The organism is Streptomyces sp. NPDC004721, assembly GCF_053601495.1.
The window spans coordinates 1-43,539 of the sequence record NZ_JBSGBZ010000062.1; the positions used below are offsets into that span (position 1 = coordinate 1).

Below are 43,539 nucleotides of genomic sequence, written 5' to 3' on the forward strand. Positions count from 1 at the left end.
GGAAAGGTTTGCCGAGCCGGTGAACCTTTCCGGTCGCAGCACTAGCGGAGCACGCCTTCGAGGAAGTCGCTGCCCAGCCGGGCGACCGTCGCGACGTCCAGTTGGTGCAGCACGTACCGCCCCCGGCGCCGGGTGGTGACCAGGCCCGCCTTCTTCAGCAGGCTCAGGTGCCGGGATATCTCCGGCGCGGTCATGCCGTGCACCTGGGCCAGCTCGCTGGTGGTGAACGCGCTGCGGGCCAGGCTGCGGCACAGCCGCATCCGCACCGGGTGGGACAGGGCGGTCATCCGCAGGGTCAGCTGCTCCACCGAGGGCGGGGCGGCGAGCTCCGGGGAGCCGACCGGGTAGTGCAGCACCGGCTGCCAGCCGTACCGGTGCAGCACCATCAGGTGGGGCCAGCCCAGGCTCGTCGGCACGAGGAGCAGGCCGCCCTCCGCCGTGGCCGTGCGGCCCTCGCCCAGCTTGTCGACGGTGATCCGGCCGGCCGCCTCGTCGAGCGCCACCGCCGGGGACACCGCCGCAAGGGCCTCGGCCAGGCCCTTGCGGCGCAGCAGCTCCGTCTTGTGCCGGGTGTCGGCCGCGAGCTGGTGGCGCAGCCGGGACCAGGTCTGCGCGAAGAACGCCTCGTCGCAGTCCTCGAGGAACTGCCGCAGCCAGGCCCTGATGCGCGGCGGGTCGGCCAGCAGCCGCTCGGTGAAGCGCACCTGCTGCGGCCCGCGCGCGGCGGCCAGCTCCACGGCGCGGCGTCGAAGACCGGCGTCGGCGAGCGGTCCCGGGCCCGGCAGGCCGTACGGCAGGGCGCAGGTGAACTCCAGGGCGGCGTCCACGAACTGCTCGTCGGACAGCTTGTCGAGGATGTCCAGCTCGTCGGCGAGCGTCGCGCCCGGGAGCGTGGAGCCGCCGGGCACGCCCGCGCACGGCAGGAAGAGGTCGGAGAACGTCGTCCGCCACAGGAAGTCCGCCTCGCACATCCGGTCGGCCAGGTGCGAGTCGAGCCGGGCGGTGACGCCGGTGACCCAGCCCTGCAGACCGGGGTGGTGCCCCGGCTCCGACAGCGCGTGCAGCGCCATGCAGAGCTCGGCCAGGGGCGCGGGCACGACGGCGACCCTCTCCGGCCGCAGCCCCGCGATATCGATCCGCACGCTCATGCCCCCATGGTGCCTGCCCCCACTGACAACACCGCCGCCCACCACCCAGAACCGGCCCGGGCCCGACCGGCGAGCACAACGGCCTACCCAGGCCCGCCGCCCGTGCCGCGCCCAACCCACCCCCCGGGCCCAACCCGGCCCCGCGCCGCGGTCGCCGTCCGTGCCGCGCCCGATGCCCGCGGCCCGCGCCGGCGAGCGGCAAGTGGTGCGCGAGCCGAGGCACTGGCGGCGTCCCCGTGGTGGCCCGGCTGGTCGTCCGGCCCCTGGGGGGACGTGGCTCGGTGGGGTCGGTGGGTTACTCGTCGGGCTGCTTGGGGAGGCGGGCGGTGAAGTCGGCGACCGCTGCTCGTACGTCGGCCGCGGTCCAGGCCAGGCCCTCGGCCCGGACGGAGACCTCGGTGCGGGCCAGGCGGGGGGCCGGGGCGTCCCAGCCGCTGGTGAAGAGCATCGTGCCCGTTTCCTCCGCGGTCCGGATCGCGGCCCGGGCGACCGCCTCGGCCTCGTACGGCAGCCAGACCTGGAATTCGTGCGTGTGCGGCTCGGCCGGGTGGACGTGGCTCCAGGGCAGCCCCGCCGCGGCGAACCCCTCGCGCAGCGCGGCGGCCACCACGCGCGCGTGCCGCACGTACTCCGGCAGCCGGGGCAGCTCTCGCTCCAGTCCGGCCAGTGCCGACAGCGCCGTCGGGAACTGCTGGAAGACGTTGCCGCCGTACCGGTGCCGCCAGGCCCTGGCCTCCTCCACCAGCTCCCGCGGCCCGGCGAGCGCGGCGCCGCCGTAACCGGCGAGGGACTTGTAGAACGACACGTACACGCTGTCGGCCAGGTCCGCGATCTCCTCCAGCGGCCGGCCGAAATGCACGGTGGACTCCCACAGGCGCGCGCCGTCGAAGTGCACCACCGCGTCCCGCTCGCGTGCCGCGTCCACGAGCTCGAGGAGCTCCTCCCACGTGGGCAGCAGGAATCCGGCGTCCCTGAGGGGCAGTTCGAGCATCAGCGTCCCGAAGGGCTCGTCGAGGCTGCGCACCTCCTCGGCGGTCGGCTGGCGGGGCTCGCTCGTCACCCGCACCGGCCGCAGCCCGGCGACCTGGCTGAAGGCGTGCCGCTCGTGCACCTCGGGATGGGCCAGCGCGTGCAGCGCGACCGCTGGGTTGCCGGTGCGGTCCGCCCAGCAGCGCAGCGCCACCTGCTGGGCCATCGTGCCGGTCGGGAAGAAGGCGGCGGCCTCCTTGCCGAGCAGGCCGGCGACCTTCTCCTCCAGGGCCTCGACGACCCCGTTGCCGTACATGTCCGACGCCTCGTCGAGGTCGTACACCTCCCACGCACCGTCCAGCAGCGCCAGCCGCTGCCGGAGCGTCCCCAGGAACCCGGGGCGCGCCAGCACGCGCTCCGCGCTCCGGCACGCGGCCGCGCGCCGCTCCCGGAGCCGCTTGTGCCGCTCCCCGTCCGGGACCCGCTCTTCGAGCCGTACGTCCCGTGCGTCCTGCTCCGCCGTATCACTCATGTCCCGGATCATCGCGCGTCCGGGAGGCGGCGGGTACCCGCATTCCCGCTCCGCGGCCCGTTGTTTCCCGCCCCGCGGCACTGTGGGCCGACCCACAGCCTGTGGACGACCGGCCGCCCCCGGAACCGATCGCGTTAACATGACGAGAAATCGTCCGGTACCCCGAGCGGACTGGAACGGGAAGGTCACCGTCGCGTGAGTAGTAGCCAACATCCAGACCCCAGGGACCGCCCCGCGCGGCTCACCGTCGGCGTCGTCGGCGCCGGCCGGGTGGGCCCCGCCCTCGCCGCGTCCCTCCAGCTGGCCGGGCACCGTCCGGTGGCCGTCTCCGCGGTCTCCGACACCTCCAGGCGGCGTGCCGGGCTGATGCTCCCCGACGTGCCCGTGGTGCCACCCGCCGACGTGCTCGAGCGGTCCGACCTGGTGCTGCTGACCGTCCCCGACGACACCCTGCCCGGACTGGTCGCGGGCCTCGCCGAGACCGGCGCCGTACGGCCCGGACAGCTGCTCGTGCACACCTCCGGGCGGTACGGCGCGAAGGTGCTGGACCCCGCCCTGCGCGCGGGCGCGCTGCCGCTGGCCCTGCACCCCGCGATGACCTTCACCGGCACGCCCGTGGACGTGCAGCGGCTGGCCGGCTGCTCCTTCGGCGTCACCGCCCCCGAGGAGCTGCGGCTGGCCGCCGAGGCCCTGGTCATCGAGATGGGCGGCGAGCCGGAGTGGATCGCCGAGGAGATGCGCCCGCTGTACCACGCGGCGCTCGCGCTCGGCGCCAACCACCTGGTCACGTTGGTCGCCCAGTCCATGGAGCTGCTGCGCGAGGCCGGCGTCGAGGCCCCGGACCGGATGCTCGGCCCGCTGCTCGGCGCCGCCCTGGACAACGCCCTGCGCTCCGGCGACGCGGCCCTGACCGGACCGGTCGCGCGAGGGGACGCCGGCACGGTCGCCGCCCACGTCGCCGAACTGCGCCGGCACGCCCCGCAGACCGTCGCCGGCTATCTGGCGATGGCCCGTGCCACCGCCGACCGCGCGCTCGCCCACGGCCTGCTCAAGCCCGAGCTGGCCGAGGACCTGCTGGGGGTACTCGCCGGTGGCACGAACCTGCCCGAGAACGGGGAAGACCGATGAGCCGTGGCATGTTCGAACTCGCCCACACGGTGGACGATCTGGAGTACGTGCGCGACCACTACGCGGTCCAGGGACGCACCGCCGTCGTCATGACCATGGGCGCCCTGCACGAGGGCCACGCCGCCCTGATCCGTGCGGCCCGCGAGCGCGTCGGCCGCAAGGGCTTCGTGATCGTCACCGTCTTCGTCAACCCGCTCCAGTTCGGCGCGGGCGAGGACCTCGACCGCTACCCGCGCACCCTGGAGGCCGATCTCAAGGTGGCCGAGCAGGCGGGCGCCGACGCCGTGTTCGCGCCGTCCGCCGAAGAGATCTACCCGGACGGCGAGCCGCAGGTCAGGATCACCGCAGGCCCCATGGGCGAACGCCTGGAGGGCGCCAGCCGGCCCGGGCACTTCGACGGCATGCTCACCGTCGTCGCCAAGCTGCTGCACCTCACCCGCCCCGACGTGGCCCTGTACGGGCAGAAGGACGCCCAGCAGCTCGCCCTGATCCGCCGCATGGTGCGCGACCTCGACATGGGGGTGGAGATCGTCGCCGTACCGACCGTGCGTGAGGACGACGGACTGGCCCTGTCCAGCCGCAACCGCTACCTCTCTCCGCAGGAGCGGTACACCGCCCTGGCCCTCTCCCAGGCCCTGTTCGCGGGCCGCGACCGGCACGCCGCCCAGGAGGCGCTGCGCGCGCGGGCCCGTGAAGTGCCCTCCACGCGTGCCCGTGCCGAGGCCCTGAGCGCCCTCGGGGAGTCCCGCGCGGCGGCCGACGCCGCCGCCGTCGCCAAGGCCTCCCCGGGCGCCGCCGCGGCCGTCCGCGCTGCCGCCCAGCTGGTCCTGGACGAGGCCGCGCGCTTCGACCCGCCGCTGCAACTCGACTACCTGGCCCTGGTCGACCCGTCCGACTTCACCGAGATCGGCGACGACTTCACCGGCGAGGCCGTCCTCGCCGTCGCCGCGCGGGTCGGGGCGACCCGGCTGATCGACAACCTCCCGCTCACCTTCGGAACCCTGGGAGCCGCCTCGTGACCAGCACCGGCATACGACTGCACGCGCCCGCGCCCGGCTGGTCCATCGCGGCGGACGTCGTGGTCGTCGGCTCCGGCGTCGCCGGCCTCACCGCCGCCCTGCGCTGCGAGGCGGCCGGCCTGAGGGCCGTCGTCGTCACCAAGGCCCGCCTCGACGACGGCTCCACCCGCTGGGCCCAGGGCGGCATCGCCGCGGCCCTCGGCGAGGGCGACACCCCCGAGCAGCACCTGGACGACACCCTGGTGGCGGGCGCCGGCCTGTGCGACGAGGAGGCCGTACGGATCCTCGTCACCGAGGGCCCCGACGCCGTACGCCGGCTGATCTCCACCGGCGCGCACTTCGACACCGACGGCGAGGGCGGCATCCAGCTCACCCGCGAGGGCGGCCACCACCGCCGCCGCATCGCGCACGCGGGCGGCGACGCGACCGGCGCGGAGATCTCCCGCGCCCTCGTCGACGCGGTACGCGCGCGTGGCGTGCACACCGTCGAGAACGCGCTCGTCCTGGACCTGCTCACGGACGCCGAGGGCCGCACCGCGGGCGTGACCCTGCACGTCATGGGCGAGGGCCAGCACGACGGCGTGGGCGCCGTGCACGCGCCCGCGGTGGTCCTCGCGACCGGCGGCATGGGCCAGGTCTTCTCCGCGACCACGAACCCGTCCGTCTCCACCGGCGACGGCGTGGCGCTCGCCCTGCGCGCGGGCGCCGAGGTCTCCGACCTGGAGTTCGTGCAGTTCCACCCGACAGTGCTCTTCCTCGGCGCGGACGCCGAGGGCCAGCAGCCCCTCGTCTCCGAGGCGGTGCGCGGCGAGGGCGCCCACCTGGTCGACGGCGACGGCGTGCGCTTCATGACCGGGCAGCACGAACTGGCCGAACTCGCGCCCCGGGACATCGTCGCCAAGGGCATCATGCGGCGGATGCGGGAGCAGGGCACCGAGCACATGTTCCTCGACGCCCGGCACTTCGGCGCCGACATGTGGGAGCACCGCTTCCCGACGATCCTGGCCGCCTGCCGCGCCCACGGCATCGACCCGGTCACCGAGCCCGTCCCGGTCGCGCCGGCCGCCCACTACGCCTCCGGAGGCGTGCGCACCGACTCCCGCGGCCGGACGACCGTGCCGGGCCTGTACGCGTGCGGTGAGGTGGCCTGCACCGGCGTGCACGGCGCCAACCGCCTCGCCTCCAACTCCCTCCTGGAGGGCCTGGTCTACGCCGAGGGCATCGCAGCCGACATCGCTCGGGAGCGGTCGGAGAACGGCCTGCACGCGCGCGTGCCGGAACCCGTCCCGTACGCCGAGCGGCCCTCCCACCCTCTGCTCGCCCCCGAGACCCGGTTCGCGATCCAGCGGATCATGACCGAGGGAGCGGGCGTGCTGCGGTCCGCCGCGTCGCTGGCCCGGGCCGCCGGCCGGCTGGAGCGGCTGCACGCGGAGGCCCGCTCGGCCCTGGAGGAGAACGGCAAGACCGCCGAACCGGGCGTCGACACCTGGGAGGCCACGAACCTCATGTGCGTGTCCGGCGTCCTGGTCGCCGCCGCCCGGCTGCGCGAGGAGACCCGCGGCTGCCACTGGCGCGAGGACCGCGCCGAGCGGGACGACACCCACTGGCGCCGCCACATCGTCGTACGGCTGAACCCCGACGGCACACCCGCCGTGCACACCACGGACACCGCAGAGTTCCCCCCGACCCGCCCCGGGGCCCCGGCCCCGCGTCCTCTGGAGCAGTGACACAAGTGAGCAGCGAAGACCTTCCCCTCGCCATGAGCGACGGCTGCGGCGACGGCTGTGCCTGCGGCGCGGACGCCGACGAGGAGTACCTGGAGTGCGGGCTCGACCCCGCGCTCGCCCAGCTCCTGGCGGACGCCGGACTCGACCCCCTGGAGGTCGAGGACATCGCCAACGTCGCCATCCAGGAGGACCTGGACCACGGCGTGGACGTGACGACGGTCGCGACCATCCCCGAGGACGCCGTGGCCACGGGCGACTTCACCGCGCGCGAGGCGGGCGTGGTGGCCGGCCTCAGGGTCGCCGAGGCGGTGCTCTCGGTGGTCTGCACGGACGAGTTCGAGGTCGAGCGGCACGTCGAGGACGGCGACCGCGTCGAGGCCGGGCAGAAGCTGCTGTCGGTCACCACGCGCACGCGCGACCTGCTGACCGGCGAGCGCAGCGCGCTCAACCTGCTGTGCCGCCTGTCCGGCATCGCGACCGCCACGCGCGCCTGGGCGGACGCCCTGGAGGGCACCAAGGCGCGCGTGCGCGACACCCGCAAGACCACGCCGGGCCTCAGGTCGCTGGAGAAGTTCGCCGTCCGGTGCGGCGGCGGCGTGAACCACCGCATGTCGCTGTCGGACGCGGCCCTGGTCAAGGACAACCACGTGGTGGCGGCCGGCGGCGTGGGGCAGGCCTTCAAGGCCGTACGGGAGGCCTTCCCGGACGTGCCGATCGAGGTCGAGGTCGACACCCTGCACCAGCTGCGCGAGGTCGTGGACGCCGGCGCCGATCTGATCCTGCTGGACAACTTCACGCCCGGCGAGTGCGAGGAGGCCGTGGCCATCGTCGACGGCCGGGCCCTGCTGGAGGCGTCCGGCCGGCTGACCCTGGGGAACGCCGGGGCGTACGCCGGGACCGGCGTCGACTTCCTGGCCGTCGGGGCCCTGACTCACTCCTCGCCGATCCTGGACATCGGCCTGGACCTGCGCGAGGCGGAGTGACGGCCATGCTCCTGACGATCGACGTCGGCAACACGCACACCGTGCTGGGCCTGTTCGACGGGGAGGACATCGTCGAGCACTGGCGCATCTCCACCGACGCGCGCCGCACGGCCGACGAGCTGGCGGTGCTGCTTCAGGGCCTGATGGGCATGCACCCGCTGCTCGGCGACGAACTGGGCGAGGGCATCGACGGCATCGCGATCTGCGCGACCGTGCCGTCGGTGCTCCAGGAACTGCGCGAGGTGACGCGGCGCCACTACGGCGACGTGCCCGCCGTGCTCGTCGAGCCCGGCGTCAAGACGGGTGTGCCGATCCTCTTCGACAATCCCAAGGAGGTCGGCGCCGACCGCATCATCAACGCGGTGGCGGCGAACGAGCTGTACGGCGGTCCGGCGATCGTCGTCGACTTCGGTACGGCGACCACCTTCGACGCCATCAGCGCGCGCGGGGAGTACGTCGGCGGGGTCATCGCGCCCGGTATCGAGATCTCCGTCGAGGCGCTGGGGGTCAGGGCGGCGCAGCTGCGGAAGATCGAGGTGGCCCGGCCGCGCAGCGTGATCGGCAAGAACACGGTCGAGGCGATGCAGGCCGGCATCATCTACGGGTTCGCCGGGCAGGTCGACGGCGTGGTCAGCCGGATGGCCCGGGAGCTGGCCGACGATCCGGACGACGTGACGGTGATCGCGACGGGCGGGCTGGCGCCGATGGTGCTCGGCGAGTCCTCGCTGATCGACGAGCACGAGCCGTGGCTGACCCTCATCGGGCTGCGGCTGGTCTACGAGCGGAACGTCTCGCGCCTCTGAGCGGGACGGCGACACCCCACACGCCGCACTCGCGCCTTATGTCGAATTTGTCTGATTAGCGCGTATCGTCGGCCTATGCCTACGCCATACGGAACCCGCGGCGGCATGGCGTTCGGCGCGGAGGAGCTGCCTGTGCTCCGCCGCGCCCTCGCCCTCGCCCTTCAGCCCCGTCCCGCCAGCGCCGAAGACGTGCAGGAGTGCCGCCGGCTCGCCGAGTCACTCGACGAGGCGATGCACGAGGGTGTCCGGCTGCGCGCGTTCCTGGTGGCCGACCTCGCCCGGTACCGCGCCGCCCTACCCGGCGCGGCCGCCGGCTACCTCGCGCTCCTCGCCGACTGCCTGGACGCGGGCCACCGGCCCACGGCCGACGACCTGGCCGCCCTGGGCGCCCTGCGCGGCGCCCCGGCCGCCGCGGCCCTCCTGGACCGCTGCCGGACGCTCACCCCGCCCGTGGCGCCCCCTCGCGGGTCGGCCTCCGCGCACCCGGTCCCGGCCGCCCGCCCGGCCCCCGTCGAACCGCCGGCCCCGGCTGCCCGGACCGCCCCCGTGCACCCGATCGGCCCCCTCTGCCCCGGCGGAGGCGCCCCGACGGCCGTCACGGCATCCCGCGGCGCGCTTCAGGCGCTCATGGGCGGTCTGCCGGACGGCCGGGGGGTGCAGCAAGAGGACGGCGGGGACGAGAAGCCCGCCCAGAAGCCCGCCGCGAAGCCGGGGGAGCGGCCAGCCCCCCCGCAGCCCGGGACGGCGCCCGCGCCGAAGCCCGTTCGGCGGCCCGTGCCCACGCCGGGCGAGGTCTTCCCGCGACGGAAGCCGGGCCCGCCCTCCGGGAAGCCGCAGCAGTGCCTCGCGATGGTGTGACGCTCGGGCCACCCCGCCCCTGTTTGTCCCGTCGCCGTGGCTACTCTGGATCCATGGACTACGTCTCCGCACTCGTTCCCCCGGTCGTCATGGCCGCGTTCTTCATCGCTCTGGTCAGGGTGATCGTGAAGACCCAGGGCGGGGCCGCCAAGGCCAAGGAGGACGCGGCCGTGGACGCCGCCATCGCGCGCGCGCAGAGCGGCTCCCAGACCTCCGGAGCCGGCGCGCCCACCGACGCCTGAAGCGGCGTACGGCCCTCGCGTGAGGACACCTCACCATGGGGCCGTACGTCCTTTTTGTTCGCGTTTGGCGCGAAAGGCGTATGTTCCGCACGCCATTGCCGGTTTCTCCCACTAGGGTGCTGAGTTGTGCCTCGGCCCCTGGGAGAACTCGAAGACGCGGTCATGACGCGGGTGTGGAAGTGGAACCGCCCGGTGACCGTTCGAGAGGTCCTGGAAGACCTTCAGCGCGAGAGGTCCATCGCGTACACCACGGTGATGACCGTTTTGGACAATCTCCATCACAAGGGCTGGGTGCGCCGCGAAGCCGAGGGTCGGGCCTATCGATATGAGGCCGTCTCCACCCGTGCCGCCTACGCCGCCGCACTGATGAACGACGCCTGGTCCCAGAGTGACAACGCCGCCGCCGCTCTCGTCGCCTTCTTCGGGATGATGAGCGACGAACAGCGACAGGCCCTGCGGGATGCCGTGCGCATCGTCGAAGGCACCACCGAAGGCGCCATCGGGGGATCCGCCACCGCCGAAGTCGCCGGTGAAGTCCCGGATACCGACCAGGCCCCGGATACCGCCCGAGCACCGGAAACCCGTGACGAGAACCCCGGCTCGGCACGGGGCGGCCACGGGCGATAGCGTCCGCTCATGTCCGTAGAACGCCCCGAAGAGACCGCAAAAGCCATCACCGTCCGACGGGCCCGGACCGGCGATGTCCCCGCAGTGCGCCGACTGCTGGACGCCTACGTTCGGGGGCGCATCCTGCTCGACAAAGCGACGGTGACGCTTTACGAGGACATCCAGGAGTTCTGGGTCGCCGAACGGGACGACAACGCCGAGGTCGTCGGCTGCGGCGCACTGCACGTGATGTGGGAAGACCTGGCGGAAGTGCGCACTCTCGCGGTGAAGCCCGGTCTGAAGGGCGCCGGGGTCGGACATCGACTGCTGGAGAAGTTGGTCGAGACGGCACGCAGGCTCGGCGTTCGCCGCGTATTCTGCCTGACCTTCGAAGTGGACTTCTTCACCAAGCACGGCTTCGTGGAGATCGGCGAGACGCCGGTCGACGCCGATGTCTACGCGGAGCTGCTGCGTTCCTATGACGAGGGCGTCGCGGAGTTCCTCGGTCTCGAACGAGTGAAACCGAACACCCTGGGCAACAGCCGGATGCTTCTGCATCTGTGATCGACATTCCGCCCGGCCGGACATGCCCGCGTTCCCTATGTCCGAAACGCGCATGTTTCCGGACGAGGTGAGTGCCTGGTCTCTCCCAGGGGTTTGTGTTTTTCCCGCAAAAGCGGTTTGCTTTCCGACGTACTGCTGCACTGCATATAACAGGGGACGGCGAATCGGCGGACACCGACCATCCCCGGTCCTCACGTTATCGATGAAAGGAAATCCGGTGGCACAGAAGGTTCAGGTCCTTCTTGTCGACGACCTCGACGGCGGCGAGGCGGACGAGACCGTGACGTTCGCGCTGGACGGCAAGACGTACGAGATCGATCTCACCACCGCCAATGCGGACAAGCTCCGTGGTCTTCTCGAGCCGTACCTCAAGAGCGGCCGGCGTACCGGGGGCCGCGCTTCGGGTGGACGCGGAAAGGCGCGTGCCGCTTCCGGCGGCAGCCAGGACACCGCGCAGATCCGCGCCTGGGCGAAGGAGAACGGCTACGAGGTCAACGACCGCGGCCGGGTCCCCGCGTCCATTCGCGAGGCCTACGAGAAGGCCAACGGCTGATCAGGGGCCTGTACCGGGCCCTCGTGGAACGGGAACGGCTGGGCGCACGCGCGCCGCAGCCGGATCCGGTGGACGTGTGTCGCCACCGTGTCCACCAGGCGTACGAGATCGGGGGTGCCCCCACCGCCCCCCACGGCCGACAGTGTCGGCAGCGAGGCCTCGACCTCGCACCCAGACCCGGGGGGCCGCAGCCACACGGCGGCCCCCTGTGAACCGGAGCGGCCGGGGTTGACCGGCCGCGGCCCGAGCGGACCGGCGCCCGGAGGCGGCGGCGCGTCCATCAGCGCGCCCGCGCCCAGGGCCACCAGGTCCAGGCCCAGCGCCGACGGGCCCCACTCCAGCCACTCCAGCAGCCCCGGCAGCTCCTCCGCGCTGCCCGCCGCCATCAGCAGCCGCATCCGGTCCCCCCGCAGGGCCACCGGAGAGCCGGGCCCCAGATGGCGCAGCGCCGCACGCCCGGCCTCGGCGGGCACGTCCAGGACGTCGAAGCGGCGGCCCACCACAAGTCGTACCGGTGCCCCGGGCACCGTGGCCCAGCCCAGTTCGTTCTCGTACCAGTGGCGCCAGTACCGCCGGTGCCGCGACTGCCGCCCCCCGTCGCCGGGGGCCGGCGGCCGACGAGGAGCGGGGACCGGAACGGGGATCGTGGAAGGGCTGCCGACCATGCCTGAGAAACCGCCCGAAACGCGTTGGAGTTACGCTCGGTATCAGTGTGTGTGCGAAATGTCGTGGGCGAGAGGGGCGTACGGGGGCGGGAAAGGGCGCAAGGTTGTTCGCCCATAGCTGAGGGAACCCGGTCACGCGGCATGCATGGTCGGTTAGTGCGGGTAAGAGATGCCTAGTGGGAGGGGGCGACACGCAGGCGGCACCCGGGCAGCGGAGTCTCACGTTCGCCATCGGCGTACTGGCGACTGGGGTAACTGCCTGGCCTGCGGGAACATCGTCTCGCACCATCGGGTTGGAGCAGATGTCGGCGTTCGGGGTCAGGAGGCAGTGTTGGTTCTCGGTCCGGTGTCGGCAGTTGGAATGAGCGGTCCCCGCTTGCGGGACTAAGCTGCGGAAGGACAGGGAGGGGAAGTTCCCCCCACTGCCTGACCGCTCTGAGGAGCGATTAACGATGTTCGAGAGGTTCACCGACCGCGCGCGGCGGGTTGTCGTCCTGGCTCAGGAAGAAGCCCGGATGCTCAACCACAACTACATCGGCACTGAGCACATCCTCCTGGGCCTGATCCACGAGGGTGAGGGTGTCGCCGCCAAGGCCCTTGAGAGCCTCGGGATTTCGCTCGAGGCGGTCCGCCAGCAGGTGGAGGAGATCATCGGCCAGGGCCAGCAGGCGCCCTCCGGCCACATTCCCTTCACCCCCCGTGCCAAGAAGGTCCTGGAGCTGTCGCTCCGGGAGGCCCTTCAGCTGGGCCACAACTACATCGGCACGGAGCACATCCTGCTCGGCCTGATCCGTGAGGGCGAGGGCGTCGCCGCCCAGGTCCTGGTCAAGCTGGGCGCAGACCTCAACCGGGTGCGGCAGCAGGTGATCCAGCTGCTCTCCGGTTACCAGGGCAAGGAGACCGCCACCGCCGGCGGCCCTGCCGAGGGCACCCCCTCGACGTCCCTGGTCCTCGACCAGTTCGGCCGGAACCTCACGCAGGCCGCTCGCGAGTCCAAGCTCGACCCGGTCATCGGGCGCGAGAAGGAGATCGAGCGGGTCATGCAGGTGCTGTCCCGCCGTACCAAGAACAACCCGGTGCTGATCGGTGAGCCCGGCGTCGGCAAGACCGCCGTCGTCGAGGGCCTCGCCCAGGCCATCGTCAAGGGCGAGGTGCCCGAGACCCTCAAGGACAAGCACCTCTACACCCTGGACCTCGGTGCCCTGGTCGCCGGCTCCCGCTACCGCGGTGACTTCGAGGAGCGCCTGAAGAAGGTGCTCAAGGAGATCCGCACCCGCGGCGACATCATCCTGTTCATCGACGAGCTGCACACGCTGGTCGGTGCGGGTGCCGCCGAGGGCGCCATCGACGCGGCGAGCATCCTCAAGCCGATGCTGGCCCGTGGTGAGCTGCAGACCATCGGTGCCACCACCCTGGACGAGTACCGCAAGCACCTGGAGAAGGACGCGGCCCTGGAGCGCCGCTTCCAGCCCATCCAGGTCGCCGAGCCGTCCCTGCCGCACACGATCGAGATCCTCAAGGGCCTGCGCGACCGGTACGAGGCGCACCACCGCGTCTCCATCACCGACGAGGCGCTGGTCCAGGCCGCCACCCTGGCCGACCGGTACATCTCGGACCGCTTCCTGCCGGACAAGGCGATCGACCTGATCGACGAGGCCGGTTCCCGGATGCGCATCCGCCGGATGACCGCGCCGCCGGACCTGCGCGAGTTCGACGAGAAGATCGCCGCCGTCCGCCGGGACAAGGAGTCCGCGATCGACTCGCAGGACTTCGAGAAGGCCGCCTCCCTGCGCGACAAGGAGAAGCAGCTCCTGGCCGCCAAGGCCAAGCGGGAGAAGGAGTGGAAGGCCGGCGACATGGACGTCGTCGCCGAGGTCGACGGCGAGCTGATCGCCGAGGTCCTCGCCACGGCCACCGGCATCCCGGTCTTCAAGCTGACCGAGGAGGAGTCCAGCCGCCTGCTCCGCATGGAGGACGAGCTCCACAAGCGGGTCATCGGCCAGGTGGACGCCGTCAAGGCGCTCTCCAAGGCGATCCGCCGTACGCGTGCGGGTCTGAAGGACCCGAAGCGTCCGGGTGGCTCGTTCATCTTCGCGGGCCCGTCCGGTGTCGGTAAGACCGAGCTGTCCAAGGCGCTCGCCGAGTTCCTCTTCGGCGACGAGGACGCGCTGATCTCCCTCGACATGTCGGAGTTCAGCGAGAAGCACACGGTCTCCCGCCTCTTCGGTTCGCCCCCCGGCTACGTGGGCTACGAGGAGGGCGGCCAGCTCACCGAGAAGGTGCGCCGCAAGCCGTTCTCGGTCGTCCTGTTCGACGAGGTCGAGAAGGCCCACCCGGACATCTTCAACTCGCTGCTGCAGATCCTGGAGGACGGTCGCCTGACCGACTCCCAGGGCCGGGTCGTGGACTTCAAGAACACGGTCATCATCATGACGACCAACCTCGGCACCCGGGACATCTCCAAGGGCTTCAACCTGGGCTTCGCGGCCTCGGGTGACACGAAGACCAACTACGAGCGCATGAAGAACAAGGTGTCGGACGAGCTCAAGCAGCACTTCCGGCCCGAGTTCCTCAACCGCGTCGACGACGTGGTGGTCTTCCCGCAGCTGACGCCGAACGACATCCTGCGGATCGTCGACCTGATGATCGGCAAGGTGGACGAGCGCCTGAAGGACCGGGACATGGGCATCGAGCTCTCCCAGTCGGCCAAGGAGCTGCTGTCCAAGAAGGGCTACGACCCCGTTCTGGGCGCCCGGCCGCTGCGCCGGACCATCCAGCGCGAGATCGAGGACACGCTCTCGGAGAAGATCCTCTTCGGCGAGCTGCGCCCCGGTCACATCGTGGTCGTGGACACCGAGGGCGAGGGCGAGTCCCAGACCTTCACCTTCCGCGGTGAGGAGAAGTCCGCGCTGCCGGACGTCCCGCCGATCGAGCAGGCGGCCGGCGGACCCGGGCCGAACCTGAGCAAGGAGGCGTAAGCCTCAGCGGCAACCGAGAGGGGCCGGCGCCTTCGGGCACCGGCCCCTCTCGCGTGCCCGTGCGCCCGCGGTCGAGGAGGCCGCTCGTGAGACGCGGGCCACATGGCCTCCGTCACAGGCAAAAGGGGCCGACCCCCGCTCACCGGTGACATGGCACACAAGCGCCGAGACCCGTACTACGGCGCTTAGTGGGGGACACGGGTTGAAAAAACGGACATTTAAGACAATGAAATGTTACGGAATGGTTCCTCTACAGGGCATTTGTCCTGAATGGGGGAGACGTCAAGAGACGTACGACACTGCCCCCTCTTACTACTTTCCGTCGTAGTAGAGGTGTTTGAGCGGCGGTGACCGGTGGGGTTACCAAGGGATGGCCCGCCCGGCGAAGGCACATGCGTCCGGGTGGTTCTCACGTCCCCGACCCCCCAGAGGTTTCGATGTTCCAGCGCGCAACGTCCCGTTCCGCCCGTGCGGCCAAGCTTCGTACCCGCGCCGCCGTCCTGGCCGCCGGTCTGGGGGTCTCCGTCGCCATGGGTGCGGGAGTAGCGTCCGCCGCCGAGACCACGGCGGCCCCCACCGCCGCCGTCGCGCAGGCCGCGGCCTGGACGGCGCCGGTGAAGCAGTTCGCGCTCAGTGCCGGCTTCAACCAGGCCGGCGGCCACTGGGTGCACAAGCACAGCGGCCAGGACTTCGCCGTGCCGATCGGCACCAAGGTCGTCGCCGCGAACGGCGGCACCGTCGTCAAGGCCGGTCCCAACGGCGCCGGTGACGGCCCCGCCTACGGCAACGCCGTCGTCATCCAGCACGCCAACGGCACGTACTCCCAGTACGCCCACCTCTCGCGCGTCGACGTGAGGATCGGCCAGGTCGTCGCCACCGGTCAGCACATAGCCCTGTCCGGCAACACCGGCAACTCCACCGGCCCGCACCTGCACTTCGAGATCCGCACCACCCCGAACTACGGCTCCGCGCTCAACCCGCTCGCCTTCCTGCGCTCGCACGGCGTGGCCGTCTGACCGGCCGAACGCCGCACCGCACCGCCGCCCTGCCGACCAACGGCGGGCGGCGGACGCGTCAGGGCTCCCGCGCGCCCCGGTGCGCCTGAGTCACCAGGTCGATGGCGACCTCGAGCACGGCCTTGCGCCGCTCCTCGGGGTCGCCTTCGACGTCCTGCATGACGAACATCCCGGCGTGCAGCGTGAAGATGGCGCTGACGCAGCGGACCTGGTCGGCCATGCTCGCGCCCGGGTCGATGATGATGTCCCGCAGGCCGCGCATCCGGTCCTTGAAGGCGTCCCCGATGCGCAGCTCCCGCACGGTCGCCTGGTTCTCCTGCATGAAGCGGAACAGCGGCGCCGCGTCGGCGAGCGCCTGGTCGTAACGGCGGACGATCTCCTGCTTGGTCTCCAGTGTGTGCGGCTGCCGCCGGCCCCACTCGATCAGCTCCTCCATCGGCCGCGTGAGGCTTTCGAACAGGCTGACGAGGATCTCTTCCTTCGTCTTGAAGTGGTAGTACAGGGCCGCCTTGGTGACATCGAGGCGCTCGGCGATCTCGCGCAGGGAGGTCTTCTCGTAGCCTTGCTCGGCGAAGAGTTCGAGCGCCACGTCCTGGATGCGCTGGCGGGTGTTTCCGCGGCGCTGCTGCTGCCTGGTGCCGTCCATCGTGACGTCCATCCTCGTACTCCTCGAGCTCCCTGGACACCTTGCCTGCCGGCCGGTCGGCGAAACTTACTTGACGACCGGCTAGTTAGAGGTCTACTTTCCAGAGTGTAGTCAACTTGCCGGGCGGCAAGTAAGTCCCAATCGACTGGGGGAGTAGGACGGATGGCGGACAGCGCGAAAGCCGGGCCGGAGACGGCTCAAGCCGGCAAACAACCCAGGAGCGTGCGGGTCGTCCTGCTCGCCCTCATGATCGCGATGATGCTCGCGATGCTCGACAACATGATCGTAGGCACCGCGATGCCGACGATCGTCGGTGAGCTGGGCGGCCTTCAGCACCTTTCCTGGGTGGTCACCGCCTACACCCTCGCCACCGCGGCGTCCACCCCGCTGTGGGGCAAGCTCGGCGACATGTACGGGCGCAAGGGCGCCTTCATGTCCTCGATCGTCATCTTCCTGCTCGGGTCCGCGCTGAGCGGCATGGCCCAGAACATGGGCGAGCTGATCGGCTTCCGCGCCGTCCAGGGCCTCGGCGCGGGCGGTCTGATGGTCGGCGTGATGGCCATCATCGGCGACCTGATCCCGCCGCGGGAGCGCGGCAAGTACCAGGGCATGATGGCCGGCGTCATGGCGCTCGCGATGATCGGCGGCCCCCTGGTCGGCGGCACGATCACCGACAACTGGGGCTGGCGCTGGTCCTTCTACATCAACCTCCCCCTCGGCGCGGTGGCACTCGTCGCGGTCAGCGCCGTACTGCACCTGCCGAAGAAGCGCTCCCAGGCGCGGATCGACTACCTGGGCGCCGTGCTGCTGACGGTCGGCATCAGCTCCATCGTGCTCGTCACCACCTGGGGCGGCTCGGAGTACGCCTGGACCTCCGCGCGGATCATGGAGCTCATGGCGATCGGTGTCGTCGCGCTCGTCGGGTTCGTGCTCTGGCAGACCAAGGCCGCCGAGCCGATCGTGCCGCTGCACATCTTCCGCAGCCTGAACTTCAGCCTGATGTCGCTGATCGGCTTCATCACCGGCTTCGTGATGTTCGGCGCGGTGCTGTTCCTGCCGCTGTACCAGCAGTCGGTGCAGGGCGCCTCCGCCACCAACTCCGGTCTGCTGCTCCTGCCGATGCTGGCCGCGATGATGGTCGTGTCGCTGATCGCGGGCCGGGTCACCACCAACAGCGGCCGGTACAAGGTCTTCCCGATCGTCGGAAGCGTCCTGATGATCGCCGGGCTGTACCTGCTGTCCCTCATGGACACCGGCACCACCCGCCTCACCTCCGGCCTCTACATGGCCGTCCTGGGCGCGGGCATGGGCTGCCTGATGCAGATCACCATGCTGGTCGCGCAGAACAGCGTGGAGCTGAAGGACATGGGCGTGGCCTCCTCGTCCACCACCCTCTTCCGTACGCTCGGCTCCTCCTTCGGTGTCGCGATCATGGGCGCGCTGTTCAACAACCGCGTCCAGCACGAGATGGCCGAGCGGGCCGGCGCCCTGGGCCGCGGGATCACCGAGCAGTCCGCGCAGCTGGACGCCGCGAGCCTCGCCAAGCTGCCGGCCCAGGCCCGCGAGGCCTACCAGCACGCGGTGTCCGCCGGCACGCACTCGGCGTTCCTGCTGGGCGCCGTGGTGGCGGTGGTCGCGCTCGTCGCGGCGGTGTTCGTCAAGGAGGTCCCGCTGAGGGGAGCGGGACCGGCCACGGGGGACCGGGCCGACGCGGGGGAGGCGCAGGCACGTCACGACGTGGCGGAGGCCGTCTGACCGCCCGAGCCGAACGTGGGTAGCGAGGGGCCCGTGGAAGTCCGCCGGGAGCGGATGTCCACGGGCCCCTCGGCATGTCCGCCGCGGCCCGCAGCCGTCCGCCCGCCTCCCCCGCTGCGGGCAGGACCGCGGCGGGGGCGGCCCCGTCCGCCACGCCCGGCCGGACGGCCATCGTGGACAAGAGCACGAACAGCGCGGCGGCCACCGGCACCAGGCCCACGTCCCCGAAGACCCCGCGGCCATCAGCAGCAGGCCGGTCGCGGCCAGGACGGCCACGGCGAGGCCGACGGCCGGCACCCGGTCCAGGCCGGCGCCCGGAGGGCGGCCGCAGCGTCCTGGCGGGCACCGCGGCGGCCACGGCCGCCCGCTCCGGGGCCCGGAGGCAAGCGCCCGGGCGCGGCCCTCGTACGTCGGCTACCGGCGTCACTGCCCCGGAAGCAGGGGATGGCTGCCCGTGTCCGTCGGGGCGTGTTCGGGCAGCCACAGGACAGCGACGGCGCCCTCGGCCGGGATGTGCTCCGGGGCGCCCGCGGGACGGACGTTGCGGAAGGTCAGACGGGCGCCGAGGACACGGGCCTGCCCCGCGGCGATGGTCAGACCGAGGCCGTGGCCGTGCCCGGCGCGGTCCGTGCTGCCGGTGCGGAACCGGCTCGGGCCCTCGGCGAGCAGGTCCTCGGGGAAGCCGGGGCCGTGGTCGCGCACCCGGATGACCCGGCCCTCGACGGTCACCTCGATCGGCGGCCTGCCGTGCCGGGCAGCGTTGGCGAGCAGGTTGAACAGCACCCGCTCCAGACGCCGCGGGTCGGTGGTGACCTCCGACTCGTGCACCACGCGCACCTCGATGTCCGGGTCCTTCGCGGCCACCCGCCGGGCGACGAACTCGCCCAGCACGATGTCCTGGAGTTCGGCCCGCTCCGAGGCGCCGTCGAGCCGGGCCACCTCCAGCACGTCCTCCACCAGCGTGCGCATGGCCTTCGCGCGGTCCAGGACCAGTTCCGTCGGCCGGCCTGGCGGCAGCAGCTCGGCCGCCGTCAGCAGCCCGGTCACCGGGGTGCGCAGCTCGTGCGCGATGTCCGCCGTGACCCGGCGTTCCGCCTCCAGCCGCTGCTGGAGCGCGTCCGCCATCGCGTCCACCGCGCGCGCGAGGTCGTCGGTCTCGTCGCGTACGACACCTCCGATGGCGTCCCGGACCCGTACGTCCGTCTCGCCCTTGGCGACCTGGTTGGCCGCGGTCGCCGCCTTGCGCAGTCGGCGCGAGAGCTGACCTCCTATGAGCACGCCCAGCGCGCTGCCGCCGAGTACGACCGTGATGGAGCCGATGACCAGGGCCTGGTCGAGGTCGTTGAGGATGTTCGTGCTGCGGTCGGTGAAGTGCGTGTGCAGGGACAGCACGTGGCCGTCCTTGACCGGTACGGCCGCCCAGATGTCGGGCAGCTTGCCGGCGCGGTCGGTGACGTAGGTCGCACGCCGGCCCTGCTCGACCTTCTCCCGCAGCTCGGAGGGCAGCGCCGGGTCGTCGATCCTGATGCCGGGGAAGTTCGGCCGCCCCGACAGCTCGAAGTTGCGCTGGGCGATCTGGACGCGCTCGTCCGCCAGGTCGCGCGCGTTGTCCATCATCGACACCCGGGCGGCGTTGTGCACGACCAGGCTGAGCGCGACCGCCACCAGCGCGCCGACCAGCGCGATGGCCGCGCTGAGCTTCCACCTCAGCCCCGTGCGGATGTCCGCGCGTTCCAGGCGCTCGGGGAGCAGGCGCCGCGTGATCCCGGGCATGACCGCCCCGCTCAGGCCTTCAGCTTGTAGCCGAAGCCGCGCACCGTCTCGATGCGGTCCTGGCCGATCTTCGTACGCAGCCGCTGCACATGGACGTCGACCACGCGGGTGTCGCCACCCCAGCCGTAGTCCCACACCCGCTCCAGGAGCTTGTCCCGGGAGAGCACCGTGCCCGGAGCCGAGGAGAACTCGAGCAGCAGCCGCATCTCCGTGGGCGTGAGCGCCACCGGCTGCCCGGCGCGGCGCACCTCCATCCCCTCGGTGTCGATCTCCAGGTCGCCGAAGCTCAGCACCCCGCCGTCCACGGCGGCCGCGTCCACGTCGGCCCGGACGCCGCCGGCGTGCCCGAAGCGGCGCAGCACCGCGCGGATGCGGGCGACCAGGACGGCGCCGTCGAACGGCTTGGTCACGTAGTCGTCGGCGCCCGCCTCGAGTCCCAGCACCACGTCGATGGAGTCCGCCCGCGCGGAGAGCATGATCACCGGAACGGTCGACTCGTCGCGGATGCGGCGGCACAGGCTGACCCCGTCGAGGCCGGGGACCATGACGTCCAGCAGCGCGATGTCGGGCCGCCTGGCCCGGAACGCCTCCAGGCCGGACAGCCCGTCGGGCATCGCCGTGACCGCGAAGCCGACCCGCTCCAGGGCGAGCTGTGTGGCCTCGCGGATGACGTCGTCGTCCTCGACGAACAGGACGTGGGTCTGTTCTGCCATCCGGGTGCTCTCAGTCCTCGTGTGCTTCTCGTCGTGCGCTCTGGTCGTCGTGCGCTCCTGGCCCACCGTGCGGGCATGTCCGCGGCCGGACGCGTTCATCCGTGACCGGTTCACCGTGAGACCGGACCGGCGGCCCCGGTCGTCTCACGCCCTCGCCATTGTCGCGCGGCCGCCGCCTGAACTCCCCCACGCTGCCGTCAGTGGCCCGGGACCGGCGTCGCGGCGCCCCCGACGGTCTTGCTGTACTCGTTGCGCGTGCTGAACTCCTTGGTGAACCGGCCCGTCGACCAGCGGTACGTGATCACGTCCTCGCCGGACGGACTCGACACCGGGTCCCCCCGCGCGTACACCTGCTTGGTCACCACGAGGTCGCCGCGGTCGATCTCGGCGTAGACCGGGGGCTCCTCGGCCTTGAAGACGTTCTCGTACCGGCCCCCCTGCTCGCGGTACACATAGGCGCCCACGCCCACCGCGTCTCCGCAGGTCAGTACGTTGACGACGATGTCCTCGGCCGATCCCGAGGTCAGGTCGCCGTACGACACGTCGACGGGGTAGTCGTCGGCCACACACGGCTTGAGGCCGCGCTTGACCGCGGCCGAGACCTGCGGGTCGTCCTTGATCAGCCGGACCGCGTCCACCTGCTGGGCCCGGCCGGTGGGGTCGGGGGAGGGGGCCGGGACGCTGCCCGCCACCGAGCCGGCACGGGCCGGTCCCTCGTCGCGCGCCCCGGTCCCCCCGGTGCCGCAGGCGGACGCGGAAAGGGCGAGGGCGGCGAGCACGGCCGCCGCCGTGATCGCCGCCTGGAAGGTGTCCCGGGCCCGTCCGGGCCCCGAGCCTGTACCCCTGCCGGTCAGGCCGCGCAACGCTCCCGCTCCTCACGCTCCAGCGCGCGTGCGTCCAGATCTCGCGCCTCCAGCTCCTCGCGGAGCCGGGCGAGCGCCCGGTGCAGCGTGCTCTTGACCGTACCCGCCGACATGCCGAGGGCGGCGGCCGTCTCCTCCGTGGACATCTGCTCCCAGTGTCGCAGCACCACGACACTGCGCTGTTTGGGAGCGAGCACCTTCAGGATGTCCATGAGGAGCGCGCGGTCGGCGTGCTGCTCGGTGGAGTCCTCGACGCGGGCGTCCGGGAGCTGCTCGGTGGGGACCTCCTCCAGCTTCCGGGCCCGCCACCACTCGGTACGCGTGTTGATCATCACGCGGCGCAGATAGGCGTCCGCGAGCCGCTTGTCGGCGATGCCCTCCCAGCGTCCGTAGGTCCGCGCGAGTGCCGTCTGGAGCAGGTCCTGGGCTTCGACCGGGTCCGGGACCAGCCGGCGCGCACTGCGCAGCAGCGCGTCCTGCCGGGTACGCACGTACTCCTCGAACTCGAGCACCTCTCCCTGCGCCATGTACGACCGCCTCCGATCCCCGCTTCCGGACCCGCCTGCCGCCGGTCTCCGAGCCGTGAGCGGACGGGCTGTGGTCGGCAGCCGTCCGGTGCCTGTCAGGCACGCAATTGAAGGTACGGAGGCGTTGTCACGGCGCTGTCCGAAGCAGCCTGCGGCCAGCCCTCGGCTGTGCGTCGGTTGTGTAACGGAAGTAGGAACGGGGTAAAGCGGTGTCCCGATTCATCCACTTTGAGGGTGATTTGGGGGGTCGGATGACGTACGAGTGTGTGACACGAACAGCCGCGATGCGGCCTGGAGGTGTGGCGGGCCTGTGAGGTGACTGTGGATCAGGTATCCGGGGTCGGGTGTCGGGTGTCAGGTGCCGGAGGTCAGGGATCGGGTGACGAGGAATCAGGTCGACTCAGGTCAGCGGAAGCCGGTACAGCCCGCCCGGCAGCGGCTCCACCAGGCCGTCCGCGACGAGACCGTCCAGGGCCCGTGCCCGCTGGACCGGCTCGTGCCAGACCCGGTCGAGCACCGGCTGCGGGACGGGCGCGTGCGCGTCGCGGAGCACGGCGAGCAGCTTGCCGCGGACCTGCCGGTCCGTGCCGGCGTACGTCTGCCCGCGGCGCGGCGGCCCGTCGTGCGCCGGCTTGCCCGCGAGCCGCCAGGCGCAGTGCGCGGCGATCGGGCAGCGCGGGCACGACTCGTTCTTCGCCGTGCACACCAGTGCGCCGAGCTCCATGGAGGCGGCCGCCCAGCGGGCCGCGGTCCCCTCGTCCTCGGGCAGCAGGGCGCGCGCCAGACGCCGCTCGGCGGCGGTGGTGGCGTTCGGCGGATACTGCACACCGGTGACCGCGCGGGCCAGCACCCGGCGGACGTTGGTGTCCAGGACGGCGTGCCGCTGCCCGTAGGCGAAGGACGCGACCGCCGCGGCCGTGTACTCGCCGATACCCGGCAGGGCGAGCAGTTGCGCGTGCTCGGTCGGCACGTCGCCGCCGTGCCGTTCCGTTATGGCGACCGCGGCGCCGTGCAGGCGCAGGGCGCGGCGCGGGTAGCCGAGCCGGCCCCAGGCGCGGACGGCCTCGCCCGGCGCCTCCTTGGCGAGGTCGGCGGGCCGGGGCCAGCGGTCGAGCCATTGCTCGTAGACGGGCAGCACGCGGCTCACCGGTGTCTGCTGGAGCATGAACTCGCTGACCATCACGCCCCAGGCGCCGGCATCGGGGCGTCGCCAGGGCAGGTCGCGGGCGTGGTCGTCGAACCAGGTGATGACCTGGGTGTGCAGAGTCGGGCCGAGGGAGGTGCCGGAGGCCTGGGCGTCGGCGGGCGTGCCGGCGCCCGGACGGGCACCGGTGGCGTTGGCCGGGGTGTCGGGGCTGCTGTGCGGGGGCAGTGTGGGCGCAGTCATGGCCTTCCGATCCTGCCACGTGGGGGTGGACGGCCGTGTGATCCGGCGTGTGCCGGTGTCGTCACGAACCGTGCCCGGGCGATCACGGCGAGGTCAAATAGGCCTGCAAATATGGGCGTTGCCGTGATGATGATCCGGAAAAGATGTCGTCACCCGGCGGGTGGGGCCCGGGGAAGCCGACGATCTCTCGTAGAGTTTGGGCCGTGGGGTCTCTGCGCAATCCGGTCGGTCCGCTTCCCGCCTCCATCTACTGGCGACGGCGGCTCGCCATGCTGTCCGCGGTCGCCCTGCTGGCGCTGCTGATCGCCTGGATCGTCCCCTTGGGGGGCGGGGGCCGCAAGACCAACGGCGAGGGGCCGGACGGCAAGCATCCGGCGCCCTCGACCTCGACCATCATGCCGGGACCCTCCGACTCCGGTCCCGCGATCAGCCAACACCCCGGCGGCCGGGACGAGTCCGGCGGCGGTGACTCCGATGGTTCGGGGTCCGGGACCGGCGGCACCGGTGACACCGCCGGTTCCGACAGCGCCGGCGGGGGCGGGAGCGGAGACGGCACCGGTTCCGGCGGGTCGAGCGGCGGCGGGTCCGCCGGCGGCGGGGACGACGGCGCCAAGGGTGGCGGCGGTCCGGGTGCGGTGCTGCCGGCCGGCAGCACGCTGCCCAACTGCACCGCGAACGCGGTCAAGTTGACGCTGCGCAGTGTGCACAACTCCTACGGGCCCGGCCAGACGCCGGTGTTCGAGCTGACCGCCGCGAACTCCTCCGGCAGCGACTGCAAGGTCGATCTCGGTCCGAAGTCCGCGGTGGTGACGATCAGCCAGGCCGAGAGCAGCTCCACCTACTGGTCCTCGGCCGACTGCCCCACGGCGGCCGGGAGCCGGCTGTACCGGGTGCCGGCGGGCAGCGAGATCACCTACACCGTCCGCTGGGACCGCAAGCCGAGCGCCCCGCAGTGCGCGACGCCTCCCGCCGGGTCGGCCGGGGCGGGCACCTACCTGGTCGAGGCGAAGGCGCCGGGGTACGCGAAGCAGCGGACGTCGTTCGTACTGTCGGAGGACTGAGCGGACCGAGGCCGACCGGGCTGGGGGTGCCCGGCCTGAGGGTGACCGAAGAGGGCCAGAAGGGCCAACGGCCGCCGAAGAGGCCTGAGGCGGGTCGGCCGCGGCCGGCGCCGGTCAGACGTAGCGCTCCAGGATCGACGACTCCGCCAGCCGCGACAGGCCCTCGCGGACGCTCCGCGCCCGCGCCTCGCCCACACCGTCCACCGTCTGGAGGTCGTCGACGCTCGCGGCGAGCAGCTTCTGCAGGCCGCCGAAGTGCTCGACCAGGCGGTCGATGATGGCGCCGGGCAGCCGGGGCACCTTGGCCAGCAGGCGGAAGCCCCGCGGGGAGACCGCGGAGTCGAGGGTCTCCGGGGAGCCGGTGTAGCCCAGGGCGCGGGCGACGGTGGACAGTTCGAGCAGCTCGGCGTGGGAGAGCTTGTCCAGCTCGGCCAGGGCCTCCTCGACCGTGCGGGAGCGCTTGGCGGTGGGCTCGGGGACGTAGTCCCGCACCACCAGTTCGCGCTCCGGCTCCACGCCCGCGATCAACTCGTCGAGCTGGAGGGCCAGGAGGCGGCCGTCGGTGCCCAGCTCCACCACGTACTCGGCGATCTCGGTGGCGATACGGCGCACCATCTCCAGGCGCTGCGCGACCGCCGAGACGTCCCGGACCGTCACCAGGTCCTCGATCTCCAGCGCCGACAGCGTGCCCGCCACCTCGTCCAGGCGGAGCTTGTAGCGCTCCAGGGTCGCCAGGGCCTGGTTGGCGCGGGAGAGGATCGCCGCGGAGTCCTCCAGGACGCGGCGCTGGCCGTCGACGTAGAGGGCGATCAGCCGCATGGACTGCGAGACCGAGACCACGGGGAAGCCGACCTGCTTGCTCACCCGGTCCGCCGTACGGTGCCGGGTGCCGGTCTCCTCGGTCGGGATCGTCGGGTCCGGGACCAGCTGCACGCCCGCGCGCAGGATCTTCGACAGGTCGGACGAGATCACGATGCCGCCGTCCAGCTTGCACAGCTCCCGCAACCGGGTCGCCGTGAACTCGACGTCCAGGACGAAACCGCCCGTGCACATCGACTCCACGGTCTTGTCGGCGCCGAGCACGATGAGCCCGCCGGTATTGCCGCGAAGCACCCGTTCGAGGCCGTCCCGCAGGGCCGTGCCAGGTGCCACGGCGCTCAGGGAGGCGCGCATCAGGCCATCGGCGCCGGAACTCCCGCCGGACTTTCCGGGAGCTGCTGCCCGGTCGTTGGCTGCCACTGCACTCCTCCGGTCGCAGGTTCTTCAGGCGCTGCCGTTTCGCACACTCGGTTCGTACGGACGGGCGAGACCAGGGCAAAGTCTACCGGCGCTCCTCCTGCTCCCGTGGGGCGTCCCGGCGACGCGAGCGGGGCAGGACCCGCAGCGCGTCGCCTATGTCGGCCACTTCCAGGACCTTCATCCCCGCCGGGACCTTGCCCGGGTCGCCCGGCACAAGGGCGTGCGTGAAGCCCAGGCGGTGGGCCTCGGCGAGCCGGCGCTGCACGCCGGTGACACGTCTTACCTCGCCCGCCAGACCCACCTCGCCGATCGCGACCAGGTTCTTCGGCAGCGGGGTGTCGCTCGCCGCCGAGGCCAGCGCGAGGGCGACCGCGAGGTCGGCGGCCGGCTCGGAGAGCTTCACCCCGCCGACCGTCGCCGAGTAGATGTCCCGCTTGCCCAGCGCGCTGATCCGGCCCCGCTGCTCCAGCACGGCCAGCATCATCGAGACCCGGGAGGTCTCCAGGCCCGACGTCGTACGGCGCGGGGAGGGGATCTGGGAGTCGACGGTGAGCGCCTGCACTTCCGCGACCAGGGGGCGGCGGCCCTCCAGGGTGACGGTCAGGCAGGTGCCGGGGACGGGCTCCGCCCGGCGGGTCAGGAACAGGCCGCTCGGGTCGGCCAGGCCCGTGATGCCTTCGTCGTGCAGTTCGAAGCAGCCGACCTCGTCCGTCGCGCCGTAGCGGTTCTTGACGCCGCGGACCAGGCGCAGGCGCGCGTGCCGGTCGCCCTCGAAGTGCAGCACCACGTCGACCAGGTGCTCCAGCAGGCGCGGGCCCGCGATGGCGCCGTCCTTGGTGACGTGGCCCACCAGGAGCGTGGACATGCCGCGTTCCTTGGAGGCGCGGATCAGCGCGCCCGCGACCTCACGGACCTGCGCCATGCCGCCGGGCGCGCCGTCGATCTCGGGCGAGGCGACCGTCTGCACCGAGTCCAGGATCAGCAGGGAGGGCTTGACCGCGTCCAAGTGGCCGAGGACGGCGGCCAGATCGGTCTCGGCGGCCAGATACAGGTGGTCGTCGATGGCGCCGATGCGGTCGGCGCGCAGGCGGACCTGGCTCGCGGACTCCTCGCCCGTGACGTAGAGCGTGCGGTGCTCGTCGCTGGCGGACTTGGCGGCCACGTCCAGCAGCAGCGTGGACTTGCCGACGCCGGGCTCGCCCGCCAGGAGGACGACGGCACCGGGGACCAGCCCGCCGCCCAGGACCCGGTCGAGTTCGGGCACGCCGGTGGAGCGGGCGGTGGCCTGGCGGCCGTCGACCTGGCCGATGGGCACGGCGGAGGTGGTGACCCGGCCCGGCGTCGTCGTACGGACCGCGGGCGCGCCGTACTCCTCGACCGTGCCCCAGGCCTGGCACTCGGGGCAGCGGCCGAGCCACTTGGCCGTCTGCCAGCCGCACTCCGTGCAGCGGTAGGACGGGCGGTCCTTGGTGGTCTTGGTACGGGCAGCCATGGAGAAAACCGTAACCGCCGGCACTGACAGCCCGGCCGCCGGTGGCCCGGTGCGGACCCCGCGTCCGGCCGTGTGCCGGACCCCGTGCAGGACCCGCGCCCGGCCGTCGCCGGGCGGGCGCACTCGAACGGGTCATGGAACCCGAGGTTCCGTTCCCCTTATGAGGGATCGTTTCACCCGTATGGATTAAAAGTGCTCAAGGTGCACAGAGGGACGAACCCGGGCCGCCTACGGTCGCACAGGTGATGAGCAGCAGTCCGGACACCTCGACCCGCACGACCAGTGCGCACCGGGCGCGCCGCGAGGCGCGCGACCGCGCTGCCGCGCACGCCGTGGCGCGCCGCCCGCCCGCGCGCTACGAGCCTTATCTCGACGGCCTGTTCACCTACTGCCTGTCCGTGCTGTGCGACCACGAGGCGGCGACCGCCGCCCTCGGGGACGCGCTGGCCTTCGCCGAGCGGCGCGGGCAGCGCGGACCCGGGACCGCGGGCGAGCGCCGGGCCTGGTTGTACGCGCTGGCCCGCTGGGCGTGCCTGCGCAAGCTGGCCGAGGCCAAGCAGAAACGTCAGGGCACGTACGCCGCGGGCCGCACCGGCGCCGACCGGCACGCGGCCGCGCGGGCCGTGCCGCCGCCCGTCCCCGACGAGGTCCAGCGGGAGCGGCGTCGCGAACTCGCCCAGCTCGCCTGGCCGGAGGCCGCCGGCACCACCCCGGAGCAGCGCGAGGCGCTCGAACTCGCCGTACGCCACCACCTCGCCGCACACGAGGTCGCCGCCGTCCTCGGCATGGACCTCGCCGCCGCGCGGGAACTGCTCGCCTCGGCCGCCTGCGAGGTGGAGCGCACCCGCGCGGCGCTCGCCGTGGTGGAGACCGGCACCTGCCCGAGCGTGTCCCGCCTCACCGGGGACAGCCGGCTCGTACTCGGCACGGCACTGCGGCGCGAACTCGTCCGGCACGTCGACGACTGCCCGCGCTGCCGCCGCACCGCCGAGCGCGCCCTGCCCGGTCAGTGGCCCGGCGCCACCGTCACCCCCGCCGAACTGCCCGTGCTGCCCGTGCCCCGCGCGGCCCTGCACAAGGCCCTGGCCCACCACCCGCGCGCGCGGAGCACCGCTCCCCGCTTCGACCGGCGCGGCTTCCCGATGGACCCCAAGGACCGCGCCGCCCGCAGGGACAGGCTCCGCGCGCGTGCCGTCACGACCACGGTGGTGGCCACGGTGGTGGCCGCGCCGGTGCTGGCCCTGTGGGCCGCCTACCGCGGCGGTCCGGCCGGCGAGGGTCCCGACGGTCCGGCCGCCAGCGCGCACGAGGAGCGCGGCCCCGGCGTCCTGGGCGGTGAGGGGGCCGGCAGGGGCTACGAGAACACCGGCAACGCGGGGCCCGGGCCCGACACCCGCTTCGGCACGAGCGGCCGGCCGGACGTCTCCGTTGAGGTCATCAGTGTCACGGGCACCGGTCACAGGGACGGCCGCCTGACGGTGAGTGCCGACAACACCGGTGACACCACCCTGATCACGCTCACCGCCGCCGGACCCGGCCCGGTCCACTGGTCCGCGTCCACCGGAGCGGCCTGGCTCTATTCGAGCCGCTCGTCGGGAACCCTCCAGCCCGGCGAGTCATTGACGATCAAGGTGTACGTCGACCACTTGCGCGAGCCCTCCGGCCGCTGGAGCGCACGCGTGGCGATCGCGCCCGCAGGCGCCGTCGTCTCCATCGATGGCTACGGCACCGCACCCAGCCCCTCCGGAGCCGGGCCCAAGCACCCGGCCGACCCGCCCGCGACGTCCGGTCCGCGCCCCACGCCGACCACTCCGGCGCCCTCCGAGCCCACACCCACCCCGACCGACCCGCCGCCGACGACCGACCCCACGCCCACGCCCACGCCCACTCCCACGCCCACCGAGCCGTCGCCGACCGACCCGGACAGCCCGCCCCCGCCGTCCGCGGGCGGCGACACGCCCAATGCGTCCGAGGGCCGGCCGGGAGGACGGCGTGAGGGCAGGGCGTGCGACGGCTCGGGCCGGCACGCCAAGCGCGACCGCGGATGCCCGGCTCCGGCCTCCGTGGGCGGCCGCCGGTAGCGGGCCGCGACCGCCGGCGCGTCCGCCGCCGGCGATCGGGCCCGGACACCTGCGGAGCCTTCCGGCGAGCCACCGATGCGGCGGCCGACGGCCCGTCAGGCGGCCGGATCCGCCGGATGCGGCGCTACCAGCGGCAGCCCGGAGGCCAGACGCTCCTCGCACAGCTCGACCAGGCGGTCGTAGCCGGCCTTGCCCATCAGCTCGGTCAGCTCGGCCCGGTAGGAGACGTACACCGGATCGCCCGCGCCGTGCGCCGACGTCGCCGAGGTGCACCACCAGTGCAGGTCGTGGCCGCCCGGACCCCAGCCCCTGCGGTCGTACTCCCCGATCGACACCTGCAACACGCGTGTGTCGTCGGGCCGGTCGATCCACTCGAAGGTCCGCCGGATCGGCAGCTGCCAGCACACGTCCGGCTTCGTCTCCAGCGGCTCGCGGCCCTCTTTCAGGGCCAGGATGTGCAGCGAGCAGCCCATGCCGCCGGCGAAGCCGGGCCGGTTCTGGAAGATGCACGAGCCCTGGAAGGGGCGCGTCTGCCGGGAGCCCTCTTCGTCCTCGGACACCCAGCCGTTCTCCACGCCCTCGGCGTGGTTCTGCCAGATGTCCGGTGTGAGCCTCGCCACGTGCTCGGCGACCCGCTTCTCGTCGTCCTCGTCGGAGAAGTGGGCGCCCAGGGTGCAGCACCCGTCGTCCGCGCGGCCCGCCTGGATGCCCTGGCAACCGCTTCCGAAGATGCAGGTCCAACGAGAGGTCAGCCATGTCAGATCACAGCGGAAGACCTGCTCGTCGTCCGCCGGATCCGGGAACTCCACCCACGCGCGCGCGAAGTCGAGCCCCTTCTCGTCGGATTCCGCGCCCCGCTTCTTCGGCCTCACTGCTTTCGCCGGGTTCGCCGATTTATCGGTCTTCGCCTTTTTCGTCTTTGGCACCCGTCCAGGGTAAGTCGCCGGGCAGCCGTGCCGGGACCCTCCCGACCAGTGCCTCGCACAGGGCACCGGGGACGGACGACGTGCCAGGTGGCAGTAGCGTTTCGTACATGAGACTCGGTGTCCTCGACGTGGGCTCGAACACGGTGCATCTGCTGGTGGTCGACGCGCACCCCGGCGCGCGCCCGCTGCCCGCGCACTCGCACAAGGCCGAACTGCGTCTCGCACAGCTCCTCGACGCGAGCGGCGCGATCGGCTCCGACGGCGTCGACAGACTCGTCGCCGTGGTCCGCGAAGCACTCCAGGCCGCCGAGGACAAGGGCGTCGAGGACCTGCTGCCGTTCGCCACCTCCGCCGTGCGCGAGGCGGACAACGCCGACGACGTCCTCGCGCGCGTGCAGGAGGAGACCGGGGTCAGGCTCCAGGTGCTCAGCGGTGCGGAGGAGGCCCGCCTCACCTTCCTCGCCGCCCGCCGCTGGTTCGGCTGGTCGGCCGGGAAACTGCTGGTCCTGGACATCGGCGGCGGCTCCCTGGAGATCGGCTACGGCATCGACGAGGAGCCCGACGCGGCCGTGTCGCTGCCGCTCGGCGCGGGCCGGCTCACCGCCGGCTGGCTGCCCGGCGACCCGCCCACCGCGGACGACGTCAGGGCGCTGCGCCGCCATGTGCGCACCGAGATCGCGCGGACGGTCGGCGAGTTCAGCCGCTTCGGCGCCCCCGACCACGTCGTCGCCACCTCGAAGACCTTCAAGCAGCTCGCACGGCTGGCCGGCGCCCCCCGCTCCACCGAGGGGCTCTACGTCCAGCGCGAGCTGAAGCGCGAGTCCCTGGAGTCGTGGGTGCCGCGGCTGTCCGGCATGACGGCCGACGAGCGCTCCGAACTCCCCGGTGTCTCCGACGGCCGGGCCGGACAGCTCCTGGCGGGCGCCCTGGTCGCCGAGGGCGCCATGGACCTCTTCGGCGTGGAACGCCTGGAGATATGCCCGTGGGCCCTCAGGGAAGGCGTGATCCTGCGGCGTCTCGACCACATGGGATGACGAAGGCCACAACGGCGGCCGCGGGCCCCGCCTCCACCCACCGCACCCCGTAACCTGTCCCTCGTGGTGGAACCCGAACCCGTACGCATTCCGGATGCGAAGGTCGCGCTTTCGACGGCCTCCGTCTACCCGGAGTCGACGGCGACGGCCTTCGAGATCGCCGCACGCCTCGGATACGACGGCGTCGAGGTCATGGTGTGGACCGACCCGGTCAGCCAGGACATCGAGGCGCTGCGCAGACTCAGCGACTACCACCGGATACCGATCCTCGCCGTGCACGCCCCCTGTCTGCTGATCACGCAGCGGGTGTGGTCCACCGACCCCTGGACCAAGCTCCAGCGCGCCCGAGCGGCCGCGGAGAAGCTCGGAGCGAGCACGGTCGTGGTCCACCCGCCCTTCCGCTGGCAGCGCCAGTACGCCCGTGACTTCGTCGCCGGTGTCTGGCGGATGGCGAACGAGACGGATGTGCGCTTCGCGGTGGAGAACATGTACCCCTGGCGCTACCGCGACCGCGAGATGCTCGCCTACGCCCCCGGCTGGGACGTCACGAAGGACGACTACCGCCACTTCACGATCGATCTCAGCCATGCCGCGACGGCCCGCGCCGACGCGCTCCAGATGGTCGACCGCATGGGCGACCGGCTCGGCCATGTGCACCTCGCCGACGGCAGGGGCTCGGCGAAGGACGAGCACCTGGTGCCCGGCCGTGGCTCCCAGCCCTGCGCCGAGCTGCTGGAACGTCTCGCCACCAGCGGTTTCGACGGCCATGTCGTCATCGAGGTCAACACCCGCCGGGCCATGTCCAGCGCCGAGCGCGAGGCCGACCTCGCCGAGGCCCTGGCCTTCACCCGGCTGCACCTGGCCTCCGCGGTGAAGGTGTCCGGGCGATGACCGGCGCCACCGCCCGCCGCCGCGGCCGCCCCCGCCGCGAGGAGGCCGCCGACACCCGCGACCGCATCCTGACCGCGGCCCGCGAGGAGTTCTCCGAGCGCGGCTACGAGAAGACCTCGGTACGCGGTATCGCCAAGACCGCCGGAGTCGACTCCGCCCTGGTCCACCACTACTTCGGCACCAAGGAGCAGGTGTTCGAGGCGGCGATCGAGGTCGTCCTCGCGCCCGCGCTGAGCGCGCCGGAGGCGCTCGTCGACGGCCCGCTCGACGGCGTCGGGGAGCGGTTCGCCCGGTTCTTCTTCGGCATCTGGGAGAGACCGGCCACCCGTACGCCTCTGCTGGCGATCGTCCGCTCCGCGCTGACCAATGACACCGCGGCCGCCGTCTTCCGCCGACTGATCGTCTCGCAACTGCTGCGGCGCATCGCCGGCCGGTTCGACGTGCCCGACGCGGAGCTGCGCGCCGAGCTGGCGGCCGCGCAGCTCGTGGGGTGCGCGATCCTGCGATACGTGATCAAGGCGGAGCCGCTGGCGTCGGCGGACGTGGAGCAGATCATCGCGCGGGTGGCGCCCGTGGTGCAGCGGCACCTCACGGGGACGTGACGCCGGGACGGCCTCCGAGCGTCCCGCCGCGCAGAGACACGTAGCCCCGCCGCCCGACGCACCCGCCCCCGGGACACGTAGTCGCGCCGCCCGATGTGCGCGCCACCGTCGTCCCGGGACACGTAGTCGCGCCGCCCGATCCGCGCATCTCATGCAGCCCTATCGCCCCGAGACACGCGTCCCGTATTCCGGACAGCGCGTCCCGACCCCTGGATGACCGGCGTAGGCTCGACTGAGCCAGAACTCTGCCGGCGACTCCCTGCTGCCCGGCAGAACTTCCCGAAGGAGCGAGCGACGATGCCCGAGCTGAGGTCCCGCACAGTCACCCACGGCCGCAACATGGCGGGCGCCCGCGCCCTTATGCGCGCCTCCGGTGTACCCGGTGCGGACATCGGCCGGAAGCCGATCATCGCGATCGCCAACAGCTTCACGGAGTTCGTGCCCGGTCACACCCACCTCCAGCCGGTCGGCCGCATCGTCAGCGACGCGGTCCGGGAGGCGGGCGGCATCCCGCGCGAGTTCAACACCATCGCGGTCGACGACGGCATCGCGATGGGCCACGGCGGCATGCTGTACTCGCTGCCCTCGCGCGACCTGATCGCGGACAGCGTCGAGTACATGGTCGAGGCGCACTGCGCCGACGCCCTGATCTGCATCTCCAACTGCGACAAGATCACCCCGGGCATGCTGATGGCCGCCCTGCGGCTGAACATCCCGGCGGTCTTCGTCTCCGGCGGCCCGATGGAGTCCGGCCGCGCCACCCTGGTCGACGGCACGGTCCGCACCCTCGACCTGGTCGACGCGATCTCCGACGCCGTCAACGACAAGGTCTCCGACGAGGACATCCTCCGCATCGAGGAGAACGCCTGCCCGACCTGCGGCAGCTGTTCCGGCATGTTCACCGCCAACTCGATGAACTGCCTGACCGAGGCGATCGGCCTGTCCCTGCCCGGCAACGGTTCGGTCCTCGCCACCCACACGGCCCGCAAGGCGCTGTACGAGGACGCGGCCCGCACGGTGATGGACATCACCCGCCGTTACTACGAGCAGGACGACGACACGGTCCTGCCCCGCAACATCGCCACCTTCGCGGCCTTCGAGAACGCCATGGCCCTGGACATCGCGATGGGCGGCTCGACCAACACGATCCTGCACCTGCTGGCCGCCGCCCAGGAGGCCGGAGTCCCCTTCGGCCTGGAGGAGATCGACCAGGTCTCCCGCCGGGTGCCGTGCCTGGCGAAGGTCGCCCCGAACGTCGCCAAGAACCGCACGTACTACATGGAGGACGTGCACCGCGCCGGCGGTATCCCCGCCCTGCTCGGCGAGCTGCACCGCGCGGGTCTGCTGAACGAGGACGTGCACGCGGTGCACAGCCCCTCCCTGGCGGACTGGCTCAAGACCTGGGACGTGCGTGGCGGCTCCCCGTCCCCGGAGGCGGTCGAGCTGTGGCACGCGGCCCCGGGCTGTGTGCGCTCCGCGGAGGCCTTCTCCCAGTCCGAGCGCTGGGAGGCCCTGGACACCGACGCCGCCGACGGCTGCATCCGCTCCGCCGAGCACGCCTACTCCAAGGACGGCGGCCTGGCGGTGCTGAAGGGCAATCTGGCCGTGGACGGCTGCGTGGTGAAGACCGCGGGCGTCGACGAGTCGATCTGGACCTTCGAGGGCCCGGCGGTCGTCTGCGAGTCGCAGGAGGAGGCCGTCCAGAAGATCCTCACCCAGCAGATCAAGGAGGGCGACGTCGTCGTCATCCGCTACGAGGGCCCCAAGGGCGGCCCCGGCATGCAGGAGATGCTCTACCCGACCTCGTACCTGAAGGGCCGCGGCCTGGGCAAGAGCTGCGCGCTGATCACGGACGGCCGCTTCTCCGGCGGCACCTCGGGCCTGTCCATCGGCCACGCCTCGCCCGAGGCGGCCTCCGGCGGCACGATCGCGCTCGTCGAGGACGGCGACCGCATCCGTATCGACATCCCGAACCGCTCCATCGACCTGCTCGTCGACGACGCGGAACTGTCCCGCCGTGAGCAGGCCCTGGACGGCGCGTACGTCCCCAAGGACCGCGACCGGAAGGTGTCGGCGGCACTGCGGGCGTACGCCGCGATGGCCACCAGCGCCGACAAGGGCGCCGTGCGGGACGTGTCGAAGCTGGGCTGAACCTTCGACCTCTGCGGGGCCGCTCCTTCGGGGGCGGCCCCGCCCCGTGTCACCAGGCCGCCGGGTCGCTTCCGTCGACGGCAAAGACGGTGCCGTCGGGGGCGCCGGCGTAGATGATGCCGTCGGCGAGCACAGGCGCGGCCAGATTGTCCGCGACCCTGTCCGAACCGGCGCCGAGCCGTGGCCGTGTCTGCCCGACGAGCCGGCCCGTACGGGCGTCCACGGCGAGCAGCCGTCCGTCCGCGGCGAGGACGTACACATGGCGACCGTCGGAGACCGGCACCGAACCGCGGGTCACGGCCGTTTCCAGAAGCCACAGACGCTTGCCCGCCTTCATGTCGACGGCTTCCAGCGCACCCCCGGCCGCCAGCAGATGGACGACGCCTCCCCGTACCTCGGCCTGCGGGGCCAGGCGCGGGACGGGCAGCGCCACCCGACGCACCGCCCCGGACCCGGGGGAGTACCGGACGACCGCCTTCGCATCCCCGTTGGTCCTGTCGAGGTCGAGCAAGAAGACAAACCCGTCCTGGGCGCCTACGGGACTCAGCATGCCCTTCAGCTCTGCTTCCCAGCGGACGGCGCCGGTACGGGGATCCACAGCGTTGATCCGCGTGCTCGCCCCGTCGTCGGACGTGCTCGTCGCGTAGGCCAGCGGGTCCCCGGTGAACGTGGCGACGGACGGCAGAGAATAGCCCGGAATCCGCTTGCTCCACCGCGTGCCGCCGGAAGCGCTGTCCACACCGGTGACAGTCCCGTCGGCACGGGTGAGCAGGAGCGTGTCGCCCACGAACGCCCACCCGCCCTGCGCAGGAACTTTGCGCCGTGCGTGCGTCCGGCCCGAGGCGGGGGCGAGCGCCTCCAGGTGCCGCCCGTCCGCCGCAGCCACATGCACCAGACCGCCCGAGAGGGCTGGCACAAGCCTGCCTGCTCCGGTGATGGACCGCCGCCAGAGCACAGCGCCGCCGGAAGGGTCGAGGGCGAAGGCCACGCCGGACTGCGCGCAGTACAACGCGCCTGTTCCGTAGGTGCACTGGGGTGCCGACGGCGCGGCGGGCACTGGCTTCGTCTCCCACGCGTCGAATTGGGCAGGACGGGTTTGCGAACTGGTGCTCACAGGCGCGGAGCTGTTGTCCTGCGCGGGCAACACGATCGAGGCGAAGGCACCGGCCATGAGCAGACCGAATGCCCCGGCCACCAGGGCCGTCCGCTTGCGGGAATGCGTCCCGGGCGCGTCCTTCTCCTGCCTGATACCTGGCCTGGGCGGCGGCGTGTCCGGCGTATCACTGGTCCGCTGCTCCGGTATGAACGCCTGCGTGTCGTACGAGGCCGCGACCGAGCGCAGTTCCCGCATCAGCTCGTCGGGCGTGGGCCGGTCCTCGGGCTCCTTGGCCAGACAGCGCAGCACGAGCGGCGCCAGGTTCTCGGGTACGCCGGTCAGGTCGGGCTCGTCGTGCACCACCTGGTAGGCCACGATGTACGGGCTGTCGGAATCGAACGGCCCGCGTCCGGTGGCCGCGTGCACCAGCACGGACCCGAGAGCGAAGATGTCGGCCGCCGGCCCGACCTCCCGCGGCCGGCGGAACTGCTCGGGCGCCATGAAGGGCGGCGTGCCGATCAACTTCCCCGTCTCGGTGCGCAGTTCGCTGTCCTTCGGGCGGGAGATGCCGAAGTCGATGACCTTCGGCCCGTCCTCGGCGAGTAGGACGTTGCTGGGCTTGAGGTCCCGGTGGACGACCCCCACCCGGTGGATGTCGCGCAGAGCCTCGGCGAGCCCGGCCATCAGGCGGCGCAACTTGGCGGGGGGCATGGGCCCGTTCTGCTTCACATGCTCGGACAGCGTGGGCCCTGGAATGAACAGCGTGGCCATCCAGGGCCGTTCGGCCTCCGGATCGGCGTCGACGACGGGCGCGGTGAAGGCGCCGCTGACTCTTCGGGCCGCCGCCACCTCCTGCCGGAACCGGCCTCTGAACTCGGGGTCCCAGGCGTACTGCGCGTGGACGACCTTCACCGCGAGCCGCAGCCCCGAAGTGCTGCGGGCCAGGTGCACGACGCCCATGCCGCCGGAGCCCAGGCACGACTCGAGGCGGTACTGCCCGGCGTACTCCGGAAGTTCCGATTCCGCGCCCGCTCCGGTATTGCGCTGTGGCGTCATGGACCACCCCCGTGCTGTTCGTTTGCGCGCGCGACGCTCGGAGCCTAGTCGATGACTCGAACGGGATCGGTGGAGCTTGCCAGCATTCGCGTGCGAGTCGCGCACAGATGTTTCGTTGGTTGATTCCAGGGAATCAACGGGACTCCATGGCAGTCATGGGGTTCAGCGGGGGGAGTTTTCATGTCTGTTGACCGCGTCGAAGAAGCAAGGGGCGGAGACGAGGAACAGGCAGTCGGGACTCAGGCAACGGCAGCGGCGGCGCGGTACTACTCGGTGGCGCCTGGCGTCCGCCTCAATGTCCGCAGCGGTCCCGGCACTGGATACGGCATCGTCCGGGCCCTGACCGAGGGTGCCCAGGTTCCGATCTTCTGCCAGACACCGGGCACGACGGTGTCGGGCTACTACGGCACCTCGAACATCTGGGACAACATCGGCAACGGCCAGTACGTCTCCGACGCGTACGTGTACACCGGCAGCGACGGCTACGTCGCCTCTCGCTGCGGCTGATCATTACTGGAGTGGCACACGATGAGTTTTCTGAGACGCAGATCCGCCCTTGTCGCGGGCGTCGCCGCCGGAGCCTGCCTCATGGTCCTGGGCGCATCCACGACCGCTACCGCCGCCGTGGCGTACTACCCGGTCGCGCCGGGTGTCGAGCTCAATGTCCGCAGCGGTCCTGGCACCGGCTACAGCATCGTGCGCACGCTGCCCGTGGGTGCCTCCGTGCCGATCCACTGCCAGACGCCGGGTACGACGGTGTCCGGCTACTACGGCACATCGAACATCTGGAACAACATAGGAACCGGCCAGTACGTCTCGGACACCTATGTGAAGACGGGCAGCGACGGCTACGTGACCGTCCGCTGCGGCTGATCCCCGACGGAGCCCGCGGGCACCCCGGAGCCATAATCGACCCGTGAGCGACGACAACGGCACCCCGGCCACCCCCGCGGGCTCCGCAGGGCCACGCCCCGAGCCCCTGCGCTTCTTCGGCACCACGTGGGTGAACCACGACAACGGCTACACCGCCCGCCGTATCGGCGTCGCCGTCGGCTCACTCGCCGCGGCCGCCGTCTCCTGCTTCGTGCTCCGCTTCGCCTACCAGGGACTCCAGATCGCTGGCTCGGGTGCCTTCGTGGAACTCCTGGTCGTGGTGATGTTCGCGGTGTGCAGCGTGCTCGCCTTCCGCCACGCCTGGGACGGCTTCGGCAAGCGTCCCGACCCCGACCGCCAGGCTTCCCTGCGCGGCCTGCTCGCCGTTGGATTCATCGGCTCCCTCCTCGCCTACTTCTTCCGTTCGCTCGTCGAGGCCCCCGGCGAGAAGCTGCACCGCCAGGAGTACGAACAGGCCCGCGAACAGTACGAACGCCGGGCCACCCGCCGCTCGGGCGACCCCTCCAGGAAGCGCCGCCGCTCCTGACCGCAGGGGGTGCACGGTCCGCGAACCGGTCCGCGCCGCCCGAACCCCCTGCCACGAGGTGGTCATGCGGTCGCACGATGGCCGTATGACCTCATCTCCGCCGCCCGCCCGCACGGACCGAGCCCGCTCCTTCAACGCCGCCGCGGCCCAGTACGCGGCGAACCGGCCCTCCTATCCGCCCGCCCTCTTCGACGCGCTGGAGGAACCCGCCGGCCGGCCCCTCGCCGGCGCCCGCGTCGCGGACATCGGCGCCGGGACCGGCATCTCGACCGCCCTGCTGCACGAGCGCGGCGCCGACGTGCTGGCCGTCGAGCCCGGCGACGGCATGGCGGCCCACTTCCGCCTCACCCGCCCCGGCATCCCCATCGTTCGGGGCGACGGCAACGCCCTCCCGCTCGCCGACTCCTGCGCCGACCTCCTCACCTACGCCCAGTCCTGGCACTGGATGGACCCCGACCGGGCCGTGCCGGAGGCCCTGCGGGTACTGCGGCCGGGCGGTGCCCTGGCGCTGTGGTGGAACAGGGACGCCGCCGGCATCGAGTGGATCGCGCGGCAGACCGACCGCGTCCGCCGCCTCTTCGGCATCGACCGCTACGCCGAGCGGGAGGCGGCCGCCGTCCGCGCGGGCCGGACCCACCCCGAACGACTCCGCTTCACCCGTCGCGAGATCCGCTGGAGCCGCCGGGTTCCGCTCGACACCCACCTCGCCAACCTCGGCAGCCACTCACGCCTCCTGGTCTGCCCCGGGAAACTCAGGGACGCCTTCCTCGCCGAGGAGCGCGACCACCTGCTGGAGGTTTTCCCGGACGGCTTCGTGAAGGAGACCTACGACGTCCTTCTCCTCGTCGCCACCACACCCTGACGCTGCTCATCCCCTCACCCCACTTGACGGCGCCCTCTTCCACGCGCATTAATCATCGCATGATGAATATTTCTTCGGGGCCACCCCGCCCCGAAACGGATGCCGTCCGAGCCGAAGCACTCACCGTGGTCCGAGGCCCCCGCACCGTCCTGCGGGACCTCGGCTTCACCGTCCCGCGCGGCCGCATCACCGGCCTCCTCGGCCCCTCCGGCTGCGGCAAGTCCACGCTCATGCGCGCCGTCGCCGGCACACAGGCCAAGGTCGACGGCACCCTGGAGATCCTCGGCCTGCACGCCGGCCACGCCACCCTCCGCAACCGCATCGGCTACGTCACCCAAGCCCCCTCCGTCTACGACGACCTGACCGTCCGCCAGAACCTCGAGTACTTCGCCGCGATCCTCGACCCCGGCCGCGCGGCGGCCGAACGCCGCCGGGACAACGTCAGCCGCGCCATCGCCGACGTCGACCTCACCGGCCACGCCGACGCCCTCGCCGGCAACCTCTCCGGCGGCCAGCGCAGCCGCGTCTCCCTCGCGGTCGCCCTCCTCGGCACCCCCGAACTGCTGGTCCTCGACGAACCGACCGTCGGCCTCGACCCCGTGCTGCGCCGCGACCTGTGGAACCTCTTCCACGACATCGCCGCCACCCGAGGCGCCACCCTCCTCGTCTCCTCCCACGTCATGGACGAGGCCGAGCGCTGCCACCACCTCCTCCTCATGCGCGAGGGCCGGATCCTCGCCGACGACACCCCCGAAGCGCTCCGGGCCCGAACCGGCACCGAGACCGTCGAGGCGGCCTTCCTGCACCTGGTCGACGAGGCGGTCGCAGCAGGCCGCGCCAAGGAGACAGCACGATGAGCACGACCACCGCACCCCGCGCCCCCCGCGCCCTGAGCGCCGCCCGCACCACCGCCACCGCGGCCCGGGTACTGCGCCAGCTCCGCCACGACCCGCGCACCATCGCACTGATGCTGCTGGTCCCCTGCCTGATGCTGCTCCTGCTGCGCTACGTCTTCGACGGCAGCCCGCGCACCTTCGACAACATCGGCGCCTCGCTGCTCGGCATCTTCCCGCTGATCACCATGTTCCTGGTGACCTCGATCGCCACCCTGCGCGAACGCACCTCCGGCACCCTCGAACGCCTCCTCGCCATGCCGCTCGGCAAGGGCGACCTCATCGCCGGCTACGCGCTCGCCTTCGGCGCCCTCGCGATCATCCAGTCCGCGCTGGCCACGGGACTGGCCGTCTGGTTCCTCGGCCTGGACGTCACCGGCTCGCCCTGGCTGCTCCTGCTGGTCGCCCTCCTCGACGCCCTGCTCGGCACCGCCCTCGGCCTGTTCGTCTCCGCCTTCGCCGCCTCCGAGTTCCAGGCGGTCCAGTTCATGCCGGCGGTGATCTTCCCCCAGCTCCTCCTCTGCGGCCTGTTCACCCCGCGGTCCGACATGCACCCCGCCCTGGAGGCCGTCTCCGACGTCCTCCCGATGTCCTACGCGGTCGACGCCATGAACGAGGTCCTGCGCCACACCGACGTGACGACGACGTTCGTACGCGACGCGCTGATCGTGGCGGGCTGCGCCCTGCTCGTCCTCGGCCTGGGAGCGGCCACCCTCAGGCGGCGAACCGCATAGCCCCACGGCACCGGAGGGTGTCCCGCCAGCCGGACAGTCCACCCGCGTTCCGGACCACCGGTGCGAGGATGAGCACCATGAGCCAGAAAGTCGCAGTTCTCGGCACCGGAAAGATCGGCGAAGCCCTGCTCAGCGGAATGATCCGAGCCGGCTGGACCCCCGCCGACCTGCTGGTCACCGCCCGCCGCCCGGAACGGGCCGAAGAACTCCGCGCCCGCCACGGAGTCACCCCGGTCACCAACGCGGAAGCGGCGAAGACCGCCGACACCCTGATCCTCACCGTCAAGCCCCAGGACATGGGCACCCTCCTCGACGAACTCGCCCCGCACGTCCCCGCCGACCGCCTGGTCATCAGCGGCGCCGCCGGCATCCCCACCTCCTTCTTCGAGGAGCGCCTGGCCTCCGGCACTCCGGTCGTCCGCGTCATGACGAACACCCCCGCCCTCGTCGACGAGGCCATGTCCGTCATCTCCGCCGGCACCCACGCCTCCGCCGAACACCTCGCCCACGCCGAGGAGATCTTCGGTGCCGTGGGCAAGACGCTCCGCGTCCCCGAGTCCCAGCAGGACGCCTGCACCGCCCTCTCCGGCTCGGGCCCGGCCTACTTCTTCTACCTGGTCGAGGCCATGACCGACGCCGGCATCCTCCTCGGCCTGCCCCGGGACAAGGCCCACGACCTGATCGTCCAGTCCGCGATCGGTGCCGCGGTGATGCTCCGCGACAGCGGGGAGCCCCCCGTGAAACTCCGCGAGAACGTCACCTCGCCGGCCGGCACGACGATCAACGCCATCCGCGAACTGGAGAACCACGGCGTGCGCGCCGCGCTCATCGCCGCGCTGGAAGCCGCCCGCGACCGCAGCCGCGAGCTGGCCTCCGGCAACAACTGACCGGCACCGGGCGGCCGACGCGGGCCGCCCGCCCCGCCGCCCCTGCCCTCAGGCGGGCAGCAACCCGATCGCCCGGTACGCCGCGTCCACTCTCGGCCGCGCCATCTCCCTGGCCTTCTCCGCGCCCCTGCGCAACACCCCTTCCACATACGCGGGATCCGCGCACAGCTCCCTGTGCCTTGCCTGTACCGGCCTGAGGAGCTCGACCACGGCCTCCGCGGTGTCCTTCTTCAAAGCGCCGTACGACTCATATACACCGCCCAGGGCTTCCGGGTTCCCGCCCTGGCAAGCGGCCAGGATCTCCAGCAGGTTCGCCAGGCCGGGCCGCTCCTGCGGGTCGTAGACGACGTCCCGCCCGCTGTCGGTCACCGCCCGCATGACCTTCTTCTCCACGACCTCCGGCTCGTCGAGCAGATAGACGATGCCCGGCCCGGAGTCGTCCGACTTCCCCATCTTCGACACCGGGTCCTGGAGGTTCATCACCCGCGCCGCCACTTTCGGCGGCGTCGCCTTCGGCACCACGAACGTGTGCCCGTACCGCTGGTTGAACCGCACCGCCAGATCACGGGTCAGCTCCACGTGCTGCGTCTGGTCGTCACCGACCGGCACCTCGTCCGCTCCGTACGCCAGGATGTCCGCCGCCATCAGCACCGGATACGTCAGCAGCGACAGCCGCACGCTCCCGCCCCGCCGCTGCTCGCGCGCGGCCTTCTCCTTGTACTGGATCATCCGCCGCATCTCGCCGTCCGTGGCCACGCACTCCAGCAGGTACGACAGCCGGGCGTGTTCGTCCACATGGCTCTGCACGAACAGGGTGCACAGCTCCGGATCGAGCCCCGCCGCCAGCAGCAGCGTCGCCGCCTGCCGGCTGAGTCTGCGCACCCGCGCCGGGTCGTGGTCCACGGTCAGCGCATGCAGGTCGACGACGCAGAACAGCGCCTCCGACCGGTGCTGGTCCACCTCGGCCCACCGCCGCATGGCGCCCAGGTAGTTCCCCAGCGTCAGGTGTCCGGTCGGCTTGACTCCGCTGAAGACCCGAGTCCTCTCCACACTCCACCTCCTGGTCGAGGCCGCCGTCCCCGGTCGGCCGGCCCCCGGAGTCCTGGAGGGAGATACGAGAACGGCCGCCGAGGCGGCGGCCGTTGGATGCATACGTGAGTACGGCCGCCGTCAGGCGGCCCACCACAGATGGGTGCACGTACGCGTAGTCATGGCCCCAGGATAGGACTCCGGGGCGCTGCCCGCCCGTGAGTTGACACACCTCGTAGGGATACGTAGTGTTCTCCGAGTTGCCCGACGTGAGAGCCGACTCCGGTCGGTCCCCGGACAACCTTTCCTGAGTACCACCCTTTACTCGACGGCAGTCGTGCAGTCTGTCTGTTGTCGTGTCATCGGTGTGCGTATTCATGGAATGAGGAATCCGCGCCCGAAAGGACGCAGCCCCCGATTCGCACGGGGGCAGGGAATCCGCTAAAGTCTCACTCGTCGGAACGGCCCAACGGCTGTGAAGACAAACCCCGCTGACTGGGGGTCAGGCCGAGAAAAGGATCTGATAGAGTCGGAACCGCCGGAAAGGGAAACGCGAGAGCGGAAACCTGGAAAGCACCGAGGAAATCGGATCGGAAAAAGATCTGATAGAGTCGGAAACACCGAAGGGAA

The 43,539-nt window shown here is 71.9% G+C and carries 40 protein-coding genes; 26 read left to right on the forward strand and 14 right to left on the reverse strand.

Annotation, left to right across the window (positions count from 1 at the left end):
- Positions 1–41: 41 nt before the first annotated feature.
- Positions 42–1,148: a DUF5937 family protein gene (locus ACWEK3_RS35515; protein ID WP_376543555.1), complete on the reverse strand. Its 1,107-nt coding sequence runs from the start codon at positions 1,146–1,148 to the stop codon at positions 42–44.
- 295 nt (positions 1,149–1,443) lie between these two features.
- On the reverse strand, positions 1,444–2,649 hold the full coding sequence (locus tag ACWEK3_RS35520) for a threonine aldolase family protein (protein WP_450544133.1): 1,206 nt from the start codon (positions 2,647–2,649) through the stop codon (positions 1,444–1,446).
- 195 nt (positions 2,650–2,844) lie between these two features.
- Between ACWEK3_RS35520 and ACWEK3_RS35525 the strand changes: the two genes are divergently transcribed.
- The 10 genes from ACWEK3_RS35525 to ACWEK3_RS35570 all read left to right on the forward strand — a co-directional run bounded on the left by ACWEK3_RS35525 (position 2,845) and on the right by ACWEK3_RS35570 (position 11,132).
- Positions 2,845–3,777, forward strand: a complete 933-nt coding sequence (locus ACWEK3_RS35525; RefSeq protein WP_450544131.1) for a Rossmann-like and DUF2520 domain-containing protein — start codon at positions 2,845–2,847, stop codon at positions 3,775–3,777.
- An 8-nt stretch (positions 3,778–3,785) separates the two neighbouring features.
- Positions 3,786–4,796: a pantoate--beta-alanine ligase gene (gene panC / locus ACWEK3_RS35530; protein WP_453251588.1), complete on the forward strand. Its 1,011-nt coding sequence runs from the start codon at positions 3,786–3,788 to the stop codon at positions 4,794–4,796.
- Positions 4,793–6,523 carry an L-aspartate oxidase gene (locus ACWEK3_RS35535; RefSeq protein ID WP_450544130.1) on the forward strand — a complete coding sequence of 577 codons (1,731 nt, stop codon included), beginning with the start codon at positions 4,793–4,795 and terminating at the stop codon, positions 6,521–6,523. Before panC ends, ACWEK3_RS35535 begins: the two co-directional genes overlap by 4 nt.
- Before the next feature lie 5 nt (positions 6,524–6,528).
- Positions 6,529–7,506 carry a carboxylating nicotinate-nucleotide diphosphorylase gene (gene nadC, locus ACWEK3_RS35540; protein WP_450544128.1) on the forward strand — a complete coding sequence of 326 codons (978 nt, stop codon included), beginning with the start codon at positions 6,529–6,531 and terminating at the stop codon, positions 7,504–7,506.
- A 5-nt stretch (positions 7,507–7,511) separates the two neighbouring features.
- Positions 7,512–8,309 carry a type III pantothenate kinase gene (locus tag ACWEK3_RS35545; RefSeq protein WP_361414308.1) on the forward strand — a complete coding sequence of 266 codons (798 nt, stop codon included), beginning with the start codon at positions 7,512–7,514 and terminating at the stop codon, positions 8,307–8,309.
- Positions 8,310–8,384: 75 nt separating this feature from the next.
- Entirely contained in the window at positions 8,385–9,167 is a 783-nt protein-coding gene (locus tag ACWEK3_RS35550) for a hypothetical protein (RefSeq protein WP_450544126.1), read from the forward strand.
- Between the two features lie 53 nt (positions 9,168–9,220).
- Complete coding sequence (locus ACWEK3_RS35555) at positions 9,221–9,409, forward strand: hypothetical protein (protein WP_376543542.1); 189 nt, start codon at positions 9,221–9,223, stop codon at positions 9,407–9,409.
- Between the two features lie 162 nt (positions 9,410–9,571).
- Positions 9,572–10,036 (forward strand): BlaI/MecI/CopY family transcriptional regulator, encoded by a 465-nt coding sequence (locus tag ACWEK3_RS35560; RefSeq protein ID WP_453251589.1) that lies wholly within the window; start codon positions 9,572–9,574, stop codon positions 10,034–10,036.
- Between the two features lie 9 nt (positions 10,037–10,045).
- Entirely contained in the window at positions 10,046–10,579 is a 534-nt protein-coding gene (locus ACWEK3_RS35565) for an amino-acid N-acetyltransferase (protein WP_376406877.1), read from the forward strand.
- Positions 10,580–10,796: 217 nt separating this feature from the next.
- The gene (locus ACWEK3_RS35570; RefSeq protein ID WP_141359577.1) at positions 10,797–11,132 is read left to right on the forward strand and encodes a histone-like nucleoid-structuring protein Lsr2; all 336 of its coding nucleotides are present in this window, start codon (positions 10,797–10,799) and stop codon (positions 11,130–11,132) included.
- On the opposite strand, the gene ACWEK3_RS35575 is transcribed toward ACWEK3_RS35570, so the two are convergent.
- On the reverse strand, positions 11,111–11,797 hold the full coding sequence (locus ACWEK3_RS35575; protein WP_450544121.1) for an SCO3374 family protein: 687 nt from the start codon (positions 11,795–11,797) through the stop codon (positions 11,111–11,113). The two genes, ACWEK3_RS35570 and ACWEK3_RS35575, sit on opposite strands and share 22 nt — an antisense overlap.
- Positions 11,798–12,249: 452 nt before the next feature.
- On the opposite strand from ACWEK3_RS35575, the gene ACWEK3_RS35580 reads away from it, so the two are divergent.
- Complete coding sequence (locus ACWEK3_RS35580) at positions 12,250–14,775, forward strand: ATP-dependent Clp protease ATP-binding subunit (RefSeq protein ID WP_141359575.1); 2,526 nt, start codon at positions 12,250–12,252, stop codon at positions 14,773–14,775.
- A gap of 437 nt (positions 14,776–15,212) precedes the next feature.
- Entirely contained in the window at positions 15,213–15,791 is a 579-nt protein-coding gene (locus ACWEK3_RS35585) for a M23 family metallopeptidase (protein WP_453251580.1), read from the forward strand.
- A 58-nt stretch (positions 15,792–15,849) separates the two neighbouring features.
- Here ACWEK3_RS35585 and ACWEK3_RS35590 read toward each other — a convergent pair whose 3' ends face one another.
- The gene (locus tag ACWEK3_RS35590) at positions 15,850–16,449 is read right to left on the reverse strand and encodes a TetR/AcrR family transcriptional regulator (protein WP_361414321.1); all 600 of its coding nucleotides are present in this window, start codon (positions 16,447–16,449) and stop codon (positions 15,850–15,852) included.
- 150 nt (positions 16,450–16,599) lie between these two features.
- Between ACWEK3_RS35590 and ACWEK3_RS35595 the strand changes: the two genes are divergently transcribed.
- Positions 16,600–18,192, forward strand: a complete 1,593-nt coding sequence (locus tag ACWEK3_RS35595) for an MDR family MFS transporter (RefSeq protein WP_361414323.1) — start codon at positions 16,600–16,602, stop codon at positions 18,190–18,192.
- A gap of 423 nt (positions 18,193–18,615) precedes the next feature.
- On the opposite strand, the gene cseC is transcribed toward ACWEK3_RS35595, so the two are convergent.
- The 5 genes from cseC to ACWEK3_RS35620 form a co-directional block, all read right to left on the reverse strand.
- A complete protein-coding gene (cseC, locus tag ACWEK3_RS35600) occupies positions 18,616–19,965 on the reverse strand; it encodes a two-component system sensor histidine kinase CseC (RefSeq protein ID WP_450544116.1) in 1,350 nt (449 codons plus the stop codon).
- Positions 19,966–19,976: 11 nt separating this feature from the next.
- Positions 19,977–20,678: a two-component system response regulator CseB gene (cseB, locus tag ACWEK3_RS35605; RefSeq protein ID WP_384435088.1), complete on the reverse strand. Its 702-nt coding sequence runs from the start codon at positions 20,676–20,678 to the stop codon at positions 19,977–19,979.
- Between the two features lie 197 nt (positions 20,679–20,875).
- Positions 20,876–21,541, reverse strand: a complete 666-nt coding sequence (locus ACWEK3_RS35610; protein WP_450544114.1) for a hypothetical protein — start codon at positions 21,539–21,541, stop codon at positions 20,876–20,878.
- Positions 21,529–22,068, reverse strand: a complete 540-nt coding sequence (locus ACWEK3_RS35615; RefSeq protein WP_100568556.1) for a SigE family RNA polymerase sigma factor — start codon at positions 22,066–22,068, stop codon at positions 21,529–21,531. The genes ACWEK3_RS35610 and ACWEK3_RS35615 overlap by 13 nt, the downstream gene beginning before the upstream one ends.
- A 400-nt stretch (positions 22,069–22,468) precedes the next feature.
- Positions 22,469–23,455 carry an A/G-specific adenine glycosylase gene (locus tag ACWEK3_RS35620; protein WP_450544112.1) on the reverse strand — a complete coding sequence of 329 codons (987 nt, stop codon included), beginning with the start codon at positions 23,453–23,455 and terminating at the stop codon, positions 22,469–22,471.
- A 203-nt stretch (positions 23,456–23,658) separates the two neighbouring features.
- On the opposite strand from ACWEK3_RS35620, the gene ACWEK3_RS35625 reads away from it, so the two are divergent.
- On the forward strand, positions 23,659–24,516 hold the full coding sequence (locus ACWEK3_RS35625; protein WP_450544111.1) for a hypothetical protein: 858 nt from the start codon (positions 23,659–23,661) through the stop codon (positions 24,514–24,516).
- A 114-nt stretch (positions 24,517–24,630) separates the two neighbouring features.
- Here ACWEK3_RS35625 and disA read toward each other — a convergent pair whose 3' ends face one another.
- Together disA and radA are read right to left on the reverse strand one after the other, a co-directional pair.
- Entirely contained in the window at positions 24,631–25,755 is a 1,125-nt protein-coding gene (gene disA / locus ACWEK3_RS35630; protein WP_141359566.1) for a DNA integrity scanning diadenylate cyclase DisA, read from the reverse strand.
- 82 nt (positions 25,756–25,837) lie between these two features.
- The gene (gene radA / locus ACWEK3_RS35635) at positions 25,838–27,247 is read right to left on the reverse strand and encodes a DNA repair protein RadA (protein ID WP_141359565.1); all 1,410 of its coding nucleotides are present in this window, start codon (positions 27,245–27,247) and stop codon (positions 25,838–25,840) included.
- Positions 27,248–27,492: 245 nt separating this feature from the next.
- On the opposite strand from radA, the gene ACWEK3_RS35640 reads away from it, so the two are divergent.
- Positions 27,493–29,328: a BACON domain-containing protein gene (locus ACWEK3_RS35640; protein ID WP_453251581.1), complete on the forward strand. Its 1,836-nt coding sequence runs from the start codon at positions 27,493–27,495 to the stop codon at positions 29,326–29,328.
- A gap of 95 nt (positions 29,329–29,423) precedes the next feature.
- On the opposite strand, the gene ACWEK3_RS35645 is transcribed toward ACWEK3_RS35640, so the two are convergent.
- Positions 29,424–30,254 carry a hypothetical protein gene (locus ACWEK3_RS35645; RefSeq protein WP_453251582.1) on the reverse strand — a complete coding sequence of 277 codons (831 nt, stop codon included), beginning with the start codon at positions 30,252–30,254 and terminating at the stop codon, positions 29,424–29,426.
- Between the two features lie 107 nt (positions 30,255–30,361).
- Here ACWEK3_RS35645 and ACWEK3_RS35650 point away from each other — a divergent pair, with 107 nt between their 5' ends.
- The 4 genes from ACWEK3_RS35650 (at position 30,362) to ilvD (ending at position 34,932) form a co-directional block, all read left to right on the forward strand.
- Positions 30,362–31,288: a Ppx/GppA phosphatase family protein gene (locus tag ACWEK3_RS35650; RefSeq protein ID WP_450544105.1), complete on the forward strand. Its 927-nt coding sequence runs from the start codon at positions 30,362–30,364 to the stop codon at positions 31,286–31,288.
- Between the two features lie 63 nt (positions 31,289–31,351).
- On the forward strand, positions 31,352–32,179 hold the full coding sequence (locus ACWEK3_RS35655; protein ID WP_376406905.1) for a sugar phosphate isomerase/epimerase family protein: 828 nt from the start codon (positions 31,352–31,354) through the stop codon (positions 32,177–32,179).
- Entirely contained in the window at positions 32,176–32,781 is a 606-nt protein-coding gene (locus tag ACWEK3_RS35660; protein ID WP_453251583.1) for a TetR/AcrR family transcriptional regulator, read from the forward strand. The genes ACWEK3_RS35655 and ACWEK3_RS35660 overlap by 4 nt, the downstream gene beginning before the upstream one ends.
- Positions 32,782–33,078: 297 nt before the next feature.
- A complete protein-coding gene (ilvD, locus tag ACWEK3_RS35665; RefSeq protein ID WP_450544103.1) occupies positions 33,079–34,932 on the forward strand; it encodes a dihydroxy-acid dehydratase in 1,854 nt (617 codons plus the stop codon).
- A gap of 49 nt (positions 34,933–34,981) precedes the next feature.
- On the opposite strand, the gene ACWEK3_RS35670 is transcribed toward ilvD, so the two are convergent.
- On the reverse strand, positions 34,982–37,084 hold the full coding sequence (locus tag ACWEK3_RS35670) for a protein kinase domain-containing protein (RefSeq protein ID WP_450544101.1): 2,103 nt from the start codon (positions 37,082–37,084) through the stop codon (positions 34,982–34,984).
- A 180-nt stretch (positions 37,085–37,264) separates the two neighbouring features.
- Here ACWEK3_RS35670 and ACWEK3_RS35675 point away from each other — a divergent pair, with 180 nt between their 5' ends.
- The 7 genes from ACWEK3_RS35675 to proC all read left to right on the forward strand — a co-directional run bounded on the left by ACWEK3_RS35675 (position 37,265) and on the right by proC (position 41,880).
- Positions 37,265–37,591, forward strand: a complete 327-nt coding sequence (locus ACWEK3_RS35675) for an SH3 domain-containing protein (protein WP_450544100.1) — start codon at positions 37,265–37,267, stop codon at positions 37,589–37,591.
- 21 nt (positions 37,592–37,612) lie between these two features.
- Complete coding sequence (locus tag ACWEK3_RS35680; protein WP_384096375.1) at positions 37,613–37,957, forward strand: SH3 domain-containing protein; 345 nt, start codon at positions 37,613–37,615, stop codon at positions 37,955–37,957.
- Between the two features lie 43 nt (positions 37,958–38,000).
- Positions 38,001–38,504: an EamA/RhaT family transporter gene (locus ACWEK3_RS35685; protein WP_453251584.1), complete on the forward strand. Its 504-nt coding sequence runs from the start codon at positions 38,001–38,003 to the stop codon at positions 38,502–38,504.
- 85 nt (positions 38,505–38,589) lie between these two features.
- On the forward strand, positions 38,590–39,366 hold the full coding sequence (locus tag ACWEK3_RS35690; RefSeq protein ID WP_453251585.1) for a class I SAM-dependent methyltransferase: 777 nt from the start codon (positions 38,590–38,592) through the stop codon (positions 39,364–39,366).
- A 59-nt stretch (positions 39,367–39,425) separates the two neighbouring features.
- A complete protein-coding gene (locus ACWEK3_RS35695; protein ID WP_453251586.1) occupies positions 39,426–40,223 on the forward strand; it encodes an ABC transporter ATP-binding protein in 798 nt (265 codons plus the stop codon).
- Entirely contained in the window at positions 40,220–40,993 is a 774-nt protein-coding gene (locus ACWEK3_RS35700; protein ID WP_376543498.1) for an ABC transporter permease, read from the forward strand. The genes ACWEK3_RS35695 and ACWEK3_RS35700 overlap by 4 nt, the downstream gene beginning before the upstream one ends.
- Before the next feature lie 77 nt (positions 40,994–41,070).
- Positions 41,071–41,880, forward strand: a complete 810-nt coding sequence (gene proC / locus ACWEK3_RS35705) for a pyrroline-5-carboxylate reductase (RefSeq protein ID WP_141359553.1) — start codon at positions 41,071–41,073, stop codon at positions 41,878–41,880.
- 48 nt (positions 41,881–41,928) lie between these two features.
- Here the strand turns inward: proC and trpS are convergent, their stop codons facing one another.
- A complete protein-coding gene (gene trpS, locus ACWEK3_RS35710) occupies positions 41,929–42,930 on the reverse strand; it encodes a tryptophan--tRNA ligase (RefSeq protein WP_453251587.1) in 1,002 nt (333 codons plus the stop codon).
- Positions 42,931–43,539: the final 609 nt, after the last annotated feature.

What these genes read in the sequence shown, in the direction of transcription:
- proC (WP_141359553.1), top strand. Translation starts at nt 41,071, where the DNA reads ATGAGCCAGAAAGTCGCAGTTCTCGGCACCGGAAAGATCGGCGAAGCC.
- ACWEK3_RS35620 (WP_450544112.1), bottom strand. Translation starts at nt 23,455, where the DNA reads ATGACTGCGCCCACACTGCCCCCGCACAGCAGCCCCGACACCCCGGCC.
- radA (WP_141359565.1), bottom strand. Translation starts at nt 27,247, where the DNA reads ATGGCTGCCCGTACCAAGACCACCAAGGACCGCCCGTCCTACCGCTGC.
- ACWEK3_RS35580 (WP_141359575.1), top strand. Translation starts at nt 12,250, where the DNA reads ATGTTCGAGAGGTTCACCGACCGCGCGCGGCGGGTTGTCGTCCTGGCT.
- ACWEK3_RS35660 (WP_453251583.1), top strand. Translation starts at nt 32,176, where the DNA reads ATGACCGGCGCCACCGCCCGCCGCCGCGGCCGCCCCCGCCGCGAGGAG.
- ACWEK3_RS35670 (WP_450544101.1), bottom strand. Translation starts at nt 37,084, where the DNA reads ATGACGCCACAGCGCAATACCGGAGCGGGCGCGGAATCGGAACTTCCG.
- ACWEK3_RS35575 (WP_450544121.1), bottom strand. Translation starts at nt 11,797, where the DNA reads ATGGTCGGCAGCCCTTCCACGATCCCCGTTCCGGTCCCCGCTCCTCGT.
- ACWEK3_RS35515 (WP_376543555.1), bottom strand. Translation starts at nt 1,148, where the DNA reads ATGAGCGTGCGGATCGATATCGCGGGGCTGCGGCCGGAGAGGGTCGCC.
- ACWEK3_RS35555 (WP_376543542.1), top strand. Translation starts at nt 9,221, where the DNA reads ATGGACTACGTCTCCGCACTCGTTCCCCCGGTCGTCATGGCCGCGTTC.
- ACWEK3_RS35695 (WP_453251586.1), top strand. Translation starts at nt 39,426, where the DNA reads ATGATGAATATTTCTTCGGGGCCACCCCGCCCCGAAACGGATGCCGTC.
- ACWEK3_RS35565 (WP_376406877.1), top strand. Translation starts at nt 10,046, where the DNA reads ATGTCCGTAGAACGCCCCGAAGAGACCGCAAAAGCCATCACCGTCCGA.
- cseC (WP_450544116.1), bottom strand. Translation starts at nt 19,965, where the DNA reads ATGCCCGGGATCACGCGGCGCCTGCTCCCCGAGCGCCTGGAACGCGCG.
- ACWEK3_RS35615 (WP_100568556.1), bottom strand. Translation starts at nt 22,068, where the DNA reads ATGGCGCAGGGAGAGGTGCTCGAGTTCGAGGAGTACGTGCGTACCCGG.
- ilvD (WP_450544103.1), top strand. Translation starts at nt 33,079, where the DNA reads ATGCCCGAGCTGAGGTCCCGCACAGTCACCCACGGCCGCAACATGGCG.
- ACWEK3_RS35545 (WP_361414308.1), top strand. Translation starts at nt 7,512, where the DNA reads ATGCTCCTGACGATCGACGTCGGCAACACGCACACCGTGCTGGGCCTG.
- ACWEK3_RS35595 (WP_361414323.1), top strand. Translation starts at nt 16,600, where the DNA reads ATGGCGGACAGCGCGAAAGCCGGGCCGGAGACGGCTCAAGCCGGCAAA.
- ACWEK3_RS35640 (WP_453251581.1), top strand. Translation starts at nt 27,493, where the DNA reads ATGAGCAGCAGTCCGGACACCTCGACCCGCACGACCAGTGCGCACCGG.
- ACWEK3_RS35590 (WP_361414321.1), bottom strand. Translation starts at nt 16,449, where the DNA reads ATGGACGTCACGATGGACGGCACCAGGCAGCAGCAGCGCCGCGGAAAC.
- panC (WP_453251588.1), top strand. Translation starts at nt 3,786, where the DNA reads ATGTTCGAACTCGCCCACACGGTGGACGATCTGGAGTACGTGCGCGAC.
- ACWEK3_RS35700 (WP_376543498.1), top strand. Translation starts at nt 40,220, where the DNA reads ATGAGCACGACCACCGCACCCCGCGCCCCCCGCGCCCTGAGCGCCGCC.
- ACWEK3_RS35650 (WP_450544105.1), top strand. Translation starts at nt 30,362, where the DNA reads ATGAGACTCGGTGTCCTCGACGTGGGCTCGAACACGGTGCATCTGCTG.
- ACWEK3_RS35680 (WP_384096375.1), top strand. Translation starts at nt 37,613, where the DNA reads ATGAGTTTTCTGAGACGCAGATCCGCCCTTGTCGCGGGCGTCGCCGCC.
- ACWEK3_RS35690 (WP_453251585.1), top strand. Translation starts at nt 38,590, where the DNA reads ATGACCTCATCTCCGCCGCCCGCCCGCACGGACCGAGCCCGCTCCTTC.
- ACWEK3_RS35560 (WP_453251589.1), top strand. Translation starts at nt 9,572, where the DNA reads ATGACGCGGGTGTGGAAGTGGAACCGCCCGGTGACCGTTCGAGAGGTC.
- ACWEK3_RS35520 (WP_450544133.1), bottom strand. Translation starts at nt 2,649, where the DNA reads ATGAGTGATACGGCGGAGCAGGACGCACGGGACGTACGGCTCGAAGAG.
- ACWEK3_RS35675 (WP_450544100.1), top strand. Translation starts at nt 37,265, where the DNA reads ATGTCTGTTGACCGCGTCGAAGAAGCAAGGGGCGGAGACGAGGAACAG.
- cseB (WP_384435088.1), bottom strand. Translation starts at nt 20,678, where the DNA reads ATGGCAGAACAGACCCACGTCCTGTTCGTCGAGGACGACGACGTCATC.
- ACWEK3_RS35550 (WP_450544126.1), top strand. Translation starts at nt 8,385, where the DNA reads ATGCCTACGCCATACGGAACCCGCGGCGGCATGGCGTTCGGCGCGGAG.
- ACWEK3_RS35585 (WP_453251580.1), top strand. Translation starts at nt 15,213, where the DNA reads ATGTTCCAGCGCGCAACGTCCCGTTCCGCCCGTGCGGCCAAGCTTCGT.